This window comes from Xanthomonas pisi DSM 18956, from assembly GCF_001010415.1.
GTDB classification, from domain to species: domain Bacteria; phylum Pseudomonadota; class Gammaproteobacteria; order Xanthomonadales; family Xanthomonadaceae; genus Xanthomonas; species Xanthomonas pisi.
Genome location: NZ_JPLE01000012.1, coordinates 1 through 57196, shown reverse-complemented (window position 1 = coordinate 57196; position 57196 = coordinate 1). Strand labels below are relative to the sequence as shown.

Annotated in this window: 50 protein-coding genes, 2 other RNA genes and 1 pseudogene (1 of these 53 cut by a window edge); 33 read left to right on the top strand and 20 right to left on the bottom strand. The window is 66.1% G+C overall.

Translation table 11 applies throughout. The features are described 5' to 3' along the window. Positions 1 to 16: non-coding RNA, sX9 sRNA (locus tag Y887_RS18535), on the top strand; it begins 61 nt to the left of the window's first position. A gap of 4 nt (positions 17 to 20) precedes the next feature. Here the strand turns inward: Y887_RS18535 and Y887_RS02610 are convergent. Beyond that, positions 21 to 2192 carry a RelA/SpoT family protein gene (locus Y887_RS02610; RefSeq protein ID WP_046962862.1) on the bottom strand — a complete coding sequence of 724 codons (2172 nt, stop codon included), beginning with the start codon at positions 2190 to 2192 and terminating at the stop codon, positions 21 to 23. A gap of 199 nt (positions 2193 to 2391) precedes the next feature. Between Y887_RS02610 and Y887_RS02605 the strand changes: the two genes are divergently transcribed. From Y887_RS02605 to Y887_RS02565, 9 genes are all read left to right on the top strand, one after another. Further along, on the top strand, positions 2392 to 3090 hold the full coding sequence (locus tag Y887_RS02605) for an HAD family hydrolase (protein WP_046962861.1): 699 nt from the start codon (positions 2392 to 2394) through the stop codon (positions 3088 to 3090). 25 nt (positions 3091 to 3115) lie between these two features. Further along, positions 3116 to 4069, top strand: a complete 954-nt coding sequence (locus Y887_RS02600; protein WP_005996784.1) for a sugar-binding transcriptional regulator — start codon at positions 3116 to 3118, stop codon at positions 4067 to 4069. Positions 4070 to 4251: 182 nt separating this feature from the next. After that, the gene (locus Y887_RS02595) at positions 4252 to 5595 is read left to right on the top strand and encodes an ABC transporter substrate-binding protein (RefSeq protein ID WP_084725907.1); all 1344 of its coding nucleotides are present in this window, start codon (positions 4252 to 4254) and stop codon (positions 5593 to 5595) included. 93 nt (positions 5596 to 5688) lie between these two features. Beyond that, on the top strand, positions 5689 to 6984 hold the full coding sequence (locus Y887_RS02590; protein ID WP_084725906.1) for a carbohydrate porin: 1296 nt from the start codon (positions 5689 to 5691) through the stop codon (positions 6982 to 6984). A gap of 104 nt (positions 6985 to 7088) precedes the next feature. Next, the gene (locus Y887_RS02585; RefSeq protein ID WP_046962906.1) at positions 7089 to 7958 is read left to right on the top strand and encodes a carbohydrate ABC transporter permease; all 870 of its coding nucleotides are present in this window, start codon (positions 7089 to 7091) and stop codon (positions 7956 to 7958) included. 1 nt (position 7959) lies between these two features. Beyond that, positions 7960 to 8790 (top strand): carbohydrate ABC transporter permease, encoded by an 831-nt coding sequence (locus Y887_RS02580; RefSeq protein ID WP_046962860.1) that lies wholly within the window; start codon positions 7960 to 7962, stop codon positions 8788 to 8790. 25 nt (positions 8791 to 8815) lie between these two features. Continuing rightward, positions 8816 to 9835, top strand: coding sequence for an ABC transporter ATP-binding protein (locus Y887_RS02575; protein ID WP_046962859.1), 1020 nt, complete (start codon positions 8816 to 8818; stop codon positions 9833 to 9835). 75 nt (positions 9836 to 9910) lie between these two features. After that, positions 9911 to 10684 (top strand): SDR family NAD(P)-dependent oxidoreductase, encoded by a 774-nt coding sequence (locus tag Y887_RS02570; protein WP_046962905.1) that lies wholly within the window; start codon positions 9911 to 9913, stop codon positions 10682 to 10684. 3 nt (positions 10685 to 10687) lie between these two features. Next, positions 10688 to 12343, top strand: coding sequence for an FGGY-family carbohydrate kinase (locus Y887_RS02565; RefSeq protein ID WP_046962858.1), 1656 nt, complete (start codon positions 10688 to 10690; stop codon positions 12341 to 12343). Between the two features lie 303 nt (positions 12344 to 12646). Here Y887_RS02565 and rpoZ read toward each other — a convergent pair whose 3' ends face one another. From rpoZ to Y887_RS02550, 3 genes are all read right to left on the bottom strand, one after another. Further along, on the bottom strand, positions 12647 to 12946 hold the full coding sequence (gene rpoZ / locus Y887_RS02560) for a DNA-directed RNA polymerase subunit omega (protein ID WP_002812428.1): 300 nt from the start codon (positions 12944 to 12946) through the stop codon (positions 12647 to 12649). Between the two features lie 297 nt (positions 12947 to 13243). Further along, positions 13244 to 13855, bottom strand: coding sequence for a guanylate kinase (gene gmk, locus Y887_RS02555; protein WP_005996765.1), 612 nt, complete (start codon positions 13853 to 13855; stop codon positions 13244 to 13246). 151 nt (positions 13856 to 14006) lie between these two features. Next, the gene (locus Y887_RS02550) at positions 14007 to 14867 is read right to left on the bottom strand and encodes a YicC/YloC family endoribonuclease (protein ID WP_046962857.1); all 861 of its coding nucleotides are present in this window, start codon (positions 14865 to 14867) and stop codon (positions 14007 to 14009) included. 113 nt (positions 14868 to 14980) lie between these two features. Between Y887_RS02550 and rph the strand changes: the two genes are divergently transcribed. The 8 genes from rph (at position 14981) to Y887_RS02510 (ending at position 22627) form a co-directional block, all read left to right on the top strand. Continuing rightward, positions 14981 to 15706, top strand: coding sequence for a ribonuclease PH (rph, locus tag Y887_RS02545; protein WP_046962856.1), 726 nt, complete (start codon positions 14981 to 14983; stop codon positions 15704 to 15706). Next, positions 15703 to 16095 carry a VOC family protein gene (locus tag Y887_RS02540; RefSeq protein ID WP_046962855.1) on the top strand — a complete coding sequence of 131 codons (393 nt, stop codon included), beginning with the start codon at positions 15703 to 15705 and terminating at the stop codon, positions 16093 to 16095. Before rph ends, Y887_RS02540 begins: the two co-directional genes overlap by 4 nt. Beyond that, a complete protein-coding gene (gene rdgB / locus Y887_RS02535) occupies positions 16092 to 16691 on the top strand; it encodes an RdgB/HAM1 family non-canonical purine NTP pyrophosphatase (protein ID WP_046962854.1) in 600 nt (199 codons plus the stop codon). Before Y887_RS02540 ends, rdgB begins: the two co-directional genes overlap by 4 nt. Positions 16692 to 16707: 16 nt before the next feature. Then, positions 16708 to 17865: a radical SAM family heme chaperone HemW gene (hemW, locus tag Y887_RS02530; RefSeq protein ID WP_046962853.1), complete on the top strand. Its 1158-nt coding sequence runs from the start codon at positions 16708 to 16710 to the stop codon at positions 17863 to 17865. Between the two features lie 194 nt (positions 17866 to 18059). Further along, entirely contained in the window at positions 18060 to 20471 is a 2412-nt protein-coding gene (locus Y887_RS02525) for a DUF1631 domain-containing protein (RefSeq protein ID WP_046962852.1), read from the top strand. Then, positions 20468 to 20815: a PilZ domain-containing protein gene (locus Y887_RS02520; protein WP_046962851.1), complete on the top strand. Its 348-nt coding sequence runs from the start codon at positions 20468 to 20470 to the stop codon at positions 20813 to 20815. The genes Y887_RS02525 and Y887_RS02520 overlap by 4 nt, the downstream gene beginning before the upstream one ends. 60 nt (positions 20816 to 20875) lie before the next feature. After that, positions 20876 to 22201 (top strand): Xaa-Pro dipeptidase, encoded by a 1326-nt coding sequence (gene pepQ / locus Y887_RS02515; RefSeq protein ID WP_046962850.1) that lies wholly within the window; start codon positions 20876 to 20878, stop codon positions 22199 to 22201. 30 nt (positions 22202 to 22231) lie between these two features. Beyond that, a complete protein-coding gene (locus tag Y887_RS02510; RefSeq protein ID WP_046962849.1) occupies positions 22232 to 22627 on the top strand; it encodes an XVIPCD domain-containing protein in 396 nt (131 codons plus the stop codon). A 240-nt stretch (positions 22628 to 22867) separates the two neighbouring features. Here the strand turns inward: Y887_RS02510 and Y887_RS02505 are convergent, their stop codons facing one another. Together Y887_RS02505 and Y887_RS02500 are read right to left on the bottom strand one after the other, a co-directional pair. Then, positions 22868 to 24199, bottom strand: a complete 1332-nt coding sequence (locus tag Y887_RS02505) for an aminopeptidase P N-terminal domain-containing protein (protein ID WP_046962848.1) — start codon at positions 24197 to 24199, stop codon at positions 22868 to 22870. Positions 24200 to 24213: 14 nt separating this feature from the next. Next, the gene (locus tag Y887_RS02500) at positions 24214 to 24756 is read right to left on the bottom strand and encodes a YecA/YgfB family protein (protein WP_046962847.1); all 543 of its coding nucleotides are present in this window, start codon (positions 24754 to 24756) and stop codon (positions 24214 to 24216) included. Positions 24757 to 24991: 235 nt separating this feature from the next. On the opposite strand from Y887_RS02500, the gene Y887_RS02495 reads away from it, so the two are divergent. The 8 genes from Y887_RS02495 (at position 24992) to Y887_RS02465 (ending at position 29861) form a co-directional block, all read left to right on the top strand. After that, positions 24992 to 25213 (top strand): TIGR02449 family protein, encoded by a 222-nt coding sequence (locus tag Y887_RS02495; protein WP_039410450.1) that lies wholly within the window; start codon positions 24992 to 24994, stop codon positions 25211 to 25213. Continuing rightward, positions 25210 to 25509, top strand: a complete 300-nt coding sequence (locus Y887_RS02490; protein ID WP_046962846.1) for a cell division protein ZapA — start codon at positions 25210 to 25212, stop codon at positions 25507 to 25509. The genes Y887_RS02495 and Y887_RS02490 overlap by 4 nt, the downstream gene beginning before the upstream one ends. 96 nt (positions 25510 to 25605) lie before the next feature. After that, a non-coding RNA gene (gene ssrS / locus Y887_RS18530) (6S RNA) lies at positions 25606 to 25789 on the top strand. Between the two features lie 686 nt (positions 25790 to 26475). After that, the gene (locus tag Y887_RS02485; protein ID WP_046962845.1) at positions 26476 to 27066 is read left to right on the top strand and encodes a 5-formyltetrahydrofolate cyclo-ligase; all 591 of its coding nucleotides are present in this window, start codon (positions 26476 to 26478) and stop codon (positions 27064 to 27066) included. Continuing rightward, a complete protein-coding gene (locus Y887_RS02480) occupies positions 27063 to 27533 on the top strand; it encodes an EVE domain-containing protein (RefSeq protein ID WP_046962844.1) in 471 nt (156 codons plus the stop codon). Before Y887_RS02485 ends, Y887_RS02480 begins: the two co-directional genes overlap by 4 nt. Before the next feature lie 99 nt (positions 27534 to 27632). Further along, on the top strand, positions 27633 to 28280 hold the full coding sequence (gene rpiA, locus Y887_RS02475) for a ribose-5-phosphate isomerase RpiA (RefSeq protein WP_046962843.1): 648 nt from the start codon (positions 27633 to 27635) through the stop codon (positions 28278 to 28280). A 213-nt stretch (positions 28281 to 28493) separates the two neighbouring features. Then, positions 28494 to 28940 (top strand): DUF192 domain-containing protein, encoded by a 447-nt coding sequence (locus tag Y887_RS02470; protein WP_046962842.1) that lies wholly within the window; start codon positions 28494 to 28496, stop codon positions 28938 to 28940. Between the two features lie 75 nt (positions 28941 to 29015). After that, positions 29016 to 29861, top strand: a complete 846-nt coding sequence (locus Y887_RS02465) for a SirB1 family protein (RefSeq protein WP_046962841.1) — start codon at positions 29016 to 29018, stop codon at positions 29859 to 29861. A 147-nt stretch (positions 29862 to 30008) separates the two neighbouring features. On the opposite strand, the gene Y887_RS02460 is transcribed toward Y887_RS02465, so the two are convergent. Further along, a complete protein-coding gene (locus Y887_RS02460; RefSeq protein ID WP_372365861.1) occupies positions 30009 to 30221 on the bottom strand; it encodes a rubredoxin in 213 nt (70 codons plus the stop codon). 51 nt (positions 30222 to 30272) lie between these two features. Between Y887_RS02460 and thiE the strand changes: the two genes are divergently transcribed. After that, positions 30273 to 30896, top strand: a complete 624-nt coding sequence (thiE, locus tag Y887_RS02455) for a thiamine phosphate synthase (protein ID WP_046962839.1) — start codon at positions 30273 to 30275, stop codon at positions 30894 to 30896. A gap of 281 nt (positions 30897 to 31177) precedes the next feature. On the opposite strand, the gene Y887_RS20630 is transcribed toward thiE, so the two are convergent. Continuing rightward, complete coding sequence (locus tag Y887_RS20630) at positions 31178 to 34360, bottom strand: outer membrane beta-barrel protein (RefSeq protein ID WP_046962838.1); 3183 nt, start codon at positions 34358 to 34360, stop codon at positions 31178 to 31180. Between the two features lie 305 nt (positions 34361 to 34665). Here Y887_RS20630 and hemL point away from each other — a divergent pair, with 305 nt between their 5' ends. Beyond that, on the top strand, positions 34666 to 35955 hold the full coding sequence (hemL, locus tag Y887_RS02445) for a glutamate-1-semialdehyde 2,1-aminomutase (protein ID WP_046962837.1): 1290 nt from the start codon (positions 34666 to 34668) through the stop codon (positions 35953 to 35955). 529 nt (positions 35956 to 36484) lie between these two features. Further along, positions 36485 to 39253, top strand: coding sequence for a winged helix-turn-helix domain-containing protein (locus tag Y887_RS02440; RefSeq protein ID WP_046962836.1), 2769 nt, complete (start codon positions 36485 to 36487; stop codon positions 39251 to 39253). A gap of 153 nt (positions 39254 to 39406) precedes the next feature. Here Y887_RS02440 and azu read toward each other — a convergent pair whose 3' ends face one another. The 6 genes from azu to Y887_RS02410 all read right to left on the bottom strand — a co-directional run bounded on the left by azu (position 39407) and on the right by Y887_RS02410 (position 46161). Then, the gene (gene azu, locus Y887_RS02435; RefSeq protein WP_046962835.1) at positions 39407 to 39856 is read right to left on the bottom strand and encodes an azurin; all 450 of its coding nucleotides are present in this window, start codon (positions 39854 to 39856) and stop codon (positions 39407 to 39409) included. A gap of 165 nt (positions 39857 to 40021) precedes the next feature. After that, complete coding sequence (locus tag Y887_RS02430; protein ID WP_046962834.1) at positions 40022 to 41224, bottom strand: pyridoxal phosphate-dependent aminotransferase; 1203 nt, start codon at positions 41222 to 41224, stop codon at positions 40022 to 40024. Positions 41225 to 41254: 30 nt separating this feature from the next. Continuing rightward, on the bottom strand, positions 41255 to 41758 hold the full coding sequence (locus Y887_RS02425; RefSeq protein WP_046962833.1) for a RidA family protein: 504 nt from the start codon (positions 41756 to 41758) through the stop codon (positions 41255 to 41257). A gap of 23 nt (positions 41759 to 41781) precedes the next feature. Beyond that, on the bottom strand, positions 41782 to 42207 hold the full coding sequence (locus Y887_RS02420; protein ID WP_046962832.1) for a c-type cytochrome: 426 nt from the start codon (positions 42205 to 42207) through the stop codon (positions 41782 to 41784). After that, on the bottom strand, positions 42204 to 43811 hold the full coding sequence (locus tag Y887_RS02415) for a flavin monoamine oxidase family protein (protein WP_046962831.1): 1608 nt from the start codon (positions 43809 to 43811) through the stop codon (positions 42204 to 42206). The genes Y887_RS02420 and Y887_RS02415 overlap by 4 nt, the downstream gene beginning before the upstream one ends. 67 nt (positions 43812 to 43878) lie before the next feature. Next, a complete protein-coding gene (locus Y887_RS02410; RefSeq protein WP_181113127.1) occupies positions 43879 to 46161 on the bottom strand; it encodes a TonB-dependent receptor in 2283 nt (760 codons plus the stop codon). A gap of 392 nt (positions 46162 to 46553) precedes the next feature. Here Y887_RS02410 and Y887_RS02405 point away from each other — a divergent pair, with 392 nt between their 5' ends. Beyond that, positions 46554 to 47171, top strand: coding sequence for an HAD-IA family hydrolase (locus tag Y887_RS02405; RefSeq protein WP_046962829.1), 618 nt, complete (start codon positions 46554 to 46556; stop codon positions 47169 to 47171). 667 nt (positions 47172 to 47838) lie between these two features. Here Y887_RS02405 and Y887_RS02400 read toward each other — a convergent pair. Next, complete coding sequence (locus tag Y887_RS02400) at positions 47839 to 49065, bottom strand: acetylornithine transaminase (RefSeq protein ID WP_046962828.1); 1227 nt, start codon at positions 49063 to 49065, stop codon at positions 47839 to 47841. Between the two features lie 72 nt (positions 49066 to 49137). On the opposite strand from Y887_RS02400, the pseudogene Y887_RS18525 reads away from it, so the two are divergent. Next, positions 49138 to 49415: pseudogene (locus tag Y887_RS18525) on the top strand (ion transporter); the annotation flags it as partial. 158 nt (positions 49416 to 49573) lie between these two features. On the opposite strand, the gene Y887_RS02390 reads toward Y887_RS18525, so the two are convergent. Beyond that, on the bottom strand, positions 49574 to 50041 hold the full coding sequence (locus tag Y887_RS02390) for an OsmC family protein (protein WP_046962826.1): 468 nt from the start codon (positions 50039 to 50041) through the stop codon (positions 49574 to 49576). 61 nt (positions 50042 to 50102) lie between these two features. On the opposite strand from Y887_RS02390, the gene Y887_RS02385 reads away from it, so the two are divergent. Beyond that, entirely contained in the window at positions 50103 to 50789 is a 687-nt protein-coding gene (locus tag Y887_RS02385; RefSeq protein ID WP_162199146.1) for a GntR family transcriptional regulator, read from the top strand. Between the two features lie 24 nt (positions 50790 to 50813). On the opposite strand, the gene Y887_RS02380 is transcribed toward Y887_RS02385, so the two are convergent. The 4 genes from Y887_RS02380 to Y887_RS02365 form a co-directional block, all read right to left on the bottom strand. Continuing rightward, entirely contained in the window at positions 50814 to 51770 is a 957-nt protein-coding gene (locus Y887_RS02380; protein ID WP_046962903.1) for a YiiG family protein, read from the bottom strand. Positions 51771 to 52155: 385 nt separating this feature from the next. After that, positions 52156 to 53034, bottom strand: a complete 879-nt coding sequence (locus tag Y887_RS02375) for a glycosyltransferase family 2 protein (RefSeq protein ID WP_342749422.1) — start codon at positions 53032 to 53034, stop codon at positions 52156 to 52158. Then, complete coding sequence (locus tag Y887_RS02370) at positions 53027 to 53842, bottom strand: SDR family oxidoreductase (RefSeq protein ID WP_046962825.1); 816 nt, start codon at positions 53840 to 53842, stop codon at positions 53027 to 53029. Before Y887_RS02370 ends, Y887_RS02375 begins: the two co-directional genes overlap by 8 nt. 246 nt (positions 53843 to 54088) lie before the next feature. Continuing rightward, entirely contained in the window at positions 54089 to 54748 is a 660-nt protein-coding gene (locus Y887_RS02365; RefSeq protein WP_046962824.1) for a serine/threonine-protein kinase, read from the bottom strand. 162 nt (positions 54749 to 54910) lie between these two features. Between Y887_RS02365 and Y887_RS02360 the strand changes: the two genes are divergently transcribed. Further along, a complete protein-coding gene (locus tag Y887_RS02360) occupies positions 54911 to 56992 on the top strand; it encodes a bifunctional DedA family/phosphatase PAP2 family protein (protein ID WP_046962823.1) in 2082 nt (693 codons plus the stop codon). Positions 56993 to 57196 lie beyond the last annotated feature (204 nt).

Sequence of the window (57196 nt, the reverse complement as noted above, 5' to 3'; positions counted from 1 at the left end):
CTACGGTTTGTTCGCCGCTTCTACTGCCGCCCCACGCTCTGCACCACATGCAGGCGCCGCAACCGGCGCATCACTTCGGCCAGGTGGCGGCGGTCGCGCACCTGGATGTTGAAGCGCAACACGGCCGCATTGAAGTCGCGGTCCAGGTAATCCACGCGTTCGATATTGGATTTGCTTTGCGCGATCGCCGCAGCCAACTGCGCCAGCACGCCGGTGCGGTTTTCCACTTCCACCACCAGCGCGGTGTCGTAGTCGCCGGTGACATTGGAGTCCCAATCGATCGGCACCCAGCGTTCGGGCGATTTGCGCAGCTCGGCCAGGTTGGGGCAATCCAGACGGTGCACCACGATGCCCTTGCCGGCGGTGTGGTAACCCATGATTTCATCGCCGGGAATCGGCTGACAACAGTTGGCGAAACTGATCACGCCGCGCTCGCTGCCGTCGATCAGGATCTTCTCGTGCGAGTGCTTGGAATGCCCGCCACCGCGCAGTTCCGCATATGCCATCAAGGCCTGCGCAGCCTGGGTGGGCATCCAGTTGCCCAGCGCCACATCGGCCAGCAGCGCTTCCAGCCGCGGATAACGGTGCTCGTTGAGGAAGGCATCCAGCCGGCCCTTGGGCAGGCGCTCCAGCGAGCTGTCCATCGCCTCCAGCGCGCGGTCGAGCATGCGATGACCAAGTTGCACGGCATCTTCGTGTTCGAGCTGCTTGAGCTGGTGGCGGATCGCGGTGCGCGCCTTGCTGCTGACCACAAATTCCAGCCACTGCGGCTTGGGCGTGGCCGAGCGCGCGGTGATGATCTCCACCGCCTGCCCGCTGACCAGCTTGGTGCGCAAGGGCACCAGTTTCTTGTCCACCCGCGAGGCCACCGCGCGGTTGCCCACATCGGTGTGCACCGCGTAGGCGAAATCCAGCGCGGTGGAATTGCGCGGCAGCGCCAGGATCTTGCCCTTGGGCGTGAACAGATAGACCTCGTCCGGGAACAGATCCACCTTGACGTTGTCCAGGAACTCCAGCGACGAGCCGGCGGCGCGCTGCGAGTCGATCAGCTCCACGATCCAGTCGTGCGCGCGGCTCTGCGCACTGTTGGGCGAGGCCGAGCCCACCTTGTAGGTCCAATGCGCGGCCACGCCGCGTTCGGCGATCAGGTCCATCTCCTCGGTACGGATCTGCACTTCGATCGGCGAGCCGTAGGGGCCGAACAGCACGGTGTGCAGCGACTGATAGCCGTTGGCCTTGGGAATGGCGATGAAATCGCGGAAGCGCCCGTCCAGCGGCTTGAAGGTGGCATGCACCGCGCCCAGCGCGTGATAGCAATCGGCCACCGTGCGCACCACCAGCCGGAAGCCGAACACGTCCATCACCTGGTCGAAGGATTTGTTCTCTTCGTGCATCTTGGAATAGATGCTCCAGGGGGTCTTGATGCGGCTGACCAGACGATGTTCCAGCCCTTCCTTGGCCAGTCGCTGCGACAGCTGCACTTCCACCTGCGCCATCGATTCGCGCCGCACCACCGGCTGGCTGCGGATATGTTTTTCGATGATGGCGTGGCGCCACGGATACAGCGCGCGGAAGCCCAGGTTCTGCAGCTCGGATTTGATCAGGCTCATGCCCAGGCGCTGGGCGATGGGTGCGTAGATCTCCAGGGTTTCGCGCGCGATGCGGCCCCGCGCCTCGGTGCTCTGCGCGCCGAGCGTGCGCATGTTGTGCAGGCGGTCGGCCAGCTTGATCATGATCACGCGCAGGTCGCGCGACATCGCCAGCAACATCTTGCGGAAGCTTTCGGCCGCCGCTTCCTGGCGGTCGCGGAACTTGAGCTTGTCCAGCTTGGTGACGCCATCGACCAGCTCGGCCACCGCTTCGCCGAATTCGGACGCCAGCTCTTCGCGCGTCAGCGGCGTGTCTTCGATGGTGTCGTGCAGGATCGCCGCGATCAGCGATTCCATGTCCAGGCCCAGCTCGGCGAGCACGCCGGCCACGGCCACCGGATGGGTGATGTAGGGCTCGCCCGACTTGCGGGTCTGGCCGGCATGCGCAGTGGCACCCACTTCCCAGGCACGGCGCAGGATCGGCAGCTGCTCCTTGGGAAGGTAGCTGGCAGCGCGCTCGAGGTGCAGGACGTAGTCGGGGATGGCCGGGTCGGAAGACGGGGACGTCGCCACGGTCGCCTGGGCAGTGGGGCCTGGGTTCATGCGCGAAGACTATGCCAGTGGCCGGTTTGCGGCAACGCGGCATGCACTGCGGACAGGCTGGCGGGCTGGGATCGGCCGCTGCGCCGCCGCGCCGCGCCAGCCGCAGCGACCCTGGACGCGCAGCCTGCAACTTTGCCCAGCCAAGCGGCATTTGCCCGGCTGCTACACTCGAGTCCGCGCCATTCCAGGGACCCCGCCCATGCTCGCTCCCCCCGACCTGCTGATCTTCGACTGCGACGGCGTGCTGGTCGACAGCGAGCCGTTGGCGTGCGCGGTCCTGGCCCAGGCACTGCAGCAACACGGCGTGGACATCGACAGCGACGGTGTCCAGCAGCACTTCCTCGGGCGCAGCCTGGGCAGCGTGCGCGCGCATGTGCAGACGCTGGAGCGCACGCTGCCCGACACCTTCGAGCGCGACCTCAATGCCGCGTTGCTGGCGCGCTTTGCCACCGAACTGCAGCCGATGGCGGGCGTGGCCGCGCTGCTGGACGCACTGCGGATACCGCGCTGCGTTGCCTCGTCCAGCTATCTGGAACGGGTGCGCCTGTGCTTGCAGGTCACCGGCCTGGCCGGTCATTTTGGCGCACACATCTACACCGCCGAACAGGTCGCCCGCGGCAAGCCTGCGCCGGATCTGTTCCTGCTTGCCGCCGCACGCATGCACGTCGAGCCCGCGTCCTGCCTGGTGATCGAAGACAGCCCCAGCGGCGTGCAGGCCGCCTGCGCGGCCGGGATGCAGGTCTGGGGCTTCACCGGCGGCGGCCATCACCGCGCAAGCGCGGCCGCCGCCGCGTCGCTCGCTGCCGCAGGCGCATCGCAGCTGTTCGCAGACATGCCGGCCGCAGCAGCAGCACTGGGCGCCATCGGCACCCAGCGCCTGGGCACTACGTTAGGCTGAGACTTCCACGCAGACAGATGTGACGATGGCCAACCCCGACAACGACACCAGCCGACTCGATGCCGCAGCCAGGGCAGGCTGGCTGTACTACATCGCCGGCAACACCCAGGACGAGATCGCGCGCAAGCTCAAGGTCTCCCGCGCAACAGCGCAGCGCCTGGTGTCGTTGTGCCTGAGCCAGCGGTTGATCACCTTCCGGCTGGAACATCCGATCGCCGCCTGCATGGATCTGGCCGCGCAGCTGCAGGACCGTTTCGGCATGCGCTATTGCGAGGTCGCACCCACCGACCCGGCCGACCCGCACCTGGTCACCGGTGTCGCCGAACGTGCCGCGGCGCTGCTGGAATCCACCCTGCGCAGCGACACCCCGAGCATCATCGGCATCGGCACCGGCCGTGCCATGCGCGCGGCCGTGGAGCGCATCCCCGCGATGCAGACGCGCAATCATCAGCTGGTTTCGCTGGTCGGCAACATTTCCCCGGACGGCTCGGCCAGCCCGTTCGATGCAGTGGCCCGCCTGGCCGACCTGACCGGCGCGCAGCACTACCCGATGCCGCTGCCTGTGTTTCTTTCGTCGCAGGAAGAGCGCGAAACGCTGTTGGGAATCGAGGCGGTACGCAGGGTCCGTGCGATCGCCGCAAAGGCCGATCTGCGCCTGGTCGGTGTCGGCCAGCTCGATCAGACCGCGCCCCTGCATGTGGATGGCTTCATCAGCCGCACCGAACTGCTGGACCTGATCCGGCTGGGCGCAGTGGGCGAAGTGATCGGCTGGGCGCTCACCGCAGCCGGCGACATCATCGATGCAGGCACCAACCTGCGTTTGACCAGCGTGCCGCATCCGGTGCCGGCGACCAGCCTGTCGATCGGCGTGGCCGTGGGCAACGCCAAGGTGGGCCCGATCAAGGCCGCGCTGAAGGGCCGCATCCTCAACGGCCTGATCACCGACGAGCACACCGCCAAGGCCTTGCTCGCCAGCTGAGCGGCGCAATCGCAGCGGGCTGATGGCAGTTCATTGCTGAAATTCCCGGCATGCGCGGGCGCGTTGGCGTGCGCGGCGATGCTGCGCTGCACGATCGAAAGTGCTTTACAGCACGACGAGGTCGTGGGCATATGCGCACCACACGGGCATTTGCTCAACCAACCTCAAGCTGAGGCATCGGTATGAACACTTCGATCAAGACCCTGATCTGCGCGGCACTGAGCGCCACACTGGCGGCATGCGGCGGCGGCACGCACGACGGCGGCGCCGCGTCCAAGCCGGACACCCTGGTGATCGCCACGGTCAACAACGGCGACATGATCCGCATGCAGAAGCTCACCTCGGATTTCACCGCCAGCCATCCGCAGATCAAGCTCGAGTGGGTCACGCTGGAAGAGAACGTGCTGCGCCAGCGCGTCACCACCGACATCGCCACCAAGGGCGGCCAGTTCGATGTGCTGACCATTGGCACCTACGAGGTGCCGATCTGGGCCGAGCGCGGCTGGCTCAAGCCGCTGACGTTCGATGCGGACTATCAGGTGGACGATCTGATCCCGCAGATCCGCGACGCGGTCAGTCACGAGGGGCAGTTGTATGCCGCGCCGTTCTACGCCGAAGGCTCGATGCTGATGTACCGCACCGACCTGCTGCAAAAAGCCGGCCTGAGCATGCCGGCGCAGCCCTCGTGGAGCTTCGTGGCCGACGCCGCCCGCAAGATGACCGACAAGCAGGCCGGCATCTACGGCATCTGCCTGCGCGGCAAGGCCGGCTGGGGCGAGAACATGGCCTTGATCAGCGCGATGGGCAATGCCTTCGGTGCGCGCTGGTTCGACGAACACTGGAAACCGCAGTTCGACCAGCCGGAATGGAAGGCCGCACTGCAGACCTATGTGGATGTCATGAAGCAGGCCGGCCCGCCGGGTGCCGCATCCAACGGCTTCAACGAGAACCTTGCGCTGTTCACCGCAGGCAAGTGCGCGATGTGGGTCGATGCCACGGTGGCCGCATCGTTCATCAGCAATCCCGGCGAATCCAAGGTCTCGGACAAGGTCGGTTTTGCCGCGGCGCCGGATGCGGGCAAGGGCAAGACCACCGGCTGGCTGTGGGCCTGGAATCTGGCCATCCCGGCCAGTTCGAAAAAAGCCGACAAGGCGCAGGCATTCATCGCCTGGGCCACCAGCAAGCACTACACCGAGCTGGTGGCCGGCAAGGAAGGCTGGGGCAATGTTCCGCCGGGCACGCGCCAGTCGCTGTACACCACTGCCGAGTACCTCAAGGCGGCCCCCTTCGCCAAGCAGACCCTGGCTGCCATCCAGGGCGCCGACACGCATCACCCCACGGTCAAGCCGGTGCCCTATGTCGGCGTGCAGTACGCGGCCATCCCCGAATTCCAGGCGATCGGCACCACCGTGGGCCAGCAGTTTTCCGCCGCGCTCACCGGCTCGATCAGCGTGGATGACGCGTTGAAGAACGCGCAGGCCGCCACCGAGCGCGAAATGCAGCGGGCCGGCTACCCCAAGCGCTGAGCCGCTGCGATGGATCGGGCTCCCCGCCCGGCCCGCTCCTGGCCACAGACATGCTCCGGCGTCACGGCGCCGCACCTTCCCACGAGGCAATCGATGAAGATCAGGCACACCACACCTGCGCTGACGATGCTGCTCGCCGGTATGGCCTGCACCCAGGCCAGCGCCCAGGCATTCGATCCGGACAAGCATATCGGCGGCGACTGGGGCGGCCTGCGCAGCCGGCTGGCCGATGACGGCATCCAGTTCAAACTGGCGCACTTCAGCCAGACCGCGTACAACACCTCCGGCGGGCTGCGCGAGCGCACCGCCTATGCCGATCAATTCTTTTTGGGTGGCTACTTCGATCTGGAACGGCTGTGGGGCTGGTCCGGCGCCGATTTCAAACTGGAGATCACCAATCGCAACGGCGAGTTGATCAACAACACCGCAGGCATCCCCACGCTCCTGCAGTCGCAGCAGATCTTCGGACGCGGCGATGTCACACGCCTGACCCAGTTCTCGCTGACCCAGCGCCTGTTCGAGGACAAGCTGACGCTGAAGGGCGGCCGCCTGTATCCCAGCGCCGACTTCTTCGCGCTGAACTGCAACTACCAGCACCTGACCTTCTGCAGCGGTGGCTCGTCCAACTACATCAGCAACAACTGGTATGGCGACCCGCTCAGTGCCTGGGGCGGCGTGGTCACCTTCAGCCCGGACAAACGCTGGTTTTTCCGGGTGGGCGGCTACGATGCCAACCCGCAGAACCGATCCACCGACCAAGGCCTCAAGCTCGGCACCTCCGGCGACGACCACGGCACCCTGCTGGTGGCCGAAGTGGAGTACAAGCCCGACTACGGCAACGGGATCGATGGCGACTACCGCATCGGCGCGACCCGCAACAGCAACGATCAACCGCGCGTCTACACCCGCTCGGGCGTGCCGACCAGCCTGGGCACCGATCCGGCCGCACTGCAGGACACCGACCGCGCGTTCTACGCCAATTTCGAACAACAGGTCACCAGCAATGGCGCCGGAGGCGGCTTGCGGCTGTTCGCCAGCATCATCGACGCCGACGACGAGGTCAGCACGGTGGGCCAGGTGCTGGCCATCGGCGGGTTCTGGAAAGGACTGTCCGCGGCGCGCCCCAACGACCGCGTCGGCATGGCCATCGGCCGCAATGCACTCAGCGATCGCCTGCGTGCGGCGCAGACCCGCTACAACCAGCGCCTGCCCGCGGGCGCGGCGGCCATCGGCGTGCAGCGCTACGAATACCCCATCGAGCTCAATTACAACATTGCCGTCAGCCGCGGGATCGAAGTGATGCCCAGCGTGCAGTACATCCGTCATCCGGGCGGACTGGACGGCGATAACGCCACCATCTTCGGTCTGCAGGTCAGCCTGAACTTCTGACGCCCGACCCGGCCGCGCGTTCGACGCCAGCCCCTGCGTCGACGCATCGGCCTGCTGCCATGCATCGCAGGCGCGCTGCCTGCCTCCACCTTTGGACCTTGCCGATGGCCACGCATCAAACGCAAAAACTCGCACGGTTCCTGATCGCGCCGTCGATCGTGCTGTTGCTGGCCTGGATGATCGTGCCGCTGGCGATGACGGTGTGGTTTTCCACGTTGAACTACAACCTGCTCACGCCGGAAAAGACCTTCGTCGGGCTGGGCAACTACCGCTACTTCCTGGGCAACCCGGCCTTCCTGTCATCGCTGGGCAATACCTTGTTGCTGGTCGGGTCGGTGCTGGCGATCACGGCGGTGTTCGGGGTGCTGATCGCGCTGCTGCTGGACCAGGTGTTCGTGGGCCGCCGCATCGTGCGCCTGATGCTGATCGCGCCGTTCTTCGTGATGCCGACGGTGAGCGCGCTGATCTGGAAGAACCTGCTGATGCATCCGGTGTCCGGGCTGCTGGCGTGGCTTTGGCAGCGTGTCGGGCTGACCCCGATCGACTGGTTCACCCAGTACCCGATGTTCTCCATCATCGTCATCGTGGCCTGGCAATGGTTGCCGTTTGCGGTGCTGATCCTGCTGACCGCGTTGCAGTCACTGGATGAAGAACAGCAGGAAGCGGCGCTGATGGACGGCGCCGGCGCGTTGGACCGCTTCTTCCATCTGACCCTGCCGCATCTGGCGCGCCCGCTGACCATCGTGGTGCTGATCGAAACCATCTTCCTGCTCACCGTGTTCGTGGAGATCTACGTCACCACCGGCGGCGGGCCCGGCCTGCAGACCACCAATCTGGCCTACCTGATCTATTCGCAGGCGCTGCTGCAATACGACGTCGGCGCCGCGTCGGCAGGCGGATTGATCGCCGTGGTGCTGGCCAATATCGCGGCCATCTTCCTGGTGCGCATCGTCGGCAAGAACCTGGAGACCTGAGATGGCCCGTCGCACTCCCACGCTGCAGATCCTCCTCACCACGGTCGCCGCATGGGCGGTCGGCGGCGTGATCTTCTTCCCCATCCTGTGGATGCTGCTGACCAGCTTCAAGACCGAGGTCGATGCGTTCTCCAGCCCGCCCAGCTTCGTGTTCTTCCATTGGACGCTGGAAAACTATGTCGCCGTGCAGGGACGCAGCGACTACTTCGCGCATGCCTGGAATTCGGTGGCGGTGTCGCTGGGCTCGACCCTGATCGCGCTGGCCATCGCCATCCCTGCCGCGTGGTCGATGGCGTTCTCGCCCACCAGGCGCACGCGCGGCATCCTGTTGTGGATGTTGTCCACCAAGATGCTGCCGCCGGTGGGCGTCCTGGTGCCGATCTATCTGCTCTACCGCGATTCCGGGCTGTTGGATACGCAGCTGGGCCTGATCATCGTGCTGTGCCTGAGCAACCTGCCGATCATGGTCTGGATGCTGTTCAACTACTTCAAGGACATCCCCAGGGACATCCTGGAAGCGGCGCGCATGGATGGCGCCACCATCGGCAAGGAGATCCTCTACATCCTGGCGCCGATGGCCGTTCCCGGCATCGCGTCTTCGCTGCTGCTCAACGTGATCCTGGCCTGGAACGAGGCGTTCTGGTCGCTGAACCTGTCCTCGTCGCAGGCCTCGCCGTTGACCGCGTTCATCGCCTCGTACTCCAGCCCGGAAGGCCTGTTCTGGGCCAAGTTGTCGGCCGCCTCGACCATGGCCATCGCGCCGATCCTGGTGCTGGGCTGGTTCTGCCAGAAGCAGCTCGTGCGCGGGCTCACCTTCGGCGCGGTGAAGTAGCTCACTCAACTTTGATAGGTGGTTCATGGGACGCATCACGCTGCAAGGTGTCAGCAAATCCTTCGACGACACACAGGTCATCCACGGCGCGGATCTGGAGATCGACGATGGCAAGTTCGTGGTCTTCGTCGGTCCGTCCGGTTGCGGCAAGACCACGTTATTGCGCTTGATCGCCGGGCTGGAAGACGTCAGCGGCGGGCGCATCCTGATCGACGGCCAGGACGTCACCGCACTGGCGCCGGCCAAGCGTGGCTTGTCGATGGTGTTCCAGTCGTATGCGCTGTATCCGCACATGAGCGTGCGCAAGAACATCGCCTTCGGCCTGAAGATGGCGCGCGTGCCCAGCGCCGAGATCGAGCGGCGTGTGGCGCAGGCCGCCAGCGTGCTCAATCTCAGCGATTATCTCGACCGCAAGCCCGGGCAGTTGTCCGGTGGCCAGCGCCAGCGCGTGGCGATCGGCCGGGCCATCGTGCGCGAGCCCAAGGGGTTTTTGTTCGACGAGCCGCTGTCCAATCTGGATGCCGCCCTGCGCGTGCAGATGCGGCTGGAAGTCACCCGCCTGCAGAAGCAACTCAAGACCACCGCGGTGTATGTCACCCACGACCAGGTCGAAGCGATGACCATGGCCGACCAGATCGTGGTGCTGCAGGCCGGACGCATTGAGCAGGTGGGCACGCCGCTGGAGTTGTACGAGCGCCCTGCCAACGTGTTCGTGGCCGGTTTCATCGGCTCGCCGCGCATGAATCTGCTGCAGGGCGAGGTGGCCGCGCGCCACGGCGCAGTCACGCTGGGGGTACGCCCGGAACATATCGACGTGCGGCGCGGCAGCTCCGCACCCGGCACCGGCGATGCCTGGCAGGGCAGCGTGATCCAGGCCGAGCACCTGGGCAGCGACACCTTCGTGTACGTGGAGATCCCCGGCGTGGGCACGGTCGATGCGCGCTGCACCGGCGATCTGCGTGTGCACGTCGGCGAGACGGTGACCCTGATCCCGGACCCGGAGCATCTGCACCGCTTCGACGCGCAGCAACAGGCCATGCGCTGAGCGCGCCACTTCCTCGTTCTTCCTCCCCCTGTTTTCGCCACTCCCCCACGATCAAGACCAGCAGGAGATATGCCGATGTATCTGGACAAGTTCAAACTCGATGGCCGCGTGGCGGTCGTCACCGGCGGCGGCCGCGCGATCGGCCTGGCGATCTGCCAGGCGCTGGCCGAAGCCGGTGCCAAGGTGGTCATCGCAGATCACGATGGCGATGTGGCCGAGCAAGGCCTGGCCACGCTGCGCAGCAAGGGACTGGATGCGCAGGTCGTGCAGATGGACGTCACCGATTCGGCACGCGTCACCAGCGTGGCCGATGCGTTGAACGCCCAGTTCGGCAAGGTCGACATCCTGGTCAACAACGCCGGCATCGCCCGTAGCCAGACCCCGGCCGAAACGGTCACCGACGAGCACTGGCTCAACGTCATCGACGTCAATCTCAACGGCACGTTCTGGTGCTGCCGCGCGTTCGGCAAGCACATGCTGGACAGCGGCGATGGCGTGATCGTCAATGTCGGCTCGATGTCCGGCTTCATCGTCAACAAACCGCAGGCGCAGGCCTACTACAACGCGTCCAAGGCGGCGGTGCATCACCTGACCAAATCGCTGGCCGCCGAGTGGGGCGCGCGCGGTGTGCGCGTCAATGCAGTCGCGCCGACCTACATCGCCACGCCACTCAATGCCTTCGTCAAGGAAGATCCGGCGATGTACGACGCCTGGATCGGCGGCACGCCGATGGGGCGGCTGGGCGAAGTGGAAGAAATCGCCTCGGTGGCGCTGTTCCTGGCCTCCCCTGCCGCCAGCCTGATGACCGGCAGTATCGTGCTGGCCGACGGCGGCTATACCTGCTGGTAAATCATGCAAGCGACCAACGAGGCGATCTACATCGGCGTGGACGTGGGCACCGGCAGCGCCCGCGCCGGGCTATTCGACGCGCACGGACAGTTGCTCGGCACCGCGCGCCACGCCATCCAGACCTGGTACCTGCCCGGCGAGATGGTCGAGCAATCCTCGGCAGACATCTGGCAGGCCTGCGTGCAGGCGATCCGCGCCGCGCTGGCGCAAGCAGGCGTGGACGCCGCGCGGGTGGCCGGCATCGGCTTCGATGCCACCTGCTCGCTGGTGGCGGTGGCCGCCGACGGCGGGCCGGTGTGCATCAGTCCCAGCGGCCAGGCCGAGCGCGATGTGATCGTGTGGATGGACCACCGCGCCATCGCCCAGGCCGCGTCCATCAATGCCACCGACGAGCCGGTGCTGCGCTACGTCGGCGGGCAGATTTCGCCGGAAATGCAGACTCCCAAGCTGCTGTGGCTCAAACAGCACCTGCCGGACAGCTACGCGCGCGCGGCGCACTTCTTCGACCTGGCCGACTGGCTGAGCTGGCGCGCCACCGGCAGCACCGCGCGTTCGCTGTGCACGGTGACCTGCAAGTGGACCTACGTGCAGCACGAAGGAGGCTGGAGCCGGCGTTACTTCGAACGCATCGGCCTGGCCGACCTGCTGGACGATGCGGCCGCGCGAATCGGCAGCACCGTGGTGCCGCCGGGCACGGCACTGGGCCGGGGGCTGACAGCGCGCGCTGCCGACGAGCTGGGCCTGCGCGCGGGCACCGCAGTGGGCGCGGCGTTGATCGATGCCCACGCCGGCGCCATCGGCACGCTCGCGAGCCCGGCCGCAGATGGCCAGCCGATGCCGCTCACCGCGCGCCTGGCCTATATCTTCGGCACTTCGGCCTGCGTGTTGGCCAGCACCCAGACGCCATGCTTCACGCCGGGCGTGTGGGGGCCTTACGGTTCCGCGCTGGTCCCGGGGCTGTGGCTCAATGAAGGTGGCCAATCCGCCGCCGGCATCGCAATCGACACCTTAGTGCGCTCGCATCCGGGCTATGCCGACGCCAACGCACAGGCGACCGCTGCAGGCCGCGATGTGTTGCAGTGGCTGGAAGAGCGCGTGCTGGCACGCGTTGGCAGTGCCTCCCAGGCGGCCGTGCTGGCGCGCGGGCTGCACGTGCTGCCGGAGTATCTGGGCAACCGCTCGCCCGATGCCGACCCCAACGCCCGCGCGATGGTCGCCGGGCTGACCATCGACCACGACCTGCAAGGTCTGGAAGCGCTGTACGTGGCCGGCATCTGCGGCCTGGGTTACGGGCTGGCCGACATCATCGATGCGCTGCGCGCGCAGGCAGTGACGTTCGACAGCGTGATCATGAGCGGCGGCGCCAGCCACAGCCGCCTGGTCCGCCAGTTGATGGCCGATGCCTGCGGCGTACCTATGCAGGTCGCGGCCACCGCCGAACCGGTGCTGCTGGGCAGCGCGATGCTGGCCGCCGTGGCCAGCGGCGGTTTTGCCGATCTGCCGGCAGCGATGTCGGCGATGAGCGGCCTGGGCGCGAGCACCGCAGCGACGCCGGAAGACATCGCACGCTTGCATGCCGCAAAGCGGCGCGGGTACCAGGCCATGCAGGCGCTGGACCGGCAGCTGCGCCACACGATGCAAGACGTCGGCCCACGATGACTGCCGACGCCTGCGGCGCGCGAGCGACAAGCACGGGCGTGGTTGGCGTCGGTCTGACGACCAGCGCGCGGATCGGTTAGCTGCGCTGCATCGACGTCGATAAGAGCGGCCAGGGCACCGTCGCAGGCAGCGGTCGGACGCAACACGCGGCGCGCGGCATGCACGCCGCAGCGCAGCGCGAGCTCCGGAGGCGTCTCACCCTGTCGCAGTCATCCCGTCGCTCGCGCCATCCCTCAAAACGCAGACAGCCCGCACAAGGCGGGCTGTCCGGAGATCGTCGGCCACCGTGGCGGCCGGTGACGATCAGTCGTCGTTCTTGGACATGTCTTCGTCGGCGACGACTTCGGCAGCGGCCCATTCCAGCGCTTCGCGCTCGGCACGCTCACGTTCGGCCTTCTCGACTTCATCGATCAGCGCGTTGTCGATCCGGCGGGCGGCGATCTCGCGCAGCGCCATCACGGTGGGCTTGTCGCTGGCGTCTGCGTTTTCGATCAACGGCTGCACGCCGTTGGCGAGCTGACGGGCGCGCTTGGAGGCCATCATGACCAGCTCGAAACGGTTGTTCACGACTTCCAGGCAATCTTCTACGGTAATGCGGGCCATGCGGGCTCCCGGCGACCAGCAACGGCCGCGCATCGAATGAGGGAAAGGGGGCGGAGTGTACGCCTGCGCGGCTGGGCGGGCAACCGGCGGCCATTCGGTTCGCTTTGGAATCAGTCACTTGGACCAGGTCGATCAAGCCGCAGCGCTGCCCTGGTGCGCAGAACGGCCCCGCACGCCTGGCCCGGCCGTCTGCCTGTCGGCCGCGGCGACGCGCTGGCCGAACGCGGATTTTCCAGCTGCAGCGTCGTCGCTGCGCTGGCATCGTCAATCGCCGCTCCGTCCCTGCACACCAGCAACTCAGTCCAGCAGCGCCTGGATCAGGCCGGCATGCCGCTGCTGCTGCGCCTGCCGACGCAGCCGGCTGGCGGTGAAGATGGCGCACATCTCCGAGACCGCGGTGTCGAAGGTCTCGTTGATGATGACGTAATCGAACTCTTCGAAATGCAGCATCTCTTCGCGCGCGGCAGCCAGGCGCTGCGCCATCACGTCCTCGCTGTCCTGGCCGCGCTTGCGCATGCGCTCGTCCAGCGCCTGGCGCGACGGCGGCAGGATGAAGACGCTGACTGCGTCGGGCACCTTCTGGCGCACCTGACGTGCGCCCTGCCAGTCGATTTCCAGCAGCACGTCGTGACCGGCCGCCAGTTGCGGCTCCACCGACTGCCGCGCCGTGCCCTTCCAGTCGCCATGCACCAGCGCGTATTCGAAGAAGTCGCCCGCCTCGATCATGCCCTGGAACTCGTCGGCCGACACGAAATGGTAGTGCTCGGCATGCCGCTCGCCCGGCCGTGGCGCGCGCGAGGTGAACGAGATCGACAAGGCGATCTTCGGGTCGCGCGCCAGGGTGGCGTTGACGATGCTGCTCTTGCCGGCGCCCGAGGGGGCCGCAACGATATAGAGGGTGCCGCGCATAGGTCAGGGATTCGTGATTGGGGAGTCGGGATTCGCAAACGGGTTGCGGGCCGGTGCCACCGGGGTCGATATGCTACCGGGATTGGCCGCAGCACGCCGACGCATGCCAGTTGCCGTCAGCCAATCCCGAATCCCCAATGCCAAATCCCGGCTATTCGATGTTCTGCACCTGCTCGCGGATCTGGTCAATCAGCACCTTCAGATCCACCGCGGCATTGGACGTGCGGCTGTCCACCGACTTGGAACCCAGGGTATTGGCTTCGCGGTTGAATTCCTGCAGCAGGAAGTCCAGGCGACGGCCGACCGGCTCGCGCTGCTTGAGCACGCGGCGGATTTCGGCGATGTGGCTGGACAGGCGGTCCAGTTCCTCGTCCACATCGAGCTTCTGCAACCACAGCACCAGTTCCTGTTCGGCGCGGCCAGGGTCCACCGGATGCGGCAGATCGGCCAGGCGCGCGGCCAGCTTGACGCGCTGCCCCTCGCGAATCACCGGGATCAAGATGCGCACCTCGGCGGCGATGCGTTCGATCGCGTCCACACGTTCGCTGATCGCCTCGGCCAGCTTGCCGCCTTCGCGCTCGCGCGCAGCCACAAAACTGTCGACCACTTCATCGAGCAAGGCCATCGCCTGTGCCTGCAGCGCAGGCGCATCCACGTCCTGCACCTGCAGGACGCCCGGCAGCTGCAGCAGATCGGTAAAGCCCACCTGCAACTTGGGAAACAGCCCGTCCAGCCGCGTGGCCAGCGCACCCAGCTCGTGCAGCAGCGATTCGTTGACCGCCAGCGTCTGCGCGTTGTCCGGCGCACGCAGGCGCAAGCTCAGGTCCAGCTTGCCGCGGCTGTTCTTGGCTGCCACGCGCTCGCGCAGCAACGGCTCCAGCGCACGCAGTTCTTCGGGCAGGCGCACGCCCACTTCCAGAAAGCGGTGGTTGACCGAGCGCAGCTCGCAACCCAGCGTGCCCCAGGGCGTGATGCGTTCGCCGCCGGCAAACGCGGTCATGCTTCGGATCATCGTCAATCCCGTACCGTCAAAGCGCGAATGGTACCCTAGCCGCCCACACCGGCCGGCTGCTGCCCGCCGTGCATTGGCGCCAAGACCAACCTCCCGACTTCCGGACTCATCGCATGACCTTTTCCCGTCCCAGCGGCCGCACGGCCGATCAGCTGCGCCCGGTGCGCATCGAACGCTCCTTCACCCGCCATGCCGAAGGCTCGGTGCTGGTGAGCTTCGGCGACACCCGCGTGCTGTGCACCGCCAGCGTGGAAAACCGCGTGCCGAACTTCCTGCGCGGCAAGGGCGAAGGCTGGGTCACCGCCGAATACGGCATGTTGCCGCGCTCCACCCACACCCGCTCCGACCGCGAAGCCGCACGCGGCAAGCAGGGCGGACGCACGCTGGAAATCCAGCGTCTGATCGGCCGCGCATTGCGCGCCTGCGTGGATCGCAATGCGCTGGGCGAGCGCACCATCACCCTGGACTGCGACGTGCTGCAGGCCGACGGCGGCACCCGCACCGCGGCGATCACCGGCGCCTACGTGGCGCTGGCCGATGCGGTGAACCTGCTGCTCAAGCGTGGCGACATCAAGAAGCATCCGCTGATCGGCGCGGTGGCCGCGGTGTCGGTGGGCATCTATCGCGGCGAGCCGGTACTGGATCTGGATTACCCCGAAGACAGCGACTGCGACACCGACATGAATGTGGTGATGAACGATGGCGGCGGTTTCATCGAGCTGCAGGGCACTGCCGAAGGCCACGCGTTCCGTCGCGACGAACTCAATGCGCTGCTCGCCCTGGCCGAAAAGGGCATGGGCGAACTGTTTGCCTTGCAACGCGCTGCGCTGGCCGGATGAGCCGGCGCATTGCCCTGACCACGCTGCTGGTCGCCGATTACGACGCGGCCATTGCCTGGTACACCGGCGCGCTGGGCTTTCAGGTGCTGGAAGACCGCGCACTTGGCGACTGCAAGCGCTGGGTGGTGATCGGCCCGGGCAGCGCGCAGGAGGCGGCGTTGCTGCTCGCGCAGCCAGGCGATGCCGCGCAGCAGGCGCGCATCGGCGACCAGACCGGCGGGCGTGTCGATCATTTCCTCTACACCGACGACTTCTGGCGCGACCACGCGGCGATGCAGGCGTTTGGCGTGGAATTCCTGGAAACCCCGCGCGAAGAGCCGTACGGCACGGTCGTGGTGTTTCGCGATCTGTACGGCACCAAGTGGGATCTGCTGGAGCCCAAGCAATGAAACAACTGGTCCTGGCCAGCGGCAACGCCGGCAAGCTGGAAGAACTGCGCGCCATGCTGGCCGACCTGCCGCTGCGCATCGTGGCGCAGGGAGAGCTGGGTGTCGAAGATGTGCCGGAAACCGGCCTGACCTTCGTCGAGAACGCCTTGATCAAGGCACGCCATGCCAGCGCCGTCACCGGCCTGCCGGCGCTGGCCGACGACTCCGGCCTGATCGTCGATGCGCTTGGCGGTGCGCCCGGCTTGTACAGCGCGCGCTACGCCGGCAGCCCGACCAATGCGCAGGCCAATAACGCCAAGCTGCTCGACGCCATGCGCGAGGTGCCCGCCGAACGTCGCAGCGCGCGCTTTTATGCAGTGATCGTGTTGCTGCGTCACCCGGAAGATCCGCAACCGTTGATCGCCGAAGGCAGCTGGGAAGGCGTGATCACCACGCAACCGCGCGGCGATGGCGGCTTTGGCTACAACCCGGTGTTTCTGGACCCGGTGTACGGCCTGACCGCGGCGGAAATGGACAGCGAGCTGAAGAACCGCCTGAGCCACCGCGCAGTGGCGCTGGCCACGCTGCAGCACAAGCTGCACGCGCTGGCGCTGTAACGGACGATCTCACGCAGTGCCCGACCTGATCCCGCCCCCGCTCTCGCTCTACGTGCACCTGCCCTGGTGCGTGCGCAAATGCCCGTACTGCGATTTCAACTCGCATGCGGCCAAGGGCGTGCTGCCGTTCGAGGACTATGTGGATGCATTGATCCGCGACCTGGATGCGGACCTGCCGCTGGTGTGGGGGCGAGTGGTGCATTCGGTGTTCTTCGGTGGCGGTACGCCTAGCCTGTTTCCGGCCGAGGCGATCGACCGCTTTTTGCAGGCCGCCGCCGCGCGGCTGCGGTTTGCGCCGAACCTGGAAATCACCCTGGAAACCAATCCGGGCACGGCCGAGCACGGCCGCTTCGAGCATTACCGGGCGGCCGGCGTGAACCGCCTGAGCTTCGGGGTGCAGACCTTCGACGATGCGGCATTGCAGCGGCTGGGCCGTATCCATGACAGCGCCGATGCCGAGCGTGCGATCAAGCTGGCGCAGGATGCCGGCTACGACAATTTCAATATCGACCTGATGTATGCGCTGCCCGAGCAGACGCTGCTGCAGGCCGAGCACGATCTTGAGCGCGCCTTCGCGCTACAGCCCACCCACATGTCGCATTACCAGCTCACGCTGGAGCCGAACACGGTGTTCTTCGCGCGGCCGCCCACAGGCATTCCCGACGACGATGCGGCCTGGGATATCCAGGAACATTGCCAGGCGATGCTTGCCGACGCCGGCTACGCGCAGTACGAAGTCAGCGCGTATGCCAAACCCGGGCGGCAGTGCGCGCACAACCTCAACTACTGGCGCTTCGGCGATTACCTGGGCATCGGTGCCGGTGCGCACGGCAAGATCAGTTCCGGTGCCGAGCAACACGTGCTGCGTCGCTGGAAGCACAAGCACCCACAGAGCTATCTGGCCAGTGCCGGCACCACCGCATCCATCGGCGGCGATGAGATCGTACCGCGGCAGCGCTTGCCATTCGAATACATGCTCAATCTGCTGCGGCTGCACGAAGGCTTTCGCCTGAGCGATTTCGAGGCATCGACCGGCCTGGCTGCCGCAGTCATCGCTGCGCCGGTGGCGCGTGCCGTGGCGCAGGGTTGGCTGATCGAGCAGCACGGGCGCGTGGTACCCACCGAGCTGGGCCGCCGCTTCACCAACGATGTGGTCGAACTGTTCCTGAGCTGACCGCACACCGCCCCGCGGGCGCTGTCGACCACACGCCGACGCGACGGCTGGCGAGGTTCTGGCGGTGGACGCACTCACCTGCCGATGCACACGCGCAGGACATCGACGCATCGCGTGCCAGCGCCCACAGGGTCGCTGGGCGATGGGAAAACATGCTACATAGCTCACGCTTCGCATCGAGCCCGCCCTCCCGGATGTCCACGCCCGCCTCTTCCCTGCAGCCCACACTCAGCGGCCCGATCGCCGCGGCACCGGTGTCCGCGCGTGGCCGCCGCCTGCTGGGCATGCTGCATGCGCACTGCGTGCAGGCGCTCGGTGGCCCGCTGCGATTGACCATCGTCGAGCTGGAGCGCGCGCTGCTGCATCAGGCCGAACATGCGCGCAACAGCCAGATCCAGGCCGACACATACGCGCAGATGCGCAGGCTGCGCGATCACATCGACCAGTTCCCGCAGCTGTTCCTGCAGCATCTGGCGCAGGATCTGGCGACGCTGCGCGATCGCCCCAGCCTGACACCGCCGGCCGAGATGGCGGCTCAGCCGCAGATGCTGACCCTGGTGGAAGACACCGATATCGACCGCGGTATCGTGCTCAGCGACATCGCCCGGCGCGAAACCTCACGCCGGGCCGATGCGCTGCAATTGCTGGCGCAGCGGCTGGCGGTGATCGGCGCGGTGCCGGAGTTCGAGCTGGATGCCCTGCCGCTTGGCCCCTACGCGCTGTGCCGGATCGTGCGCGAGTGCGGCCAGACCCTGGGCCTCAACCTGGAGGGTCAGCTGGCGCTGTACAAGGTGTTCGAACACCAGGTGATGGATCGACTGGGCGACATGTACGAGCGCGCCAACGGCACGCTGGCGCAGGAAGGCATCCTGCCCGGGCTGATCTACCACCCGTATCTGGTCAGACCCACGCAGGTACAGACACGTCGCAGCTTGCCGGGCAGCGCAGCTGCGCCCAGCGGGGCTGCCCCCTCGGGCACGCCCGGCGCCGCGCAACGCAGCCCGCGCCCGGCCACGGCCTGGAATGGCCATTCCACACCAACCGCATGGCAGAGCGCGCTGCTCGATGCGCACGGCACTTCCGCGATTGCGCCCATCGCATCGGCAGCCGCGCAAGCGGCCTCACCCGCACTGGACGATGTGGCCCACGCGCTGGGCGGCTTGATGTCCTCGGCCCGCCAGTCGCAGGCGGCGGGCGGCGCTCGTGCACAGCCGGGCGGCGCGCCGGGCAGCCTGGCGCAGGCGGCGGCGCAAGCGCATGCGCAGCCCGCTGGCCCGGCGCCGGTCAGCGTGCCCAAGGCAGCGCTCGGCGAGGCGCTGGCCAGCCTGCAGGGCGCGCTGAGCGCACAGGCGGCTGCAACGCCGCAGGCCGCCGGCATCGATGCGGTGCAGCGTCAGGTCCTGGAGCTGCTGCGCGCCGAGCACGGTGCACAGGCCGCGCTATCGCCGCAGGACAACGACACCTTCGATCTGCTCGGCCTGCTCTACGCGCAGATGCAGCGCGAAGTGCGCGAGCACACGCCGGCGCAGGCACTGCTCGCCAAGCTGCAGGTGCCGGTGGTGCGCGCCGCCTTGGCCGACACGCATTTCTTCGTGCGCGACCAGCACCCGGTGCGCGAGTTGCTCAACACCGTGGCCGAGTCCGGCGCGGTATGGCTGGGCGAAGACGATATCGACCCGCAGCTGTTGCACAAGCTGGGCAGCGCGGTCGACAGGATCGTCAACGACTACCAGGGCGACGAGGCGGTGTTCGCCGCCGCCAACGACGACATCCAGACCCATCTGCGCAACCTGGCGCGCAAGGCCGAGGTGGCCGAACGCAGGCATGTGGATGCCGCACGCGGCAAGGAACGGCTGGAATCGGCCAAACAGCAGGCGCAGGCGCGCATCGAGCAACTCTGCCAAGACAGCGCGCCGCCGCGCTTCGTGCAATCGCTGCTGCGCCAGGCGTGGTCGGACGTGCTTACGCTCACCTTGCTGCGGCAGGGCGAACAATCACCCGAATGGAACGAGCGCCAGGCCCTGACCGCACGCATCGCCGAGGTCACCTGCCGCAGCAAGGGCCTGCCGACCGACATCGCGCTGGGGACCGATGTCGAAACGGCGCTGCTGCAGGTCGGCTATCACCACGATGAAGCGGCTGCGATCGCGCGGCGCCTGTCCACGCCCGGTGGCGAGGACGAACTCACCTCGCGCACCGAACTCACCGCCAAACTCAAGGCGCGTGCCCGCCTGGGCGATCAGGGCGACACCGTCACGCGCAAGCCGTCCACCACGCCACGGACGCCTGACGAGGAAGCCTGCTACGTGCAACTGCGCAGCCTGCCCTTCGGCACCTGGTTCGAATTCGTGATCAATCAACAAGGCGATCTGCGCCGGCAACGCCTGTCCTGGTACAGCCCGATGACCGGCAACGCGTTATTCGTCAATCAGCGCGGGCAAAAACTCGGCGAGCAATCACTCGATGGCCTGGCGCGGCTGATGGCCAGCGGCCAGGCCCGCTTGCTGGTGGAAGAAAAGTCGCGGCTGATCGATCGCGCCTGGCATGCCACCGTGCGCACGCTGCGCAGCCTGGCCGGCCACTCCCCCGATGAGGCATCCGCATGATCCAGGACACCCGCCGCGCTCCGCGCCGCCAGCCCAGCGACCTGGTGCCGGTGGTCGACATGCTCAGCGAAGCGCAGATCGGCCGGGTCGGCAATGTCTCCGAAACCGGCATGCTGCTGCTGGCCTCGGTTCCACTGCACGAGGACGCGCTGTATCAGCTGCGTTTCAGCCTGCCCGAACGCATCGGACGCGCCACCGAAATCGATGTCGGCGTGCATCTGCTGTGGTCCGAAGCCGCGCATGCGCCGGGGCAGGCCTGGGCAGGCTTTCGCTTCCTGAGCATGTCCGAGCCGCATCGCCTGCGCCTGCGTGCGTGGATCGCCGAAGAACACATGGTCGGCTGACCGATTCACAGGGTTTGCGGCAAACTTGCGGCCTGCCCTGCACCGCCGACCGAGTTCCGCATGACCCAGCCTTCCATGAGCCGCCTGTATTCCGACCACCTGCGGACGCTCAGCGCGCGCGCCGATGAAGCGTTGCAGCGCGGCGGTTTCGATCACCTGGTGGTGCCCAGCGGCACCACGCATTACCAGGTGTTCGACGACCGCGATTACCCGTACGCGGTCAACCCGCAGTTCAAGACCTGGGTGCCGCTGACGCGCATCCCCAACAGCTGGCTGATCTACACACCGGGCCAGCGCCCGACGGTGATCTTCTATCAGCCGTTCGACTACTGGCACGTGGTGCCCGACGCCCCCAGCGGCTGGTGGGTGGAGCACTGCGACATCCACATCATCCGCACTCCGGACGAGGCATTGAAGCTGCTGCCCACGCGCAGCGAACGCTGCGCCATCCTGGGCGAGGCGCGCAGCGCCTTGGGCGCCTACGTGCCGAACAACCCGCAGCCGGTCATCGATTACCTGGACTATCGACGCGCCTTCAAGACGCCGTACGAACTGGCGCTGATGCGCATCGCCCAGCAACTGGCCGTCCGCGGCCACCGCGCCGCCGAAGCCGCGTTTCGCGCTGGCCAGAGCGAATTCGGCATCCACATGGCCTACTGCGCGGCAGTGGGCCAGGATGCCAACGAGCTGCCGTACGGCAACATCATCGCGCTCAACGAACACGGTGCGGTGCTGCACTACACCGAGCTGGGCCAGCACGCCCCGCAACCGCTGCGCAGCTTCCTGATCGATGCCGGCGCGTCGGCACACGGTTATGCAAGCGACATCACCCGCACCTACGCCGCCGACACCGGCAGCGAATTCCAGGCCCTGATCGATGCGGTGGATGCCGCCCAGGTGCGCATGGGCCAGAGCGTGCGCGCCGGGGTGGATTACAAGCAGCTGCATGTGGACGCGCATCTGGCGCTGATGGGCATCCTCAAGGAATTCGGCATCCTCACTGTGTCACCGGAGGCTGCATTGGCCACCGGCGTCAGCGCCGCGTTCTTCCCGCACGGCCTGGGCCACCTGATCGGCTTGCAGGTGCACGATGTGGCCGGCTTCGCCGCCAGCGACCGCGGCGGGCGTATCGAGCGCCCCGCCGGCCACCCGTATCTGCGCCTGACCCGCGTCCTGGAACCCGGCATGGTGGTGACCATCGAGCCCGGCGTGTACTTCATCGACATGCTGCTGGACGAGGTCAAAAAGAACGGCCACGCCGCCAGTGTCGACTGGCAGCGCGTAGGGCAGTTCAAGCCTTACGGCGGCATCCGCATCGAAGACGAGGTGGTGTGCACCGATGACGCACCGGAAAACCTGACCCGCCCGGTCTTTGCCGCACCTTAAGATGTGCATTGCACAGCACGGAGCATCGCCATGAACGATCCACGCCAGACCTCGCACCCGGACCACCCGATGTATCAGCAGATCGAACGCGGCGTGCATGCGATCGACGCCGCGCACGGGCGCGCTCCAGACCAGACCAGCGCGCGACTGACCGCTGCCTTGCTGCCACTGGCGAAGGAAGGCGGGCTGTCTCGCGTGGATCACGTGCTGATGAGCGAAGCGAACAAGACCGGGGTGCACGGCGGCGAAAACGTGTTCGTGGTGCAGGGCGACCCCGCCAACCCGGCACATCTGCGCGCGCACATGAAAACCGAGCAGGCGCTGGCCATGCCCGAGGAACAATCATTCGAGCGCGCGCGGCAGATCGCCGCACCTGGCGAGGCGCTGCAACGGCCGGAGCGCACGCAGACGCCGCAGCTGGGCTGATGAAACCACCGGCGCGTCGTGCCTGCGGCGCGCCCGGCAACGGTCGCCTCCACCGAGCCCGAGGTGCGTTGGATGCACGCCGGGCGGACGATTGCATCCATCGCGCCTCTCGAGTCGCACGTGCGATTGCGCCGTCGATCACCCGCCTGGGGAGATGCCTCTCCAGGCCAGGCGCCCTGCGGCGTTGTGAAGGCGCCAACGGCAAGGCGGCCGGCGTCCTGCCGAGCCATCCGCCAACACTTACCCGCCGATGCCGGCCATCTCCGCTTCGATTGCATCGGCGCTGCGCGCCAGCGCATCGGTGATCACGCGATGGCCATCGCCGGTGATCAGCACATCGTCTTCGGTGCGGATGCCGATGCCGCGCCACTTGGCATCCACGCTGGCATCGTCGGCCGACACATAGAGCCCCGGTTCGATGGTGAACACCATCCCGGGCTCCAGCAGCCGCGAATCGCCGGCCAACCGGTAATCGCCAACGTCATGGACGTCCAGGCCCAGCCAGTGCCCGGTCTTGTGCCGATAGAAGCGCTTGTACTGCTCCTCGGCGATGTTGCGCTCCAGCTTGCCCTTCAGCAGGCCCAGGCGCAGCAGCCCCTCGGTCAGGGTTTCCACCGCAGCCAGATGGCCGGCTTCGTATGCCACGCCGGGGCGTGCCTGTGCGAGCGCGGCCGCCTGCGCGGCACCGACCACGTCGTGCAATGCGCGCTGCGCGGGCGTGAAGCGGCCATTGACCGGAAAGGTGCGGGTGATGTCGGCCGCATAGCCGCGGTACTCGGCGCCGGCATCGATCAGCACCAGGTCGCCGTCGCGGCTGCGCGCGTTGTTGGCGCGGTAATGCAGCACACAGGCATTGCTGCCGGTGCCGACGATGCTGCCGTACGCCGGCCACGCATCGGCAGCGCGGAACACGCGCTCCACCTCGGCCTGCAGCTCGTATTCGTGCACGCCCGGACGCGCCAGCCGCATCGCCGCACGATGCGCGCGCACGCTGATATCGGCGGCCTGCTGCATCAAGGCGATTTCGTCGCGCGATTTGAACAGCCGCTGCTCGTGCAGCAGATGTCCCAGCTCAAGGAATTCGTGCGGCGGCTGCGCGCCATGACGCACCTGCTCGCGCACCCGCTTGAGCCAGCCGATCAGCTTGAGATCGAAATCGACATCGCGCCCGAAGTGGTAATAGACCCGGCTGCGGCCTTCCAGCAGGCCTGGCAGGATGTCGTCGACATCGTCGATGGGGTACGCATCGTCCATGCCGTAGCGTTCCACCGCCCCTTCCTGGCCCTCGCGCGGGCCATCCCAGGCTTCGCGCTCGGCGTCGCGCTCGCGGCAGAACAGGATCGCTTCGCCATGCTTGCGGCCGGGCACCAGCACCAGCACCGCTTCCGGCTCGGGAAACCCGCTCAGATACCAGAAGTCCGAATCCTGCCGGTACGGGTAATGGGTGTCGTGGCTGCGGATGCGTTCCGGCGCGGCCGGCAGGATCAGGATGGCCTGCTCGCCGGCCATCTGCATGAGCTGCTTGCGCCGGCGCGCGTATTCGGCCGCGCCGATCCCGGTGAGCTTTTTCATGGCGGTGCAGCCGATCAGTTCAGGCGTTGACGGAACCGCGGCCCCATCACGCAGTCGCCGTGCAGCAACAGCACGGCCACGCGCACGAACTCTTCGATCTCGGCCAGCGCGGTGTCGTCTTCTTCGCCGGCATCGAAGTCGTCGCTGGAGGCCTGCGCCAGACGCGCCAGATCCTGCAACGCCTCCTCGCCCTCTTCGCTCAGCGCCGGGCGCTGTTGCGCGGCCAGCCCGAAGCCGCCCAGAAACGCGCGGCACCAGTCGAACAAGGCATCGGTGCGCGCCGGCAGCGGGGCGCCGTCTTCGACCAGCAGCAGCTCGAACGCGAAATCGCGATCTTCCAGCTGCGCCACCGTGGCCTGGCGCAGCTGATCCAGCGCGCCGCCCTGCTTGGGCGCCACCTGCGCGGTGTCGGCCAGGATGCGCGCCAGCCAGTCGCCGCTGTCGGCGCCACCGCCGGACAGCCATCCGCATAACCCGCCATGCAACTCCGCCGCAGAGGACGCCAGCGCGAGCTGACGACTTTCAGTTTGCACAGCGGTTACGTCAGGCAGGTCCATCGAGTCATCCAGGCTAAGGGCAAAAGGCACCCGCGCGTGCGGGCGATCAGACTTCCCAGTGTATCAAGGCACCCCGCGTCGGCCGCTACCGCGACGTTCCATGCAGCGTTCCACGCACGATGTTCCAGGCTGGCGCGACCCGGACCGAGGCCTTGGCGGGCTTGGCCTGACGGCGTGCGAGCACGCCCTCACTCGGCGCTTGACCGCCGCGCGCGCGCGCCCCTATCGTGAGCGCATGGACAACGCCGCCGCCCTCGCCCAGATCCGCGCACTTGCCGCCCGCGTGGAAGCGCTGGTGGAGCGGACTCAACGGCTGACCGACGAAAACCGCAGCCTGCGCCATCAACAGGAACAGCTGATCGGCGAACGTTCGCAGCTGCTGACCAAGAACGAGCAGGCACGCTCGCGGGTGGAAGCGATGATCGTGCGGTTGAAGTCATTGGAGCAGCACACGTGAGCACCACCGAGCCGGTCAGCGTGCGTATTCTGGATCGTGAATACACGGTTGGCGTCACTGCCGACGAGCGCGAGAGCCTCACCGCCGCAGCGCGGTTGCTGGATCTGCGCATGCGTGAGATCCGCGGCAGCAACCGGATGGCCGCAGTGGATCGCGTCGCCGTGCTGGCCGCACTCAATCTTGCGCACGAGCTGCAGCAGCTGCGCGATCAGCAGGCGCTCTACGATCGCGAATTGGCCAATACGCTCGACACCTTGAATCGGCGTCTGGACAGCGTTGCCGACACGCCACGTTGAGGCGTACGTCGCACTGCCGTCGCAAAGATGAACTTTGCAGGGCGCGCGCCGACGAATGGGCTAGCCATCGCGCAACAGAGGTCTATAATTCGCCTGCGTTCTCTGCTGTAAACGACAGCGTGCAAAACATTCGCCTTGTCCCTTAATTACGACCACGGGGGCGCGACGAAGCCGGGTGTGCAAGTCCGCCTTGTAGCGGGAAGCCCGATGGCCTCACAACGTCCCCACTTGAACCCCGGGTTCAAGGTCGTTTCGCCCGCATCGTCATGGCGGAGAATGCAAATCTGAAACGGCGCCTTCGGGCGTCGTTTCTTTTGGTGCATCTGGTTCTTTTTGTGCGTCCGTTGCTTGTCTCTTGCGCACCCATCGCTTGCGACTGAGGCCTGAGCTTGACGTGATGCGTTGTGCGCTTGCACGCCCTCAGCACTCGCGCACAGACGCGTTGCCGTGCGCGCACGCCGATTGGCATCGTAACGGTGCGACCCTCCCCGCCGCCATCGATACCTGCTGGCATCGGAGATGCACGAACCCGAGCCCAACGTCAGCGAATCGACACCCAGTGCGGTGCAGGCGCCGTGCATCGTGCGTCTGGTCGTGGCCGCGCCTCACCTGTCTTCGTCCAGGCGATCGCTGGTCAAGCCAGCTGGCGTATGCGCACCGCCTGCTCCTCGAGTGACCAAGCCCGACCCTTGCCGCGCGCAGCGGTCGAACCCATCGCGCCCACGCGCGCCTGCAAGCATGGCCGACGTGCCGATCGCGCGACCGTTGCATCAGCGCCGGCGCATGACCTCGCGCAAGCCATGCAATCACGCGACATCCGATGAGATTGATCGGCAAGAGCACACATCCGCAAGGCGCAGCTCACCGAAGACGCGGTGGACCACCGGCGCGCCACTCCGGCCGCAGTGCTAGGCAGGTGGACGCCTGCCACCGACAATATGCCTCCCTCACCGCTGCGAGACATCGATGACCGAGGACCGAGAGGCGTTGCGCCAGCAGTTGCGCGCACAGCGGCGCAGCCTGCCGGCCGCGCAGCGTCTGGCCGCCGCCGATGCATTGGCGGAACGCTTGCTGGCGCTGCCGTTTGCGCCGCAGACCGGCGCGGTAGCCGGGTATTGGGCGATGGATGGCGAGATCGCGTTGCATCGCTGGCAACTGAGCCTGCCGGCCGGCGTGCGTTATTGCCTGCCGGTGCTGGACGGGAGCGTGTTGCGCTTTGCGCGATGGCGACCGGGCCAGGGCCTGGTCAGCAATCGCTACGGCATTCCCGAGCCGAACGTGGAGCGTGCCGATACGCTTGCCCCTGAAGACATGGCGCTGGTGGTCACGCCGCTCACCGGTTTCGACGTCGCGTGTCGGCGGCTGGGCATGGGGGGTGGCTGGTATGATCGCAGCTTCGCGTTCCGGCATCGCCAGGCGCCGCCACCCTGGCTGGTCGGCGTCGGCTTCGCCGCGCAACAGGTACCTGCCTTGCCGACCGAATCCTGGGACGTGACGGTGGATGCCATCTGCACCGAACACGCCACCTTCCTGAAAGACGACAGCCTCTCTGTATGACTGCCCGCAAGCGCTACTGGTTGATGAAGTCCGAGCCGGACACGTTTTCCATCGATGATCTGGAGCGTGTCGGCACCGAGCCGTGGAACGGCGTGCGCAACTATCAGGCGCGCAATTTCATGCGCGATGGCATGCAGGTCGGCGATGGCGTGTTTTTCTATCACTCCAACTGCAAGGTACCCGGCATCGTCGGCCTGGCCAAGGTGGCGAGCGCGGCGTACCCGGACGACACCCAGTTCGACCCCAAGTCCGATTACCACGACCCCAAGGCCAACCGCGAAGATCCGCGCTGGATGCTGGTGGACGTCGCGTTCGACCGCAAACTCAAACGCACGATTTCGCTCGATGAGATCAAGCAGCACGCCGATGCGCTGGGCGAAGGCTTCCCGCTGATTGCCCGCGGCAACCGGTTGTCGATCCTGCCGGTGACCGCCGCGCAGTGGAAAGTGTTGCTGGCGATGGAGTAGCCGTGATTGGGGATTCGGCAATGGGGATTCGCCCATCGCCGCCCCACGTGACCTGCTCTTACCAATCCCCAATCCCGAATCACTAATCCCGAGCCCCAAATGTCCGAAGCAAAACGCCTGGCCGCCGAGAAGGCGATCGATTACGTGGAAGACGGCATGATCGTCGGTGTCGGCACCGGGTCGACGGTGGCCTACTTCATCGATGCGCTGGGTCGCATCGGCCATCGCATCAAGGGGGCGGTGTCCAGCTCCGAGCAGAGCACCGCGCGCCTGCGCCAGCATGGTATCGAGGTGCTGGACCTCAACCACACCGGCAACCTGTCGCTGTACGTGGACGGCGCCGACGAGTGCGACCCGAACCGCTGCCTGATCAAGGGCGGCGGCGCAGCGTTGACGCGCGAGAAGATCATTGCCGAAGCCAGCGAGCGCTTCATCTGCATCGTGGACCCGAGCAAGCAGGTGCCGGTGCTGGGCAAATTTCCGCTGCCGGTGGAAGTGATTCCGATGGCGCGCAGCCTGGTCGCCCGCCAGATCCTGGCGCTGACCGGCGGCCAGCCGGTGTGGCGCGATGGTGTGGTCACCGACAACGGCAACGTGGTGCTGGACGTGCATCACCTGCAGATCACCGACCCGGTCGCGCTGGAGCGCAGCTTGAACCAGATTCCCGGCGTGGTCTGCGTTGGTCTGTTCGCGCGTCGCCCGGCCGATGTGGTGATCGTCGGCGGCGAACCGCCGCGCGTGCTCTGACTCGACTCACCGCTGCCAGCTAGCGGCGCAGCAGAGTGCATTCGGCGGCATGCCTCGTGCCCTTGGGCCGCAAGCGGCCAGCAGCCGGGCCGCAGATCGGTCATCGACTCGACCTGGACGCCTGCGCGAGACACGCGCGCGGCGATGCACCGGCTTGACGCGCGCCGGTGCATGACAGAAGGTGCGCCATCCCTCGCCCCGTCGGTATGCCGCATGCGCCCTGTCCGCTTCCTCGTTCTTGCATGTCTGATCCTGCTCGGCGGCTGCGCCAGCAGCGGTCCGTGGGTGGAACTGGCCGGCACGCGCTATCAGGTGGAGCTGGCGCAGAACGCTGCCGACCGCACCAAGGGGCTGATGTTCCGCGATGCCATGGACGAGGATCGCGGCATGCTGTTCATCCACGACCGCCAGGAACCGATGGCGTACTGGATGAAGAACACCAAGATCGCGCTGGATATCCTGTATTTCGACGACCAGCGCCGGTTGGTGTCCCAGCAGCGCGACGTGCCGCCGTGTTCGGCCGGCGATGCCTGTCCGCCCTACCCCAGCAGGGCGCCGGCCCGCTATGTGCTGGAGCTCAATGCCGGCCAGGCGGCCAAGCTCAACCTGCAGGACGGGACCGAGCTTGTTTTCAGCCCGGATATTCCCAAGCTGAAGTGATTCACAGCGATGCGGTGTCTCCTGTCAGGAAGTACCGGACTTGAACCCCGCGCCGCTTGCCGACACTCTGTCGGCATGGTCGACATGCTCCCACTTCCCCATTGGACCGCGCTCGCCAGCCTGGACGACGATGCGGTGCCGTTGATGTCCACCGCGCTGCTGATCGCGCGCGACGAGTATCCGCAGCTGGACGCCGAGTTGTACGACACGCTCGTGCAGAGCCACGTCGAGCACCTGCGCCGCGAGGTGGATGCGATCGATCTGTGGCCATTGAAGATGGCGGCGGTCAATCGCTACCTGTTCGATGAGCTGGGCTATTCGGGCAATCACGACGAGTACTACGACCCGCGCAACAGCTATCTCAACCAGGTGTTCGAGCGCCGGCTGGGTAACCCGATCTCGCTGGCGATGGTGCAGATCGAAGTCGCACGGCGCCTGGGCATCCCGCTGGCCGGGGTGTCGTTTCCTGGCCATTTCCTGGTGCGGCTGCCGGTGGACGACGGCGTGCTGGTGATGGACCCGTTCAATGGCGGCCGCCCGCTGGGCGTGGACGAATTGCGCGAACGCGCGCGTCCGCATCTGGGCGGCGAAATTCCCGACGACCGCGCCCTGGCGCAGATCCTCGACCCCGCCCCGCACCGGGCGATCCTGATCCGCATCCTGCGCAATCTGCACGGCGTCTACGCCGATGCCGAACACTGGGACCGTGCCGCACGCAGCGCCGACCGCATCCTGAAACTGGTGCCCGACCAGCCCGAAGCGCTGCGCGACCGCGGCATGGCGTATCTGCACCTGGGCCACCGCAACGGTGCGCGGCACGACCTGTCGCGCTATCTGCTGCTCAATCCCAGCGCCCAGGATGCTGCAAAGCTGCACGAGCATCTGGTGGAGCTGAACAGTCAGCGCGCGCGGGCGCATTGACCGGGCGGACGGCAACGGCTCGCCAGCTGTCAGGCTGTCCAGGTAGAGATCGTTTTTCGGTTCTCAGGGTCAGAAGGCGCAAGCTCCCCCTGATAACCGCAGTGCCGTCGCAGCACGTAACTGCTTGACGGCGGCCCTTTACGGCACTCAGTCGATCTCCACCATCTCGAAGTCGTCCTTGGTCACGCCGCAGTCCGGGCAGGTCCAGGTGTCGGGCACGTCTTGCCAGGCGGTGCCGGGGGCGATGCCTTCTTCGGGGATGCCGTCGGCCTCGTGGTAGAGAAATCCGCAGACGACGCACATCCAGGTGCGGTAGGTGGTGGTGGATGTGTCGCTCATTGGATAATCGCGGTCACGCAACGGTGGGGCCTGCATTGTCCCATCCCATCCACCGCTTTCGGAAGCGCTGCCATGCCCAACCGCCTTAACGTCCGCGGCGTTTACCTGATTACGCCCGATGAGCCCAACACGCAGCGCCTGCTGCTGCGTACTGTGCCGTTGCTGCCGTGGATCAGCTGGCTGCAATACCGCAACAAGCAGGCCGATGCGGCGCTGCGGCTGCGCCAGGCCACTGCCTTGCGCGAGGCCTGCGCAGCGCAGGGTGTGCCATTGATCATCAACGACGATGCGCACTTGGCCGCGCAGGTCGGTGCACAAGGCGTGCATCTGGGCGAAGACGATGGTGAGGTGGCGGCAGCACGTGCGCTGCTGGGCGAGCAGGCCATCATCGGGGTGTCGTGCTACGACGAGATCGAACGCGCGCGCCGCGCAGCCGTAGCGGGCGCCAGTTACGTGGCCTTCGGTGCGTTTTTCCCCACCACCACCAAGCAGACCAACCGGCGCGCGACGCCTGCGTTGCTGCAGCAGGCTGCCGAACTGAAGTTGCCGCGCGTGGCGATCGGCGGCATTGCGCCGGCGCAGGTGCCTGAGTTGGTGACCGCGGGCGCCGACTTGATTGCCGTGGTCAGCGGCGTGTATGCGGCACCGGATCCGGTTGCAGCCTTGCAGGCGTATCGCGCAGGGTTTGGGTCTTAGTACGGCAAGCGTTTTGGCTTGCAGGCTCAAGCTAATGGTGGGCTGGCAAGGGCCCTGCAGTAAACGCGAAGACATCGAGTGCGCGATGTCACCAGACAGTTGGTCAATCGTCTTGGGCAGATATCCGTGATGCAGGGCAATGCGCTCAGCCAAGTCATCGCTCAGGCGGCGTGTTCGCACTCATCAGAATGATGTCGATTTGAGCGCCATCCCCCCCCAAAAAAACAGCGACGCGTGCCATCACGCGTCGCTGCCGGGACTGCGGTTATCGAATGACGTGATTAGAAATCGTAGCTCAACGTCACCCGGCCCGAGCGCGGCGCCTGATAGGCCACGACCTGGTCCCAGAGCGGGTTGGTGGTGTTGTCGGGCAACTGCGAGAACGGGTAGATGTTGGTCGCAGTCTGTTCGTTGGTGATGTTGAACACATCCAAGCGCAGCGCCAGCTTGCCGGCGGCGAACGCCGGCTTGTAGGTCACGCCCATGTCGAGCTGGGCGATCCAGCCCAGGCGGCCCTGCGAGCCCGGAGGCGATGCACTGCCGGTGCCGGTTTCCGGGTTGTAGCAGTAGTGGTACGGCCCACCGGTGATCGCACTGCCGCCGTAACCGGCCGGATCGCGGCCACTGTACTCGGTGCCGTAGTAGTTACCCAGGCAGTTATGCGGCGCACCGGAGATCAGGCTGAAGTTGGCCGAGGCGCCCCATTGCGGGTTGAACTGGTAGAAGCCGAACAGCTTGAGCTGATGACGGTGGTCGTTGGATTGATCGCCGTTGAAGTGCTCCATCAACGCCGCATGGTCCCAGCTTTGCGTGGTCGAGACCGAGGCCTGGCCCTGGTAGCTGCCCAGCGCGCCGCCGGTGCGCCACAGGTCCGAACGCACCTGGCCTTCGGTGGTGCCGTAGCTATGCGACCAGACGTAGTTGACCTTGGCGTACCACTGGCCGTCGAACGGACGCTCCAGATTGAATTCCACCGCCGAGTAGTTGCGCTTGAACTTCGGGAACCCCGCCGCCTCGCGGCTCACCGACACTTCGTGGAACTGGCCATCGGTGCCGATCACGCCCCAGGTGTTGGTCTGGCCCGGATTGATCAGCGATGCGCCGGCCACCTGCGAGAAGTCGATGGTGACACCCTGCGCAGCCGCCGCATTGATCAACGCGGTGTTGGAAACGTCGTAGTTCTGATCGTCGATGCCGGCATTGAGCCGACGATGCGTGCCGCGCACGCCCAGCACCCAGCCGCTGTCCAGCTGCTTGGTGAAGCCGAGGATGACCTCGTCCTGGTTCTCGCCTTCGATGTCCTTGGCCACGGCGGTGCGTACATCGGCAATGCGGCCGAAACGCGAGTTGGCCGATACCGCGGAGCCCAGTTGCTGCGCCAGCACCGGCGTGCCGTCTGCATTGATGCCGCTGTAGGTGAAGTAAGTGTCGGTGGTGGTGGCCGGGGTGAACAGGCTCACCGCCGACAGCGGCAGGCCGAGGTAATAGCGCCCGAGGTTACCGAACACCTTCAGGCTGGAATCGCCATTGACGTCCCAGCTGAAACCCAGCCGCGGCGCCCATGCATTGTCGACTTCGATGTACGGGTCGCCGAACGGGGTGTAGTTGGTGAACTCGTCCTTGCGCAAGCCAAGGCTGAGCAGCAGGTTGTCGGTGACCTGCCACTTGTCTTCGATGTAGTAGGCGCGCTGTTTCGCCTCGTACGAATACAGGCTGGTGTTGATGTTGCGCACCACGTAATAGCCGCTGGAGCCGTTCACCGGATCGACCAGACCCGGGCTCGGTGCGCCGATGCCGCCAGCTTCGTTGGCGGACTGGCTGACCAATCCGCCGGTCGCCAGCCCGTTGGGATCGTTGGTCTGGCCGTAGGTCCACGCAAAGCCCGGGCCGGACAGCACCGAGCCGACGTCGATGCCTTCGGACTTCTGGTTGTCGATACCGAAGTTGAGCGTGTGATGGCCGATGCGCCATTCCAGATTCAGGCGCTGGTTGTCTTTCTTGTATTCGCGGTCGGGCGAACTGACCGACGTCACCAGCTGGTTGCCGATACGCGGCGTGCCGCCGGTGTAGGCCGGATTCTGCAGCGCGGCGCTGTTGATGACCGGGCCATTGGCCGCGTTGTAGTTGAACGGAGTCAGCTCGTCGGGCGTTGTCATCTTGCCGTACAGCGCGGTCACCGTGAGGTTGTCGCCGAGGTAGCCGGTGTACTTGCCGGTGAACAGCGTGGGGCCGGTTTTCCAGGTGGATTCGTCGGTGAAATAGCTGCCGCGCTGGCGGTCGACATAGTTGTAGCGGTAGATCGAGCCATTGGTTTCGGCCTTGTCGCTGGCGCCGGTCACCTCGATCAGGTGATTGTCGGTGATGTTCCAGTCCACCTTGGCGTACCAGCGCTTCTGCTTGTAGTCGTAATCGGTGAGGCCGCCGGTGCGACCGTTGTCGGTGTCGCGATTGGTGCCCACGCGTACGCCGTCCGAATCGACCTGCTCTGCGGCCAGGAAGAAGAACAGCTTGTCCTGGATGATCGGCCCGCCGACATAGGCGCTGTAGGTGGTCTGGTTGGCTTCGGCCTCGCTGGCCGGTTGGTACAGGCCGTTGGCCGCGCGCGCATAACGGTAGGCGGCATTGTTGACGGTGCTGCCTTGGCTGTCCGGGCGCCAGTAGATATCGCGCTGGTTGGCGCGCAGGCCGTTGGGCTCCCAGATGACGGCGGCGCCAAACTTCCACTCGTTGGTGCCGCGCTTGCCGATCTGGTTGATCACACCGCCATTGGAGCGGCCAAACTGCGCGCCGTAACCGCCGGTGAAGATTTCCTGCTGGTCGATGGCGCCGTATGGCAGGGTCAGGCCGCCCAGGTTGTTGCTGATGGTGGTGGTGTTGAAGCCATTGAGGTAGTAGGCGTTTTCGCTGGCGGCCGAGCCACCGAAGCTGGGCAGCGAGCCGCCGAGCGGTCCGTTGTCGAAGCCGCCGCTGTTGACCACCACGCCCGGTGCCAGCAGCGCGATCGCCTCGGCGGTGCGGCCCAGCGGCAGCTGCGCCAGCTGTTCGGAGGTGACTACGGTGCGGGTGTCCACGCTGCTGACGTCGATGGTGGCCAGGCTGGCGGCATTGACGGTGACGCTGTCCAGGGTCTGCAAGCCGCTCCCCGCGGCGCTGGCGGCAGCAAACGACACATCGGTGTTGGCGCCGACGGTGATGCTGACGTTCTCGCGGGTTTCCACCACCGCGCCGTCGCGCTTGACCGTCACCTTGTAGGTGCCCAACGGCAGGTTGCCGGCGCTGTAACGGCCGCGCGCATCCACCGGCACTTCGCGACTGAGGCCGCTGTTGTTTTCCACCACCACGCTGGTGCCATTGCCCTGCCCCACGCTGCCGACGATGCTGCCGGTGGTCGACTGCGCGTGTGCACTGCCGATGGCCACAACCAGCGCCAACGCCAAGGCACGCTTCTGGATACTACGGTTCATGCTTTCTCCCCAAGATGGACACTGCCGGCAACGCGGCTCAATGAACGGGGCCAACGGCCACCGGAATCACACTTTCTGAACATCGGCAGCCGGGCGCCAATGACCGCACGCCATCAGCTCATACCCAAACTGTCGATACCGTCGCGTTCGATCATAGGCAGCCAAGTTCCCCTACCCGGCGGCTCCGACGGGTAGGCGGGCCACTGTCGGGTAGGCGCGCGAGCCCGCAGGCCTGACAATGGCGGACGCGATGCCCGCTGCCGGGCATCGATGCCCCCATCGATAGTCATCAAGGATCTGCGCGCATGAATCACACCCGCTCCCACGCCCTGTTCGCCCAGGCGCAGACCCTGTTGCCCGGGGGCGTCAATTCCCCCGTGCGGGCGTTCAAGTCGGTCGGCGGCGAGCCGTTCTTCGTGGCGCGCGCCGACGGCCCGTATCTGTACGACGTCGACGACAACCGCTACATCGACTACGTGGGCTCATGGGGCCCGATGATCGCCGGCCACAACCACCCCGCCGTGCGCGAGGCGGTGGAACGCGCCATCCGCGATGGGCTGTCGTTCGGTGCGCCCTGCGCCGCCGAGGTCACCATGGCCGACACCATCACCCGGCTGGTGCCGTCGTGCGAGATGGTGCGCATGGTCAACTCCGGCACCGAGGCCACGCTGTCGGCGGTGCGCCTGGCGCGCGGCGCCACCGGGCGCAATCGCATCGTCAAGTTCGAAGGCTGCTATCACGGCCACGGCGACTCGTTCCTGGTCAAGGCCGGCAGCGGCATGCTGACGTTGGGCGTGCCCACCTCGCCGGGTGTGCCGGCGGGCCTGAGCGAGCTGACCGCCACGCTCAGCTTCAACGACTTCGAAGGCGCCACCGCGCTGTTCGACGAGATCGGCGCCGACGTGGCGGCGGTGATCATCGAGCCGGTGGTGGGCAACGCCAATTGCATACCGCCGCTGGCCGGCTACCTGCAGCATCTGCGCACGCTGTGCACGCGGCATGGCGCGCTGCTGATCTTCGACGAGGTGATGACCGGGTTCCGCGTCGCGCTGGGTGGCGCGCAGGCGCTGTACGGGGTGACGCCGGACCTGACCACCTTCGGCAAGATCATCGGTGGCGGCATGCCGGTGGGCGCGTATGGCGGCCGGCGCGAGCTGATGGAGCAGATCGCGCCCTCCGGGCCGATCTACCAGGCCGGTACCTTGTCGGGCAATCCGGTGGCGATGGCGGCCGGCCTGGCGATGCTGGAGCTGGTGCAGGAACCAGGCTTCCACGCACGTCTGAGCGAGTCTACCGGCGTCTTGTGCGAGGGACTGGAAGATGCCGCGCGCGCCGCCGGCATCGCCGTCACCACCAATCGGGTCGGCGGCATGTTCGGGCTGTTCTTCACCGATGAAATCGTCGACAGCTACGCGCAGGCCACCGCCTGCGACACCACCAGCTTCAATCGCTTCTTCCACGCGATGCTGCAGCGGGGCGTGTACCTGGCACCGTCGGCATACGAAGCGGGCTTCATGTCCAGCGCGCACGACGCTGCGGTGATCGACGCCACGCTTGCCGCCGCGCGCGAGGCGTTTGCGGACGTGGCCCGCTGAGGTTCCGGCCGAAACCTGCAGCAACGCAGGGCGTCTCGCGCGCATTGATTGCGCGCGGTCGCGGGCCTGGCGCGCTTGCTGCCTGGCATGGGTTTGCATCCATCGGCGAGGCAGCCGTACCTGGGCGACCGGGTCTGCGCTGGCGCGTCGCCGTTGCCGACGGCGCGTGAGTGCAGGGCAGAACATCGGCGAGGTTGCCTGGCAGCGGGCATCCCCGCTTGCGGTACGTGCATCCTGCATGGGGGTGAAGACGCCGGCAGGCCCGCGCGTTCCTGGACCCTGCGCACAACACACAGGATTTCTCGCTGCAATGGCGCTCACTGAGGGCCACGCGCTTTGCTTTTGTCTTGCGGCTGTCATACCTTTCTGAAAGGTGCTCACGGATGGGCATGGGTGGGGACCCTCGAAGCAGCCGATCCGTCGTTGTCGCCATCGCGGTGACATGCCGGCCGTCGCCGCTGTTTCACCGATGTTGTGCAGCGTGTCGAGCCGACGCGCCGCTGACGCCTGCCACGGCCGCCCTCGCCTCATGCTCAAGCCTGTTGCGTTGCTCACCCCGCGCCCGTCACCGTCGCGCGACCATGCTCTTCCCGATTGGCTGCTTGCCGGCAAGCTGGAGCCGCCATTGCCGCGCCCGGGTGCGGTGGTGCGCGAGGCATTGCTGACGGCGCTGGATCAGGCGCAACTGCGCCCGCTCACGCTGCTGCTGGCCCCACCGGGGTTTGGCAAGACCACCCTGCTTGCGCAATGGCATGCGCGTCGACGCGCCCACGACGATGCGGTGGCGTGGCTGTCGCTGGACGAAGAAGACGCCGATCCGGCGCGTTTTCTCGGCCATCTCGCGTTGGCGCTGCAGGGTGCCGGCGCCGATCCGGCGCTGTGCGCCGGGGTGATGCACAACCGCGACCAGGACCCACGCGATGCGGCCACCGCGTTGATCCGCGCCTTGCGCAGCGCACCGCGGCGGATCAGCGTGATCCTCGACGACTACGACCGGCCCGGCAATGGCCCGGTCGATGAGCTGGTCTTGCGCCTGGTCGAACACAGCGGTGGGCGCCTGCATCTGTTGCTGGCCACGCGCCGCGTGCCGGCGTTGCCGTTGGCGCGGCTGGATCTGCAGGCGCAACTCGGCCGCCTTGGCAGCGCGCAGTTGGCACTGGACAACGACGAGGCGCGGGCGCTGCTGGGACCGCACATCCCCGCACCGGTGGTGGACGAACTGCTGGGTTACACCGAAGGCTGGCCGGTCGCGCTGCATCTGGCGCGACTATGGCTGGAGGGCGACACGCAACGTCAGCAGGAACTGACCGCACGTTTTTCCGGGCGCAGCACGCAGATTGCGGCGTATCTGGCCGAACAGGTGGTCAACGACCTGGATGCCGACACGCGCGATCTGCTCTTGCGCACCAGCCTGCTTGAGCGCGTCAACGCCGCGCTGGCCGACGCGGTGCGCCAACGTGACGACAGCGGCCGGCTGCTGGCGCGGCTGGAGCATTTCCACGGCCTGCTGGTACCGCTGGATGGCGAGCGCGAATGGTTCCGCTATCACCCGTTGTTTGCCGACTTCCTGCAGCAATTGCTTGATCGCGACCATCCGGGCCAGGCCGTGCACCTGCATCAGCGCGCGGCGCGCTGGTTCGGCGAGCACCAGCATCTGGCCGACGCGGTGCGCCATGCCGCGCGTGGCGACTGCGGCGACCTGGCCGCCAGCTACATCGCGCGCGCCGGCACCTGGCAGTTACTGCTGACCCACGGCATGCATGCGGTACGCGCCTTGCTGCGCCATTTCGACCATCGCAGCATCCGCGACACGCCGGCACTGAATCTCACCCAGGCGTACCTGCACCTGAAACTGGGTGAGTTCAGTCATGCACGCCTGTTGCTGGAGCGCTTCCGCGATTTCCCCGCCGCCGTGCGCGAGCCGCTGCAGCGCGACTACACCGTGGTGGTGGCGTTGTTGCGCGACCGCCTGGACGAAATCTGCGGCAATCCGCATGGCCTGACCCAGATCGCCGCGCAGGCGAACGCCTTGGACGAAGACGATCATCTGGGTCGCGGCACCTTGCTGTGCATCTGTGCAACGACCGCGCTGGCGCAGGGCGGGTTTGCAGTGGCCGAGCGCTATGCGCTGGCTGCGCGCGATGCGATGCAGCGCGGCGGCAGCGATCTCGGCGCCAGCCAGGCATTGCTCTCGCTTGGCCAGAGCTTTTTCTACCGCGGGCGGCTCGGCGATGCCGAAGCCTGTTACCGGCAAGCGCTGCACTGGTGCGCACGCACGCCGCAACTGGACCGCGTGCTGGAAGCTGCCGGCAACTGCCTGCTCGCGCAGATGCACTACGAGCGCGGTCGCCACGACGATGCCGCCGACCTGCTGCATCCGGCGCTGGAACTGCTTGAGCAACACGATGGCGGAGTGGACGTGCTGGCGGCAGCCTACGACACCGCGCTGGGGCTGGAACGCGTGCGTGATCACAGCGGCCGCAGCGCGCTGGTGTTGCTTGAGCATGTCGAGCAGATCGCGCATGGGCGCAAGCTGACGCGGCTGTCAGAGCTGGCGTCGGCCTGGCGACTGATGCTGCTGCTGGAGCATCCCGGCAACGCCGCCATCGATGTGGTGATCGCGCGCACCGGCGGCGAGTCCGGGCTGGCGCATACCCTGCGCTCGGCGCATCGCTGGCGCGATCGCGCGGCGATGGGCTTTGCGTTGGCGCGTTGGCATCGCCTGGCCGGGCGCAGCAATGCGGCGCTGAGCATTCTCGGCCAGATCGAGCACGCCTGCCTGGGCAACGATAACGCCTGCCATCTTGCGCGCACCCGCGCCCGCATCGCGCTGGTGCTGCAGCAGCGCGGCGAGCTGCTCGCCGCCCTGCCGCACTTGTACAGCGCGTTGGACCACGTGGCGCTGACGCAGAGCTGGCAGGCGATCGTCGAACTCGGCCTGCCCGCCAAGGCGATGCTGCGGTCGCTGCGCCAGCACGACCCGCACACCGTCGGCGGCACCACCCGCGCACTGACCATCCAGGCGCTGCTTGAGCGCCTCAGTGGTGATGAGGATCCCGCCAGCGATATGTTCAGCGAGCGCGAGCTGGAGGTGCTGGCGCAACTGGCGCGCGGTTACTCCAACAAACAGATCGCCCGCCACCTGCACCTGTCGGAAAACACGGTCAAATTCCATCTCAAGAATCTGTATCGCAAGCTCGACGCGCGCAGCCGCGAAAGTGCACTGGCGCAGGCGCTGCAGCGCGGTGTCTTGCGCGGCGAGGACACGCAGCAGGCAACCGATGCGCCGCCGCATTGAGCGGCGTGCGCAGCATGCGCAGCCGATGCGCACGCCTGTCATCGGGAATGGACAACACGCTCGTGCGTGGCGATGCGCTTGCCATCGTCGGGATCGATGCAGATGCGTCAACGCGTCCGAGGGCACTGGAGACAGGCTCCAAGCGCCCCGCCATCAGCCAAAACTCAGCGTGCCTTTCATCATCGCCCAATGCCCGGGGAACGAGCAGAAGAACGTATAGGCACCGCCCTTGGCGAGCTTGCTGGTTGCGAAGCTGACCGTGGTGCTTTCGCCGCCACCGACCACCTTGGTATGCGCGATCACCCGTGCATCGGCCTTGGGCAGGTAGCTGTCGGCAATGGTCGAGCGCATACCGGCGTTGGCCACCGCCTGGAAATCGGCGGATTTGGTCAGCACCCAGTTATGTCCCATCACCGTGGCGGCCATCTTGCCCGCATGCTTGAGCGTGACGTCCACCTCGGTGCAGTCGGGCGCAATCGTGATGGCGCTCTGGTCGAACTTCATCTGGTCGTTGCCGGTGATGGTCACCGTGCAGGTCCGTGCCCAGGCCGAGGGCGCCATCGCCATCACGCCAAGCACGGCAATCGTCGAAAACAGCTTCAAGGCAGTCCTCCTGCAGTAGGTAAAGCGCGGTGCGTGCAAGCGACCGACGCTCGCGCCGGCGTCGGTGCCGTCAGAGTACCCCCTTGCCATCGCCAATGCCGTGCTGCGCCGCCGCACAAGCAACTGCGCCGGCACGATCACCGCGCGCCAGTGGCATCCACGACGCTACGCATGGCGGAAGAAGTCCCGCAGTGGATCGTGCACATCGGCGACGGCCTGCGGCACAGGCAGCGGGCCACGCTTGCCGGCCATCACCTGCACGAACGCCTGCTTGAAGCGTGCCATCTCCGCCTCGGTCCCTACCGTGATCCGCGACCAGGTTGGCCACACCGGCCAGCTACGCCCGATGAACACGCCAAAGGTCGCCATGTCGTCCTTGAAGCCGGCCGCGGGCCGCTTCACATCGACCATGAAGCAGTTGCTTTCCGATGCCGTGCACGCATAGCCCTGCTTGACGAGGAACTCGATGACGTCCTGCCGCGTGGCCGCGGTGCGCGCGCGGCGCTGCGGCACCAGATCCGGGTCGCGCAAACTGGCCAGACCCGCAGCGGCCGCCGTCACCGGCAGGCTGTTGACGCTGTAGAACATCAGCTTGGCCAGCAGCTCCGGGCGCGCGGCCGCGTAGCCAAGCCGGATCCCGGCCATGCCGTAGAGCTTGGAGAAGGTGCGCAACACCACCACGTCCTCGCCGGCAGCCACCATGTCCACCACGCTGCTGGTGCTGCGCGCGAAGTGGATATAGGCCTCGTCCACCACCAGCACGCTGCCCTTGGGCTTGTGCGCCAGTGCGTAGTCAAGATCCTTGCGGGCGGTGACCGAGCCGGTGGGATTGTTGGGGTTGCAGATGTAGATCACGCCGGCCTTGGCGTCGGCTGCGCACATCGCCTGCACGTCGTGCGAAAAATCCTTGCGCAGCGGCACCTTGATCACGTTGGCGCCATTGCGCGCGGCAGCGCGCCACCCCGATTCGTAGGTCGGGTCGGCCGTCACCAGCGCGGCGCCTGGCGAGGTGAAGGCCAGCATCGTGTAGTCGAGCGGCTCGGTGGAACCGGCATAGGCCATCAGATGATCGAGCGGCAGCTTGAGCTCGGCCGCCAGCGTGGTCATCAGTTCCATCTGGACCTGCCGCAGATAGCGCCCGCCTTGCGGCGCGATCTGCGCAATGGCCCTGACCGCGGCCGCAGACGGGCCATCCGGGAACTCGTTGGAGCCGATCATCACCGGCGACAGCGCACTGGCCGCCGGTGGCACGACGGCGGCGGTGCGTTCGGCGGCGCCGGCAAGCAGCGGCAATGCGCCGGTCCCGGCGGCACCGGCAAACAGGGCGGAATCACGCAGGAATCTGCGACGCGATACGGCAGTATTCATGGCACTCTCCAGCAAGGCAACGACGCGACTTCAAGGACGCACGGCAACCACTTCGATCTCGACGCGATACAGCGGATTGCCCAGCGCAGCGATCTGGAAGGCCGAGCGCGCCGGCAGATTGGGCTGTTCCTTGGTACCGAAGAACTGGCGGTAGCCTTCCATGAACCCGTTGAAATCCATCTTGCCGCCCAGCGCCGGGTCGCCGACCAGAAATACCTGCATCTTCACCACATCGCCCATGCCCAGACCCAGCGATTTCAGCTGGTCCTGGATCTGCTTCAACACGCTCACCGTCTGCGCCTTGGTGTCTCCGTAAGCGGCCGCAGAGTCCTTTGGCGCACTGGTGTCCACCACCGCCGGCACTTTGCCGCTGACATACACGGTGGCCTTGCCGGCCGGAATCTCCACTGCCGCGGCAATGGGGAAATCGCTGTTGGGAATCTTGTGGCGAATCACCTCGGCAGCAGTTGCGGCGCTCAGGCCTGCAGACAACACGGCGGTGGCAACGAGGGCGGTGGCGATGGGACGGAACATGGCAACTCCTTGGAAGAAAGAATTCAGTGGCGCAGCAACTTGACGTCGTCGGCGGTGACGCGCTCGGCATGGTCGTTGCCGAAATGGGTGCGCACATAGCTCACCACGTCGGCCACCTGACGATCGGTGAGCATGTCGCCAAATCCCGGCATGCCGGCGTGCCCGTCGAGCACCATCATGGCGACGTAGGGCGCGGCCGCCAGCTTGGGATTGCCCGCAAGTGCCGGGTATTCGCCGGCGCCCTGCGCACCGCTGCCGGTGGGCATGTGGCAGCCCTGACAGACCGCACGATAGACATGCTCGCCGGAAGCGGTGGCGAACCCCTTTTGTGGATACAGCGCGGTGGCGTCGGAACTTTGCGCCTGCGCATCGCGCAGACCGGGAGGAAGCAGCGCAGCGCCGATGACCACTGCAACGACCGCAACAAACACGCGTGGCAACAGATTCATGCGCGACCTCCCCCGGCAATGACCTTGCGATGCAGGCGGCCGACGACATCGTGCGCCGACAGGATCGCGCCCTCCTGCCAGGCCGGGATATAGGACACATGCTCGCCCGCCAGCGCCAGGCGGCCGTCGATCTGGCAAAGCGGCTCGTAGTGCTCGGCACGCGCCTGTTCGCTCCACATGCCGAAGCAGCCATGGGTGAACGGCACGCGATGCCAACCGACCGCAATCCCGTTGTCGAATTCGCGCGGATATTGCCGGTGCAATTGCGTTCCGTATTCGACCGCCTTGCGCACCCGCTGCTCGGGAGACATGGAGGTGAATTGATAGGCATCCAGCCCCCACACATACGCTCCCAGCAGCACGCCCTTGCCGGAGCTGTGATAACCGGTGCTGGGATAGCTGATCAGGGTGATCGGCAGATCGGTGTAGCTGATGCCGCCGTAGATGGCCTCGTCCTCTTCCCAGAAGCGCCGTTTGAATTGCAGGCCCACCTTGACCGACGCGGCATACGGCACGCTGCCGATCGCGGTGGTCATCGCGTCGCTGGCGGTGGTGGGAATCCGGCTGAGCACCGACAACGGAATCGTGCAGATGCACCAGTCGGCACTGGCCACGCGCACTTCCCCACCGCGTGTGGCGTCCTGCCAGGACACGCGCACGCCGCTGCCGTCCTGATCGATCGTGGTGACCTTGGCGTTGTAGGTGATGGCATCGCCGAGCTGGCGCGCGAACGCCTTGCCGATCTGGTCCATGCCGCCCACCGGCTGAAACATGGTGGTCTGCATTTCGTAGTTGTTGCCGGCCGCCAACGTGGTCCATAGCCGCGAACGCAGCACATCCTGCACGCTGAAAGGTTCGGAGAACTCCGGCTTGCCCGACAAGCCGCCACCGGGGTAGCGCGCAAAGCCACGTCGCTCGCTGCTATCCTTGCCTTTGACGTAGCCGAAGCTGCGATCGAGCGCGCCCCAGGTGCGCAGCGATTCCAGCAGCACCTCCTGGTCCTCGCGGCTCACTGCCGTATCCAGCGCGTGCTGCTGCGTGCACTTGGCCAGCAATTCGGAGACATGGCCCTTGTAATCGGCGTCGATCGCGCGGAACCGCTGCGGTTTGCCATCGAAACCGCTCTGGCTATGCAGCAACGCGTTGTAGTTGACCTGGTTGAAGGCTTCCAACGCCACGCCGAACTGTTTGCAGTAACTCAACACCGCCTTGTGGTGGTGCGGAATCCGCCACGGTCCCGGGTTGAGATACAACCCATCGTCGAACTGGCAGTGCTGCGTGGCGCCGCCAAGTTCCGTATAGCGATCGCCGCCGCGCAGCGTCCAGTTACGACCACCGGGGCGAGCGTTGTATTCCAGCAGCTGCACGCGATAGCCGGCCTTGCGCAATTCGAAGGCGGCGGTCATTCCGGCCAGGCCCGCGCCCAGAATCAGCACCGATGCGCCCTTCGGGTCGCCATCCAGCTGCAATGGCCCTGAAAATTGCGACTCGGCCGCCATGCCCAGGCTGCTCATGGCCTGATACATCATGGCGCCGCCAGCGGTCATGCCGATGCGCGCCAGCAATTGTCGCCGTGTCATCGCCCCAGTGTGATTGCCTTGCATCAACGCACATCCCCTACATGTCATGGACCATCGCGCGGCCGGCCGCAATGCCGGCCGCGTCGATCACTCAGAATCGGTAAGACAGGCTTGCGAACAGCTGGCGCGGTGCGATCAGCTGGTACGAACCGGAACTTTCGTTGGGAAACACCGCACCGATCGCATCGTCCTTGTCGAACAGGTTGTAGGCCGACAGTTGCAGGCGGCCACCGGCAAGAAAGCCGGCATCGCTGCCCTGGTAACCGACGCTGCCATTGACGATGAAGGTGGCATCCACCTGGTCGGTATTGAGCGTGTCGCCGTAGCGCTTGCCGGTGTATTTGGTGTCGAGGTTGGCGAAGAAGTGCTCGCCTTCCCAACCGCCGTTGACGCTGAACATCAGCTTGGGCGCATCCGGTACGTCGTTGCCTTTCACCTGCACCAGAGCGCCGCTGACCGGGCCGAAGTAGTTGTCCTGGAACTCGGACTTGTTCCAGGTCAGCGATGCGCCCAGCCGCCAGCCCGGCGCCGGCTTCCACATGCCGGACAGTTCCGCACCATAGGTCTGCACGTCGCCGACGTTGGCGTAGACGGTGGGCGCCACCACCAGCGGGTCCGGGTCGGTCAGCGCGATGATGCGATTGGAATAATCGATCTTGTAGGCGGCCAGATAACCGCTCCACTGCGTGGATTCGGCGCGGATGCCGATATCGATGTTGGTGGATTCTTCCGGCGCGATGTCCGGATTGAAAGCGCCGGAGGTCAGCGCCAGACGCGGCGCGGAACTGAAGTTCTCCGCGTAGTTGGCGAACACCTGCACGCCTTCGGCCAGCTGGAAGCTCGCACCCACCTGCGGCTGGAACCAGTCGCTGTTCTTGATGGTCACATCGCGGCGCACGCCGACGTTGAAGTCGTCCAGATTGGCGATGCCGTTGTAGTCGCGTTTGACATCCAGCCCCTTGGCGCCGAACTCCATCGTCAGCCGATCGTCCAGCAGGCGCAGCGTGTCCTTGACGTAGAGCTGCTTCACCTCGGTGGAGAAGTGGTTGTCGTAGTAGATGACGATCGGCAAGGCGTTCTTGAGCAAGGCGCCGGTGGCCGGGTCCAGGTTGTACAACGGACGCACCTGATCGAAGTCGTAGCTCTCGTACCACGCACCGACTTCGAGCTTGTTGTGCTCGGTCTCCCACGCCACTGCGGTGGTCACGCCGTAGCGATCGCCGCCCATGATTTCTTCGCGCCGCGTCATCGCACCGACCCGGGTCACATTGCCAGTGGCATCGACGATCTGCGGGTCGTTGATGGCGATATCGGTGCGCCCCGGCGTGCCGGCAATCGCATCGTTGTACAACCCGGTGGCGGTGCTCGGTGGCGTGCCGCCGACGCCGTAGCCGTGCTTGTTTTCGTAGTAACCGGTGAAGGTGATGCCGATGGCGTCGTTGAACATGAAATCGCCATGCAGGCTCAGTAGCGAATCGCGGCGGCCGTTCTGCCATTCGCTGTAATGCTCGGCATCCACTTCCGGATTGCCGGTGATGCGCTCGTGCAGGTCCCACGACACCGAGCCGTCGGAGTTGTACGACTGCACGTCGTAATCCTTGCGGTTGTTGTAGATCCAGCCCAACGTCAGGCTGCCGGCATCCCAGGCCTGCCGCACCTTGGCTTCGAAGTGGTCGCTTTTCTGCGTGGCCGGTTCCATGTCCCACACCCCGCCCTGCGTGCGCGATGCGGAGATGTATGCACTGGGCCCGCCGTCCCACCAATCCGGCGTATCCAGACGCACAAAGCTGCGTACCAGATCGTCCGAGCCGACGGTCTGGGTGAGATTGCCGCTCCAGGTATCGCCGCCCTTGGGCGGAAGACTGGTGTAGCGGATCGCACCGCCGAGCGCGTGATAGGAGGGCTGGGTGACATCGCCCGAGCCGGCGGACACCGTCACATCGAGCAGGTTTTCGCTGGAGACGTAGCGGGTGATGGGCCCACCTTCGCGGGTGTCGAAGGTTTCGATCGGAATGCCGTCCAGGGTCACGCCGATCTGGTTGGCGGAAAAGCCGCGGATGGTCATCGAGTCGCCGAACTCGTACAGCCCGAACGGATCGGTGGTCTGCACATTGACCCCGGGCAGGCTGGCCAGCAGTTGTTGCGGTGCCACGCCCGGCACCTGCGCCTGGATCTCGTCCATCGAAATGGAGGCGGTGGTGCGCGTGGAGCCGGTGCCGACCACGCTGACCGCGTCCAGCGTGCGCGCTTCCTGTGCCAGGACGGGCAGGCTGTGTGCACCAGCCAGCACCAAGGTCATCGAAGCCAGCGTGCGACCACGCGTGGCAGTGGTGAGAATGGCGGCGACCGACGCCGCCAGTTGATCGGTGTTCAAGCGCTTGCGCATGCAATCGACCCCCTGGATGGTGTGACGTGCTGAGTGACCGGGCCCGCTCCCCAAGACCGGCTGACACCGCGGATGCGGCATGGATCGACCATACCCAGCGCGGTTGCGCCGTAGATGCGGTGCGGAGGGTAGGGTCTGCGCATGCGGGTAGGGCCTTTCCGTACTGGAAAGTTTGAATACGCAGCGCAACTGCCCGAGTCGCGTGCTCGTGCAGGCGCCGGGTGTTGGCGATCGGGCGTTCGCACGCGCCATGCGCGGGCGTATGAGCGCGCGCATGGCGCGCCTACCCGTCTGCGCTTATCCGGGCATAGCAGATCCCGTACGCTTGCGATGCAGCGGCTGATCGACAACGCTGCGGTGCCCACCTCGCGAGCACGCCCATGCCGTCTGCCCCTCCGTCCTTGCTGCTGCTGGATTTCGACGGCGTCTTGGCCAGCTATTCGCGCCCGCGCCGGCTGGCCGCATTGGCCAGTGCTGCGGCCTGCCCGCCGCAGCGGGTGCAGCAGGTGCTGTTCGAGCAGGGACTGGAGCGCGCCTACGATGCCGGCGCGCTCGACACGCAGGCCTACCTGACCCAGTTGAGCGACGGGCTGGGGCATCCGATCGACCGCGCCACCTGGATTGCGGCGCGCGTGGCAGCCTGCCGAGCCGACCCCGCCGTGGTGGCGCACGTGCTGGCGGTATCGACGACCACCGCAGTGGCGGTACTCACCAACAACGGCGCGCTGATGACGGAGGCGATCGCGCGGATCGTGCCATCGCTGTTTCCGCTATTGCAGGGCCGCGTGCTGTGCAGCGGTGCGCTGGGCGGCAGAAAACCGCAGCCGGAGGTCTATCAGCGCGCGCTTGCGCAGCTGGATGCGGACCCGGCACGTACCTTGTTCGTCGATGACCTGTTCGTCAACGTCCGCGGCGCCCGTGTCGCCGGACTGCATGCCGATACCGTGCGCGATGCGCGCGCCTTGCGGCGGGTGTTGAAGCGGTATGGGTTGGGGTGAGATTCGGGATTCGGGATTGGGAATTGGGCGTCGGGAATTAGGAGTCAGTAATTAGAAGTCGGGAATTAGAAGTCGGGAATCCGGATGAGGCTTCGCGCACACCCTCATCCGGCGCTGCGCGCCACCTTCTCCCGCCGGGCGGGAGAAGGACAATCAGTCGAGCTGCTTCTTAGAGCCCCTCTCCCGTCGGGGCGAGAAGGCACGGTTTGCGCGCCACTGACGCGCGTGCCTTGGAGCGCCAGCGTTGCAAACGCGGGCTGGGGTGCGGAGCGGAGGTTGGGGTGAGGGTACGGGCGAAGCTTCGTGTCGCTCACACTGCATAGGGCTTCGCGCGCACCCTCATCCGGCGCTGCGCGCCACCTTCTCCCGCACGGCGGGAGAAGGAAAAGTGGTGGAGCTGCCGCTCAAGCCCTTCGCCCCTCGGGGCGAGATGGCACGGTTGCGCGCCACTGGCGCGCCTGCCTTGGAGCGCCCGCGCTGCTAGCGCGGGCCGGGGCGCGGAGCGGGGGTTGGGGTGAGGGGACGGTGTTGCGACGCAGGGCAGCTCCCCTGCCCCTGCCTTACGCAATCCACAAACAACAAGCGCGCACGCGCCTTGCATACCCTCACCAACCAGCGCCCTACAGCGCCCTACCAGCCACCACCACGCAACAGACCAAGCAACCACTCACCGCTGCGCGGCGTACTCGGCAATCGCCAGGCGCAGGCGCGCCAGACCGTCGGCCAGCTCGGCGTCGGTCAGATTGAGTGCCGGCACGAAGCGCAGCACATCCGGGCCGGCCTGCAGCACCAACAACCCATGCTTGGCCGCCAGATCCAGCAGCGCCCCGGCCTGCCCGGCATGCGCCGGTGCCAGCACCGCACCGAGCATCAAGCCGCGCCCGCGCACCTGTGCGAACAGGCCGAACTCGGCATTGAGCGCCTCCAGGCCCGCACGCAATGCCGCCGACTGCCGCTCCACATTTTCGGCAATCTGCGGCGAAGCCAGCTTGCGCAACGCCACGCGCGCCACGGCGGCAGCCAGCGGATTGCCACCGAAGGTGGTGCCGTGCGCGCCGAACTGCATGGTCTGCGCCACTTTGGGGCCAGCCAGCATTGCGCCGATCGGGAAACCACCGCCCAGCGCCTTGGCCAGCGTCACGATGTCCGGCGTCACCTGCTCCTGCCAATGCGCGAACAAGGTGCCCGTGCGGCCCATGCCGCATTGAATCTCGTCCAGCACCAGCAAGGCATCGTGCCGATCGCACAGCGCGCGCACCTGCGCCAGGAAGCCCGGCGCCGCCGGCATCACCCCGCCCTCGCCCTGGATCGGTTCCACCATCACCGCGGCCACGTCGCCACTGGCCATCGCCGCTTCCAGCGCCGCGACGTCGTTGAAATCCACATAGCGGAATCCGCCTGGCAACGGCTCATAGCCTTCCTGGTACTTCGGCTGCGCGGTGGCGGTGACCGACGCCAGCGTGCGGCCGTGGAAGCTGCCACGGAACGTCACGATGACGCGCTTGTCGGCCGGGCGGCCCTGGTTGCTGGCCCACTTGCGCACCAGCTTGATGGCCGCCTCGTTGGCCTCGGTGCCGGAGTTGCACAAGAAGACGTTCTCGGCAAAACGCGACGCGCCGACCAGCTCCTCGGCGAGCCGCAGCGGCGGCTCGCTGTAGAAGATGTTGCTGGTATGCCACAGCTTGCCCGCCTGCTCGGTGAGCGCGGCAACCAGATCCGGGTCGTTATGGCCCAGCCCGCTCACCGCGATGCCGGAGGACAAATCCAGATACTCGCGCCCCGCGTCATCCCATACACGACTGCCCTGCCCGCGCTCCAGCACCACCTGGCGCGGGCGATACACCGGCAGGTAGTAGTGCGCAAGGGACAGGGGCGAATCGGCAGCGGTGCTCATGATGGTGGGTCGCAGAAGCGGAGGGAGAACCCGCATTCTCGCGCATTCGCCGGCCTGCGGCACAATGCGCGCATGCGCCCATTCTCCGATCCTCAACTCACTCCCGCCACCGCCGACGGCTGGCGCCGGCAGTGGTTCGACATCATCTATCGCCACGACACGCGCCCATCGCGCACTACGACCTGATGCTGGTGGTGGCGATCCTGGCCAGCGTGATGGTGATCATGATCGACAGCGTACTGCGCATCCTGCGGCTGTTCCGCATCCTCAAGCTCACCCGCTACATCGAAGAAAGCGGGCAACTGGTGGATGCGCTGGGGCGCAGCCGGCGTAAGGTGCTGATGTTCATGCTAAGGACATCGGGCGTGTTACGGGATTCCAGCGCAAAATGGCCGGCGCAAATGCAGTTTTTTCGATAGAGATTGTTCTGATTGAAAAGCAGCGCAGCCGCTACCCATGCAGCAGTGATGCAGGTACACAATAAGCATCAATCACGCTCGTTGCCCATTTAAATTTCGGGCACAAATTCTGGTTCGTAGGTGATCGGAAAATTGACGGATCTAGCGATGAAGCACACGTCGTGGATCTTGTAATGAATTGCTGTCGCAAGTTCGATGTCGGTTCCCGCACGAATGGCTATACGCGGACGCAAGGTTGCCGACGTGAAGCGACCCGCACCACTGCTCTCAACTTCGCCGATGCCGAGCGGGGTATCCGCATAGCCGGTCACTATGATGTTCGCATCCGATGCGTAGTGCAGATACCAAAGCATGTGGCAGGCCGAAAGCGCCGAGAGCAGAAGGTCCTCGGGATTCATTTTGGCGGGATCACCACCAAGCAACGGATCATTGGAGCAGTGAATGACGGATTTGCCCGGGACGGCCACGTCCCACGTGCGATCGTAACCGCGATAGCTGACCGTGCCCGCGCCCCGGTTTCCCGTCCAGATGACGGACGACGTGTATCGATGCGCCATTGGCTTTCCCCAAGATCATGAATGGTGTATACATGTATACACCACGGATAAGGGCGCGACAATGGATATTACGAACCAACTGCGCGTTGCCATTTTGGATGGGAAATACGCTCCCGGGGCGTTCTTGTCACAATCGCGTCTCGCCAAGGAATATGCCGTCAGCCGCATTCCGATCCGCGATGCTCTGCTGGTTCTTGCCGCCGACAAACTGGTCGAGGTCGTCCCCGGAAAAGGCGCGCGAATCATTACCCTGTCGGCCACGGACCTGATGGAGGTATTCGACCTGCGGATCATGCTCGAATGCGACCTCATACAGCGCGCCGTGCAGAAGGCCGATGACCAGGCAAAAGCAGACGTGGTGTATCTGCTCCGGCGGACGTCTCTGGAAGCCGGTAGGCCCGGTTGGCACCAGGGAGATTGGGATTTCCACCGTGCGCTCTACGCTGCGGCCGGACGGCCCCGACAACTGGCAATCGTCGACGACCTGCGAAAGATCTGCGTCCTACAAGCGTCCCAATACACGTCACTGGCAACCGAAACCCAGCGATGGTTGCGTGATCATGAGGCACTTGCAGAGGCGTATGTTGCGGGGCGTGCCGATGAAGGCTCAACGTTGTTGGAGGAGCATCTTCGGCGGTCTTTGGAATGCTTGCTGGCTCTTGCCGACGGGGCTGACAGTGACAGGGCGCGCTCAGAGCCGGAGTGTACGAGTGATACATCAGCACCGACCGCGCCCGCCTGGCGGTGAGCACAGTCGTTTTATAAGCTGCTGTCACCTCGACATGCGATTGCTCATGTCGATCAGATCGTTGTAACCGGCCAGTACTGCCTGACGCGTGCCGCCCGGCGGGATCGAACCGCTTTCAATCAGCATCTGCTCGCTCTTGTTCAACGGCGTCTTGGTGCGGATACGCTCGACCAGGCGCCCGGATTCGCGCGCGAGTTTGTCGGCGGAGGTTTCCATGTGACCCCACATCGCATCGCCCTGGCCGACCTTGGCTTTTTGCGCTTCTTCCAGAATGCTCTGGTAACGCGTCAGCTGAGCCTGCGCTGCGGCAAGATCCGGCGCATCGTTGTCGAGCACCTGCACCAGCTGCTTGCCCTCGCCGATGATCTTCAGGTGGTACCAGGAGGCCGTACGCCCTTCTTCTTTTTCAATCGCATCGATCTGCGCCTGGCGCCGGGTATCTTCGTTATGTTCCAGCGCCGCGTTCATCGCTTCGCCGGCTTCGAAGAACGCGCTGTAAGCCTGCATCAGTGGTGCGTGCAGCGCCTGCATGCCCTTGCCGTCGTCGCGCAGATAGTCCTCGCGATCGTAGTAGCGCACCGCTTCGCCGATACGCTCGTTGAGCGTGGTGAAACGTTCCTGATAGGTCTTTGCCACCGGATCGAGCTCGGGGTTGGCCGGTGTTTGCGCCAAGGCCGCAGTCATCGGCGCGCCACAGTCGTCCACATGATGCGACAGCACCGTGCCCGGTGCATGGATGCCGCTTTCCTTGCCGGTCGGACCAGCCTCGGGGTCCTGCATCCACCCGATATATTGCTGGTAACTCTCATGCACCGGCTGCTCGACGCCATTGAAGCAGGCGATGTAGGCATTGATCTTGTCGGCGCCGCCGGCATCGACGTTGGCAGGCGCCTGCTTCTGGCAACCGGCCAGCAGCGTGGCCACAGCGAGCGCGGCAGTCAGTGGCGCGTGGCGAAACGGAACAATCATGTGGCTTTCCATGGGTTGGTGGGTCGTGAGGTTGTTGTCGTGCGCGATCGATTCGGACGTGGCGAGCGAGCCGCCGATCAGCGGGACCGCGGATGTCTGCACGTCGCAGAAGCTGACGCCGGCACGGCAATGCAGTGGAGCAGCGCCAGCCAGACCCACCGGTGATGGCTGCACGATTGCAGCGTCAATCGTCGGCGCATCACAGCGCGTTGTGTGGCAGCTTTCGGGGCGTATGGGCCGCGCAGGCCAGACCGATGGTGAAGAGCCTGCGACACGTCCCTTTTGAAAACGCTTTCAGTCCAACCAGGAGCGTAGCAAACCGATCCGTCAACGCGCCGTGTGTTTGCTTGCACCCGGCGCCTCAGCGATACCGCCAAGCCGCATGCCTGGCGACGATTCAGTGGCTGCCCGGCAGATGCGCATCCAGGCCCTGCACGCAGCGCACCGTGCCGCGTCGCTGACACTCCAGCAAGCGCTGGTTGTTCGGAAGCGATGCGTCGTCGACATCCTGTTGCGCACGCGATCCGTGCTCCAGATGGAAGGCAAGCGCTGCCCACTTCAGCGGATGCTTGGCAAGGCCGGCGTTGACCAGCCGCACCGCCAGTTCGCGATCCTCCGCGCCATATCCCTGCATGGCTTCGTCGAACCCGTTCACCCGCAGCAGATCCTCGCGCCAGAAGCTCATGTTGCAACTCATCACCCGACCGCCCGGGCGCGCCGCCTTCCAGCGCGCCAACCACGGCTGGCGGAACGCGTACAGACGCGGCATGGCATCGAACGCCGCAAAATCTGCCGGCGCCCACGGCGTGAAGCCCGGCAGCCGCCGACCCGCGAGCACCGCGGCGGTGGCACGCTCGGTCAGCTTGATCCTTCCGCCCTGCTGGAATCGACCCCGACGCGCCAGCGCAAGATGGTCGGCGACGAACTGTGGGTGCACCAGCATGTCGCCGTCGATCAGGATCACATAGTCCGCGCCGGTCGCGGCAATGCCGAGATTGCGGCATCGCGCCGCGCGGAAGCCGAGGTCTTGCTGCCAGAGGTGCCGCAGCGGCACCGGGAAGGCTGCCGCCAGTTCGACCAGCAGCGCTGCGGTGTCTGCGCCCGATCCGTCGTCCACGACGATCACCTCGTCGGGCAGCTGCGATTGCCGCGCCAGGTTCGCCAAAACCCGGCGCAGCGCCTGCGGCCAGTTGTAGGTCAAGACGATCACCGCACACGACGGCGCTGGCGATGCGGGAACTGCAGACCGGCCGATCACTCCAGTCAATTCACTCAAGAAACAGATCTGCCAGCAGGGCGCGGCCCGGATCGACTGCATACCCGCGCAGATCGGTGACGCCGGCCTGCGCCAGCACCTCATCGTCGATCAGGAACTGGCCATGGAATCCAGCCGCAGCGCGGGTCAGCACCGCATGCGCGGCGTCGGCCACGATTTGCGGGCGACGACAGCCAGCGGCGTCCACGCCCGGCAGCATGTTGATCGCATCGGTGGCAATCACCGTACGCGGCCACAACGCATTGATCGCCACGCCCTGCGGGCCGAATTCGGCGGCCAGCCCCAGTGTCACCAGACTCATCCCCATCTTGGCCAGCGTGTAACCGGTATGCGCCCCCCACCAGGCCGGGTTCAACGATGGCGGCGGGGCAAGGCTGAGAATGTGCGGATTGGGCGCCTTCAACAGATGCGGCAGGCAGGCTTGCGCGCACAGAAAACTGCCGCGCGCATTGACCTGCTGCATCAGGTCGAAGCGCTTCATCGGCGTGTCCAGCGTGCCACGCAACCAGATCGCGCTGGCGTTGTTGACCAGGATATCGATACCGCCGAAGGTCTCGACCGTGGCGGCCACGGCCGCACGCACCTGCTCCTCGTCGCGGATATCGCACTTGAGCGCCAGCGCCTGCCCGCCTGCCGCCGTCACCGCTTCGGCCGCGCTGTGGATGGTGCCTGGCAGCTTGGGATTGGCTACCGCCGATTTCGCGGCAATGACCACATTGGCTCCGTCGCGCGCCGCCCGCAGCGCGATCGCCAGCCCGATCCCGCGAGAGGCACCGGTGATGAACAGGGTCTTGCCGCTCAAGGTCATTGGATTGGGATTCGGGAATCGAGATTCGGGATTTGCAAAAGCTTAGCGTGTCTCCGACGCACGCCGACGCATCATCTGGCATCGCCATACGCGTTTACGAATCCCCAGTCGCCGCATGGTTGATCCCAATGCAGTCGGGATTCGGGATTCGGGAAAGCATTGCCCTCACCAGTCCGGTTGGACGGCTTACAGCCGTGGCCATGCGCTGTTACGAATCCCCAATCCCGACTCCCCAATCCCCGCCCCTCACGGCTTCGGCCCCTGCCCTTCGTTGTCTTCCCAGTGCAGCAGGCGGCGGGTCACGAAGCGGTAGACCGGTTTGCCGGTGGCGAACCACAGCTCGCGCACCCATGACCTGCGCTTGAGCACGCGCCGTTCCACCGGCGTGATCGCGGCCGGGCAATACATGCGCTTGTGCTTGAGCAGATGACGCAGGTCCTCGCGTGCAAGCAGACGCATCCAGCGTGCGCGTGGATGGCCGCGCACCGCCAGCTGGAAATCGATCAGCGCCGGGCTGCCATCGTCCTGCACCAGCCAGTTGGCTTCCTTGGCCAGATCGTTGTGCGCCACGCCGCACCGATGCAGCTGCTGCAACAGCCGGCGCGCCTTCCTGAAATACGCCAGGTCGCCGCGCGGCGGGCGCTGGTACATGGCATCGCCGGCCAGATAGCTGCGGTCCAGATGGCGCCCGTCCCATTGCAGCAAACGTGGCGTGTGCGGCAGGCCATCCAGCTGCCGCAGCGCCAGCGCTTCGCGACGCGCCAGCCACCACGCCACACCCCGCAGGCCCCAGGGCGCCACGCTCAGGTCGCGCCGCACGAACAGCCGGCCGGCGTCGCGGATCAACAAAATGCGCCCGAACGTATCGGACTTCAGCGGCAGATCGCCGGCGGGCTCGTGACTCATCCCCCATTGTAGGCGGGCGGCCGGCATCGCCGTACCGCCATTGATGTGCACGCCGATGCCATCGGCGCGCGTGGCCGCCTGGTTGCAACCGCAGGTGAAGCCAACCGCCCGATGTGAGCGTGGCGCAAGTCAGTCGTCGCCATGCCCACCTATAATTCGGGAATGAACTCATGGATCGACGCCACGCTGGAGTGGATCGGACACCACCCCACCTTGGCTGGCGTGGTGATCTTTGCCATCGCATTCTGTGATGCGGTGATCGTGCTCGGCGCCATCGTGCCCGCGCTGCCGTTGCTGTTCGCCATCGGCGTGCTGATCGGGCTCGGCCAGATCAACGGGCCGTATGCGGTGGCCTGCGCCACCCTGGGCGCGTTCGTCGGCGATGCGCTGAGTTTCTGGGTAGGCCATCGCTGGGGTCACCAGTTGCACACATATTGGCCGTTCCGCCGCTATCCACAGTTGCTGGAACGCGGCGAGCTGCTGTTCCGGCGCAATGCCTTCAAGAGCATCCTGATCGCGCGCTACGTCGGCGCGGTGCGGCCGTTCGTGCCGGCCATCGCCGGCATGTCGCACATGCCGTTCAAGCGCTACCTGGTTGCCAGCGGATTGGCCTGCGTGTCGTGGGCGCTGCTGTTTCTGGTGCCGGGCTGGGTGCTGGGCACCGCGTACGACGCAGTGGCCGCAGTGGCCGGGCGCCTGTTCGTGGTGGTCGCCTTGCTGGCTGCGGTGATCGGCCTGGCCTGGGCCATGGTGCTGTATTCGTACCGCTGGTCGGCAGGCCATCTGGATGCCCTGCTGGCGCGGCTGCTGGAGTGGTCGCATCGGCATCCGGTGCTGGGCAACTGGTCGGTCAGCGTGTTCGACCCACGCCGGCGCGAGTCGGTCCCGCTGGCGATGATGGCGCTGATGCTGTTGCTGCTGGGCTGGGGCTGGTTCGTATTGCTGATGGTGGTGCTGGCGCATGGCGAACCCCTGCGCGTGGACCTGGCCGTGCACGACCTGATGCTTGCCTTGCGCAACCCGCTGGCCGACTACCCGATGGTGGCGCTGGCCTCGCTGGGCGACTGGCAGGTGTTGTTGCCGGCGATCGCCGCAGCGATGGGCTACCTGGCCTGGCGTCGGCGCTGGATGGCGGTGACGCACTGGGTAATCGCACTGGCGTTTGGCCTGGCGCTGACGCAACTGCTGGGCGCGACCGTCCAGGTGGTGCGCCCGCCGGCGGCCAGCAGCGGCTTCGGATTTCCGTCGGTCGCGGTCACCATGGCCACGATCGGGTTCGGGTTTTTCGCGCTGCTGATCGCACGCGAACTGCCTGGCCGCCGCCGCGTCTGGCCGTATCTGGTCAGTGGCGCCATCGTGTCGCTGATCGGCTTCGCGCGCCTGTACCTGGGCGCACATTGGCTCAGCGACGTGGTCGGCGGCATGTTGTTCGGCATCTTCTGGCTGCTGGTGCTGGGCATCGCCTATCGGCGCCGCGCCACCCGCGCGTTCTGGGTCAAGCCGGTGTCGTGGATCTTCTACGGCGTGTTCGTGGGCTGCGCGATCTTCTTTGCGCCGCGCAATCTGGATGCCAAGCTGGCCAAGTTCGAACCGCCGCCGCCGCTGCTGATGGACCTGCCCGCCAGCGACTGGTGGGAGGGGCAATGGCGGCTGCTGCCGGCACGCCGCAATGAATTCGACGACGACCAACGCTGGCCGCTGGACGTGCAGGTTGCCGGCCCGCTCGCGCCGCTGCAACGCCAGCTCGAAGCGCGCGGCTGGCGGACACAACCGCAGGCTGGCTGGGAGCAGGCACTGCATCTGCTGGATGTGAGTGGCCGCCCGGACGAAGTTCCGATCCTGCCGGCCACGCTGGATACCCAGGTCGAAGCCTTGCTGATGGTGCGTCATGCCGCACCGGGGCACGTGCATGTGTTGCGCCTGTGGCCTGCAGCCGCGCGCCTGCAACCCAATGCACAACCGCTGTGGGTGGGCAGCACGCAGACCCTGCGCTACAGCCGCCACTTCAGCCTGATCGGCCTGTGGTACCCGCTGCGCGGTGTGGACCCTGCGCTGAGCGCATTGCGCGACGCGCTCGGCCCGCTGCCGCACCGCGTGGAGCAACGTCGCCGCTCGCAGGTGCCGGTGATCCTGATCGACAGCACTTCGGGAAATGCGGTGCGGGGAGAGGTTGATGATACGCCGCAGACGGAAACCACTGCGTCTGATCCGGCTGCGTCAGGTCCGTTACAACAGCGCCGTTGATCGATCAGGCAATGGCGGCGATCGTTGGCGGCACAGTGCTAGCGTCGCTTAAGAGCGGCTGACAACGCTACTGCGCGGCCGTCAGGCGGGGCGCTCGCCACGGTTTGTTGGCGTCTCTAAATGCAGCGGAATGTTTAGGTCAAAAGCCTGGCTAGTTGAGCGCACGGTGCCCTCACCGCTTGCAGGACACGCCGTAAACCCGTC

Excerpts from the sequence above, each read along its gene's own strand:
- Y887_RS02525 (WP_046962852.1), top strand. The coding sequence starts at position 18,060 with ATGTCCACGCCCGCCTCTTCCCTGCAGCCCACACTCAGCGGCCCGATC.
- Y887_RS02595 (WP_084725907.1), top strand. The coding sequence starts at position 4,252 with ATGAACACTTCGATCAAGACCCTGATCTGCGCGGCACTGAGCGCCACA.
- Y887_RS02575 (WP_046962859.1), top strand. The coding sequence starts at position 8,816 with ATGGGACGCATCACGCTGCAAGGTGTCAGCAAATCCTTCGACGACACA.
- rpoZ (WP_002812428.1), bottom strand. The coding sequence starts at position 12,946 with ATGGCCCGCATTACCGTAGAAGATTGCCTGGAAGTCGTGAACAACCGT.
- Y887_RS02585 (WP_046962906.1), top strand. The coding sequence starts at position 7,089 with ATGGCCACGCATCAAACGCAAAAACTCGCACGGTTCCTGATCGCGCCG.
- Y887_RS20630 (WP_046962838.1), bottom strand. The coding sequence starts at position 34,360 with ATGAACCGTAGTATCCAGAAGCGTGCCTTGGCGTTGGCGCTGGTTGTG.
- rpiA (WP_046962843.1), top strand. The coding sequence starts at position 27,633 with ATGTCCGAAGCAAAACGCCTGGCCGCCGAGAAGGCGATCGATTACGTG.
- Y887_RS02420 (WP_046962832.1), bottom strand. The coding sequence starts at position 42,207 with ATGAATCTGTTGCCACGCGTGTTTGTTGCGGTCGTTGCAGTGGTCATC.
- Y887_RS02470 (WP_046962842.1), top strand. The coding sequence starts at position 28,494 with ATGCGCCCTGTCCGCTTCCTCGTTCTTGCATGTCTGATCCTGCTCGGC.
- pepQ (WP_046962850.1), top strand. The coding sequence starts at position 20,876 with ATGACCCAGCCTTCCATGAGCCGCCTGTATTCCGACCACCTGCGGACG.
- Y887_RS02520 (WP_046962851.1), top strand. The coding sequence starts at position 20,468 with ATGATCCAGGACACCCGCCGCGCTCCGCGCCGCCAGCCCAGCGACCTG.
- Y887_RS02500 (WP_046962847.1), bottom strand. The coding sequence starts at position 24,756 with ATGGACCTGCCTGACGTAACCGCTGTGCAAACTGAAAGTCGTCAGCTC.
- Y887_RS02565 (WP_046962858.1), top strand. The coding sequence starts at position 10,688 with ATGCAAGCGACCAACGAGGCGATCTACATCGGCGTGGACGTGGGCACC.
- Y887_RS02600 (WP_005996784.1), top strand. The coding sequence starts at position 3,116 with ATGGCCAACCCCGACAACGACACCAGCCGACTCGATGCCGCAGCCAGG.
- Y887_RS02570 (WP_046962905.1), top strand. The coding sequence starts at position 9,911 with ATGTATCTGGACAAGTTCAAACTCGATGGCCGCGTGGCGGTCGTCACC.
- Y887_RS02380 (WP_046962903.1), bottom strand. The coding sequence starts at position 51,770 with ATGGAAAGCCACATGATTGTTCCGTTTCGCCACGCGCCACTGACTGCC.
- Y887_RS02510 (WP_046962849.1), top strand. The coding sequence starts at position 22,232 with ATGAACGATCCACGCCAGACCTCGCACCCGGACCACCCGATGTATCAG.
- Y887_RS02425 (WP_046962833.1), bottom strand. The coding sequence starts at position 41,758 with ATGTTCCGTCCCATCGCCACCGCCCTCGTTGCCACCGCCGTGTTGTCT.
- Y887_RS02370 (WP_046962825.1), bottom strand. The coding sequence starts at position 53,842 with ATGACCTTGAGCGGCAAGACCCTGTTCATCACCGGTGCCTCTCGCGGG.
- rdgB (WP_046962854.1), top strand. The coding sequence starts at position 16,092 with ATGAAACAACTGGTCCTGGCCAGCGGCAACGCCGGCAAGCTGGAAGAA.
- Y887_RS02440 (WP_046962836.1), top strand. The coding sequence starts at position 36,485 with ATGCTCAAGCCTGTTGCGTTGCTCACCCCGCGCCCGTCACCGTCGCGC.
- Y887_RS02590 (WP_084725906.1), top strand. The coding sequence starts at position 5,689 with ATGAAGATCAGGCACACCACACCTGCGCTGACGATGCTGCTCGCCGGT.
- Y887_RS02430 (WP_046962834.1), bottom strand. The coding sequence starts at position 41,224 with ATGAATACTGCCGTATCGCGTCGCAGATTCCTGCGTGATTCCGCCCTG.
- Y887_RS02365 (WP_046962824.1), bottom strand. The coding sequence starts at position 54,748 with ATGAGTCACGAGCCCGCCGGCGATCTGCCGCTGAAGTCCGATACGTTC.
- Y887_RS02360 (WP_046962823.1), top strand. The coding sequence starts at position 54,911 with ATGAACTCATGGATCGACGCCACGCTGGAGTGGATCGGACACCACCCC.
- Y887_RS02540 (WP_046962855.1), top strand. The coding sequence starts at position 15,703 with ATGAGCCGGCGCATTGCCCTGACCACGCTGCTGGTCGCCGATTACGAC.
- Y887_RS02465 (WP_046962841.1), top strand. The coding sequence starts at position 29,016 with ATGGTCGACATGCTCCCACTTCCCCATTGGACCGCGCTCGCCAGCCTG.
- hemL (WP_046962837.1), top strand. The coding sequence starts at position 34,666 with ATGAATCACACCCGCTCCCACGCCCTGTTCGCCCAGGCGCAGACCCTG.
- Y887_RS02495 (WP_039410450.1), top strand. The coding sequence starts at position 24,992 with ATGGACAACGCCGCCGCCCTCGCCCAGATCCGCGCACTTGCCGCCCGC.
- Y887_RS02485 (WP_046962845.1), top strand. The coding sequence starts at position 26,476 with ATGACCGAGGACCGAGAGGCGTTGCGCCAGCAGTTGCGCGCACAGCGG.
- Y887_RS02605 (WP_046962861.1), top strand. The coding sequence starts at position 2,392 with ATGCTCGCTCCCCCCGACCTGCTGATCTTCGACTGCGACGGCGTGCTG.
- Y887_RS02610 (WP_046962862.1), bottom strand. The coding sequence starts at position 2,192 with ATGAACCCAGGCCCCACTGCCCAGGCGACCGTGGCGACGTCCCCGTCT.
- rph (WP_046962856.1), top strand. The coding sequence starts at position 14,981 with ATGACCTTTTCCCGTCCCAGCGGCCGCACGGCCGATCAGCTGCGCCCG.
- Y887_RS02580 (WP_046962860.1), top strand. The coding sequence starts at position 7,960 with ATGGCCCGTCGCACTCCCACGCTGCAGATCCTCCTCACCACGGTCGCC.
- Y887_RS02505 (WP_046962848.1), bottom strand. The coding sequence starts at position 24,199 with ATGAAAAAGCTCACCGGGATCGGCGCGGCCGAATACGCGCGCCGGCGC.
- Y887_RS02405 (WP_046962829.1), top strand. The coding sequence starts at position 46,554 with ATGCCGTCTGCCCCTCCGTCCTTGCTGCTGCTGGATTTCGACGGCGTC.
- gmk (WP_005996765.1), bottom strand. The coding sequence starts at position 13,855 with ATGCGCGGCACCCTCTATATCGTTGCGGCCCCCTCGGGCGCCGGCAAG.
- Y887_RS02415 (WP_046962831.1), bottom strand. The coding sequence starts at position 43,811 with ATGCAAGGCAATCACACTGGGGCGATGACACGGCGACAATTGCTGGCG.
- Y887_RS02400 (WP_046962828.1), bottom strand. The coding sequence starts at position 49,065 with ATGAGCACCGCTGCCGATTCGCCCCTGTCCCTTGCGCACTACTACCTG.
- Y887_RS02390 (WP_046962826.1), bottom strand. The coding sequence starts at position 50,041 with ATGGCGCATCGATACACGTCGTCCGTCATCTGGACGGGAAACCGGGGC.
- Y887_RS02480 (WP_046962844.1), top strand. The coding sequence starts at position 27,063 with ATGACTGCCCGCAAGCGCTACTGGTTGATGAAGTCCGAGCCGGACACG.
- Y887_RS02385 (WP_162199146.1), top strand. The coding sequence starts at position 50,103 with ATGGATATTACGAACCAACTGCGCGTTGCCATTTTGGATGGGAAATAC.
- Y887_RS02550 (WP_046962857.1), bottom strand. The coding sequence starts at position 14,867 with ATGATCCGAAGCATGACCGCGTTTGCCGGCGGCGAACGCATCACGCCC.
- thiE (WP_046962839.1), top strand. The coding sequence starts at position 30,273 with ATGCCCAACCGCCTTAACGTCCGCGGCGTTTACCTGATTACGCCCGAT.